The sequence below is a fragment of the Acidovorax sp. MR-S7 genome, assembly GCF_000400995.2.
Lineage (GTDB): Bacteria > Pseudomonadota > Gammaproteobacteria > Burkholderiales > Burkholderiaceae_C > MR-S7.
Genome location: NZ_DF238999.1, coordinates 222,526 through 263,483, shown reverse-complemented (window position 1 = coordinate 263,483; position 40,958 = coordinate 222,526). Strand labels below are relative to the sequence as shown.

Annotated in this window: 43 protein-coding genes (1 of these 43 running past the window's edge); 22 read left to right on the top strand and 21 right to left on the bottom strand. The window is 70.4% G+C overall.

Annotation, left to right across the window (positions count from 1 at the left end):
- Nucleotides 1–325: DUF1631 family protein (locus AVS7_RS22290; protein ID WP_144425167.1), on the top strand; the 325-nt coding region annotated here is incomplete at its 5' end.
- A 2-nt stretch (nt 326–327) separates the two neighbouring features.
- On the opposite strand, the gene AVS7_RS22285 is transcribed toward AVS7_RS22290, so the two are convergent.
- The 11 genes from AVS7_RS22285 to AVS7_RS22235 all read right to left on the bottom strand — a co-directional run bounded on the left by AVS7_RS22285 (nt 328) and on the right by AVS7_RS22235 (nt 10,538).
- Nucleotides 328–1,659 (bottom strand): TAXI family TRAP transporter solute-binding subunit, encoded by a 1,332-nt coding sequence (locus tag AVS7_RS22285; protein ID WP_034691359.1) that lies wholly within the window; start codon nt 1,657–1,659, stop codon nt 328–330.
- 2 nt (nt 1,660–1,661) lie between these two features.
- A complete protein-coding gene (locus AVS7_RS22280) occupies nt 1,662–2,666 on the bottom strand; it encodes a P1 family peptidase (protein ID WP_020230264.1) in 1,005 nt (334 codons plus the stop codon).
- 138 nt (nt 2,667–2,804) lie between these two features.
- Nucleotides 2,805–3,149, bottom strand: a complete 345-nt coding sequence (locus AVS7_RS22275) for a copper-binding protein (protein ID WP_024002109.1) — start codon at nt 3,147–3,149, stop codon at nt 2,805–2,807.
- Between the two features lie 5 nt (nt 3,150–3,154).
- Nucleotides 3,155–3,643 (bottom strand): DUF411 domain-containing protein, encoded by a 489-nt coding sequence (locus AVS7_RS22270; protein WP_024002108.1) that lies wholly within the window; start codon nt 3,641–3,643, stop codon nt 3,155–3,157.
- A 25-nt stretch (nt 3,644–3,668) separates the two neighbouring features.
- On the bottom strand, nt 3,669–4,163 hold the full coding sequence (locus AVS7_RS22265) for a plastocyanin/azurin family copper-binding protein (RefSeq protein ID WP_024002107.1): 495 nt from the start codon (nt 4,161–4,163) through the stop codon (nt 3,669–3,671).
- 17 nt (nt 4,164–4,180) lie between these two features.
- The gene (locus tag AVS7_RS22260) at nt 4,181–5,563 is read right to left on the bottom strand and encodes a multicopper oxidase family protein (RefSeq protein ID WP_020230260.1); all 1,383 of its coding nucleotides are present in this window, start codon (nt 5,561–5,563) and stop codon (nt 4,181–4,183) included.
- Between the two features lies 1 nt (nt 5,564).
- Nucleotides 5,565–6,962, bottom strand: a complete 1,398-nt coding sequence (locus AVS7_RS22255) for a TolC family protein (RefSeq protein ID WP_020230259.1) — start codon at nt 6,960–6,962, stop codon at nt 5,565–5,567.
- On the bottom strand, nt 6,959–7,264 hold the full coding sequence (locus AVS7_RS22250; protein WP_020230258.1) for a hypothetical protein: 306 nt from the start codon (nt 7,262–7,264) through the stop codon (nt 6,959–6,961). Before AVS7_RS22250 ends, AVS7_RS22255 begins: the two co-directional genes overlap by 4 nt.
- 69 nt (nt 7,265–7,333) lie before the next feature.
- Nucleotides 7,334–7,705 carry a hypothetical protein gene (locus AVS7_RS22245; protein ID WP_024002106.1) on the bottom strand — a complete coding sequence of 124 codons (372 nt, stop codon included), beginning with the start codon at nt 7,703–7,705 and terminating at the stop codon, nt 7,334–7,336.
- A 44-nt stretch (nt 7,706–7,749) separates the two neighbouring features.
- Nucleotides 7,750–8,373 (bottom strand): YitT family protein, encoded by a 624-nt coding sequence (locus tag AVS7_RS22240; protein WP_020230256.1) that lies wholly within the window; start codon nt 8,371–8,373, stop codon nt 7,750–7,752.
- A gap of 143 nt (nt 8,374–8,516) precedes the next feature.
- Nucleotides 8,517–10,538, bottom strand: a complete 2,022-nt coding sequence (locus tag AVS7_RS22235) for a cation-translocating P-type ATPase (protein ID WP_020230255.1) — start codon at nt 10,536–10,538, stop codon at nt 8,517–8,519.
- Between the two features lie 40 nt (nt 10,539–10,578).
- On the opposite strand from AVS7_RS22235, the gene AVS7_RS22230 reads away from it, so the two are divergent.
- From AVS7_RS22230 to AVS7_RS22215, 4 genes are all read left to right on the top strand, one after another.
- Entirely contained in the window at nt 10,579–11,022 is a 444-nt protein-coding gene (locus tag AVS7_RS22230; RefSeq protein ID WP_020230254.1) for a Cd(II)/Pb(II)-responsive transcriptional regulator, read from the top strand.
- 99 nt (nt 11,023–11,121) lie between these two features.
- Nucleotides 11,122–11,931 carry an ABC transporter permease gene (locus AVS7_RS22225; RefSeq protein WP_020230253.1) on the top strand — a complete coding sequence of 270 codons (810 nt, stop codon included), beginning with the start codon at nt 11,122–11,124 and terminating at the stop codon, nt 11,929–11,931.
- 2 nt (nt 11,932–11,933) lie between these two features.
- Nucleotides 11,934–12,917 carry an MlaD family protein gene (locus tag AVS7_RS22220; protein ID WP_020230252.1) on the top strand — a complete coding sequence of 328 codons (984 nt, stop codon included), beginning with the start codon at nt 11,934–11,936 and terminating at the stop codon, nt 12,915–12,917.
- A complete protein-coding gene (locus tag AVS7_RS22215) occupies nt 12,914–13,576 on the top strand; it encodes a hypothetical protein (protein WP_020230251.1) in 663 nt (220 codons plus the stop codon). Before AVS7_RS22220 ends, AVS7_RS22215 begins: the two co-directional genes overlap by 4 nt.
- Before the next feature lie 34 nt (nt 13,577–13,610).
- On the opposite strand, the gene AVS7_RS24970 is transcribed toward AVS7_RS22215, so the two are convergent.
- The 5 genes from AVS7_RS24970 to AVS7_RS22195 all read right to left on the bottom strand — a co-directional run bounded on the left by AVS7_RS24970 (nt 13,611) and on the right by AVS7_RS22195 (nt 19,660).
- Nucleotides 13,611–13,784 (bottom strand): hypothetical protein, encoded by a 174-nt coding sequence (locus AVS7_RS24970; protein WP_020230250.1) that lies wholly within the window; start codon nt 13,782–13,784, stop codon nt 13,611–13,613.
- Nucleotides 13,785–13,915: 131 nt separating this feature from the next.
- The gene (locus AVS7_RS22210; protein WP_024002101.1) at nt 13,916–15,106 is read right to left on the bottom strand and encodes a helix-turn-helix transcriptional regulator; all 1,191 of its coding nucleotides are present in this window, start codon (nt 15,104–15,106) and stop codon (nt 13,916–13,918) included.
- A gap of 147 nt (nt 15,107–15,253) precedes the next feature.
- Entirely contained in the window at nt 15,254–16,825 is a 1,572-nt protein-coding gene (locus AVS7_RS22205) for an IPTL-CTERM sorting domain-containing protein (protein ID WP_159402802.1), read from the bottom strand.
- A gap of 89 nt (nt 16,826–16,914) precedes the next feature.
- Nucleotides 16,915–18,399: an NAD(P)H-hydrate dehydratase gene (locus AVS7_RS22200; protein ID WP_020230247.1), complete on the bottom strand. Its 1,485-nt coding sequence runs from the start codon at nt 18,397–18,399 to the stop codon at nt 16,915–16,917.
- Between the two features lie 13 nt (nt 18,400–18,412).
- Nucleotides 18,413–19,660: an FAD-dependent oxidoreductase gene (locus AVS7_RS22195; protein WP_020230246.1), complete on the bottom strand. Its 1,248-nt coding sequence runs from the start codon at nt 19,658–19,660 to the stop codon at nt 18,413–18,415.
- A gap of 272 nt (nt 19,661–19,932) precedes the next feature.
- Here AVS7_RS22195 and rpsB point away from each other — a divergent pair, with 272 nt between their 5' ends.
- The 16 genes from rpsB to AVS7_RS22115 all read left to right on the top strand — a co-directional run bounded on the left by rpsB (nt 19,933) and on the right by AVS7_RS22115 (nt 35,034).
- Nucleotides 19,933–20,685: a 30S ribosomal protein S2 gene (gene rpsB, locus AVS7_RS22190; protein ID WP_020230245.1), complete on the top strand. Its 753-nt coding sequence runs from the start codon at nt 19,933–19,935 to the stop codon at nt 20,683–20,685.
- A 96-nt stretch (nt 20,686–20,781) separates the two neighbouring features.
- Nucleotides 20,782–21,678 (top strand): translation elongation factor Ts, encoded by an 897-nt coding sequence (gene tsf / locus AVS7_RS22185; RefSeq protein ID WP_024002100.1) that lies wholly within the window; start codon nt 20,782–20,784, stop codon nt 21,676–21,678.
- A gap of 52 nt (nt 21,679–21,730) precedes the next feature.
- Complete coding sequence (gene pyrH / locus AVS7_RS22180; RefSeq protein ID WP_020230243.1) at nt 21,731–22,453, top strand: UMP kinase; 723 nt, start codon at nt 21,731–21,733, stop codon at nt 22,451–22,453.
- Between the two features lie 49 nt (nt 22,454–22,502).
- On the top strand, nt 22,503–23,063 hold the full coding sequence (gene frr / locus AVS7_RS22175; protein ID WP_020230242.1) for a ribosome recycling factor: 561 nt from the start codon (nt 22,503–22,505) through the stop codon (nt 23,061–23,063).
- Between the two features lie 28 nt (nt 23,064–23,091).
- Nucleotides 23,092–23,823 (top strand): polyprenyl diphosphate synthase, encoded by a 732-nt coding sequence (gene uppS, locus AVS7_RS22170; RefSeq protein ID WP_020230241.1) that lies wholly within the window; start codon nt 23,092–23,094, stop codon nt 23,821–23,823.
- Between the two features lie 20 nt (nt 23,824–23,843).
- Entirely contained in the window at nt 23,844–24,698 is an 855-nt protein-coding gene (locus tag AVS7_RS22165; RefSeq protein WP_020230240.1) for a phosphatidate cytidylyltransferase, read from the top strand.
- Nucleotides 24,695–25,870 carry a 1-deoxy-D-xylulose-5-phosphate reductoisomerase gene (ispC, locus tag AVS7_RS22160; protein ID WP_020230239.1) on the top strand — a complete coding sequence of 392 codons (1,176 nt, stop codon included), beginning with the start codon at nt 24,695–24,697 and terminating at the stop codon, nt 25,868–25,870. The genes AVS7_RS22165 and ispC overlap by 4 nt, the downstream gene beginning before the upstream one ends.
- Nucleotides 25,871–25,972: 102 nt before the next feature.
- Nucleotides 25,973–27,349 carry an RIP metalloprotease RseP gene (gene rseP / locus AVS7_RS22155; protein ID WP_020230238.1) on the top strand — a complete coding sequence of 459 codons (1,377 nt, stop codon included), beginning with the start codon at nt 25,973–25,975 and terminating at the stop codon, nt 27,347–27,349.
- Between the two features lie 45 nt (nt 27,350–27,394).
- Entirely contained in the window at nt 27,395–29,692 is a 2,298-nt protein-coding gene (bamA, locus tag AVS7_RS22150; protein ID WP_020230237.1) for an outer membrane protein assembly factor BamA, read from the top strand.
- Complete coding sequence (locus AVS7_RS22145; protein WP_020230236.1) at nt 29,692–30,219, top strand: OmpH family outer membrane protein; 528 nt, start codon at nt 29,692–29,694, stop codon at nt 30,217–30,219. Before bamA ends, AVS7_RS22145 begins: the two co-directional genes overlap by 1 nt.
- 25 nt (nt 30,220–30,244) lie before the next feature.
- Entirely contained in the window at nt 30,245–31,225 is a 981-nt protein-coding gene (gene lpxD / locus AVS7_RS22140; RefSeq protein WP_034691357.1) for a UDP-3-O-(3-hydroxymyristoyl)glucosamine N-acyltransferase, read from the top strand.
- A 13-nt stretch (nt 31,226–31,238) separates the two neighbouring features.
- A complete protein-coding gene (gene fabZ / locus AVS7_RS22135; RefSeq protein ID WP_024002097.1) occupies nt 31,239–31,679 on the top strand; it encodes a 3-hydroxyacyl-ACP dehydratase FabZ in 441 nt (146 codons plus the stop codon).
- A gap of 16 nt (nt 31,680–31,695) precedes the next feature.
- A complete protein-coding gene (gene lpxA / locus AVS7_RS22130) occupies nt 31,696–32,484 on the top strand; it encodes an acyl-ACP--UDP-N-acetylglucosamine O-acyltransferase (protein ID WP_020230233.1) in 789 nt (262 codons plus the stop codon).
- Between the two features lie 12 nt (nt 32,485–32,496).
- Nucleotides 32,497–33,663 carry a lipid-A-disaccharide synthase gene (gene lpxB, locus AVS7_RS22125; protein ID WP_024002095.1) on the top strand — a complete coding sequence of 389 codons (1,167 nt, stop codon included), beginning with the start codon at nt 32,497–32,499 and terminating at the stop codon, nt 33,661–33,663.
- Nucleotides 33,638–34,264 (top strand): ribonuclease HII, encoded by a 627-nt coding sequence (gene rnhB, locus AVS7_RS22120; RefSeq protein WP_024002094.1) that lies wholly within the window; start codon nt 33,638–33,640, stop codon nt 34,262–34,264. The genes lpxB and rnhB overlap by 26 nt, the downstream gene beginning before the upstream one ends.
- Complete coding sequence (locus AVS7_RS22115; protein ID WP_020230230.1) at nt 34,261–35,034, top strand: RNA methyltransferase; 774 nt, start codon at nt 34,261–34,263, stop codon at nt 35,032–35,034. The genes rnhB and AVS7_RS22115 overlap by 4 nt, the downstream gene beginning before the upstream one ends.
- An 8-nt stretch (nt 35,035–35,042) precedes the next feature.
- On the opposite strand, the gene AVS7_RS22110 is transcribed toward AVS7_RS22115, so the two are convergent.
- Entirely contained in the window at nt 35,043–35,420 is a 378-nt protein-coding gene (locus AVS7_RS22110; protein WP_020230229.1) for a hypothetical protein, read from the bottom strand.
- A gap of 112 nt (nt 35,421–35,532) precedes the next feature.
- On the opposite strand from AVS7_RS22110, the gene AVS7_RS22105 reads away from it, so the two are divergent.
- Nucleotides 35,533–36,702 (top strand): MFS transporter, encoded by a 1,170-nt coding sequence (locus AVS7_RS22105; RefSeq protein ID WP_020230228.1) that lies wholly within the window; start codon nt 35,533–35,535, stop codon nt 36,700–36,702.
- Nucleotides 36,703–36,724: 22 nt separating this feature from the next.
- Here AVS7_RS22105 and AVS7_RS22100 read toward each other — a convergent pair whose 3' ends face one another.
- The 4 genes in view from AVS7_RS22100 to AVS7_RS22085 are tightly spaced (at most 42 nt apart) and all read right to left on the bottom strand, a layout consistent with a single transcriptional unit that may run on beyond the window.
- A complete protein-coding gene (locus AVS7_RS22100; RefSeq protein ID WP_024002093.1) occupies nt 36,725–37,714 on the bottom strand; it encodes a tripartite tricarboxylate transporter substrate binding protein in 990 nt (329 codons plus the stop codon).
- Between the two features lie 31 nt (nt 37,715–37,745).
- Nucleotides 37,746–38,732 carry a tripartite tricarboxylate transporter substrate binding protein gene (locus tag AVS7_RS22095; RefSeq protein ID WP_020230226.1) on the bottom strand — a complete coding sequence of 329 codons (987 nt, stop codon included), beginning with the start codon at nt 38,730–38,732 and terminating at the stop codon, nt 37,746–37,748.
- 42 nt (nt 38,733–38,774) lie between these two features.
- On the bottom strand, nt 38,775–39,941 hold the full coding sequence (locus AVS7_RS22090) for a mandelate racemase/muconate lactonizing enzyme family protein (protein ID WP_020230225.1): 1,167 nt from the start codon (nt 39,939–39,941) through the stop codon (nt 38,775–38,777).
- Between the two features lie 33 nt (nt 39,942–39,974).
- A protein-coding gene (locus tag AVS7_RS22085) for a D-isomer specific 2-hydroxyacid dehydrogenase family protein (RefSeq protein ID WP_020230224.1) crosses the window boundary here: on the bottom strand, nt 39,975–40,958 show its 3' portion. The gene runs 6 nt beyond the window's last position; 984 of the gene's 990 nt are visible here — the last part of the coding sequence; its start codon lies beyond the right edge, outside the window; the stop codon is at nt 39,975–39,977.

Below are 40,958 nucleotides of genomic sequence, written 5' to 3'. Positions count from 1 at the left end.
GGCCCCCCCCCCCCCCGCGGAGCCGCAAGTGCCCGAACCCGCCCCGGCCGAGCCTGCTGTGGCGGGCCCCGTCCTGCGCGTGGGCCAGTGGGTGGAGGTGGTGAACAACCAGCGCGTGGTGCGCACGCAGCTCACCTGGTGCAGCCCGCACAACACGCTGTTCCTGTTCACCGGGGCCGATGGCAGCACGCAGTCCATGACGCGGCGCATGATCGACAAGCTGGCGGCGGAGGGAGCGTTCAAGCTGCTGTCCTCCCAGCCCGTGGTCGCGCGCGCCCTGAGCGACGCGAAGAGCGGCGGCAGGTCCAAGCCCAAGGCGCGCTGAGCCTACGTGCGCGGCAGGCGCTTGCGCACCAGGTGGATGTGGTTGCGCAGCGCGTACAGCTCGTCCGCATAGGACAGCGGCACGCTCACCTTCTCCACCTGCGCCTCCAGCCGGTCCAGCCGCTCGCGCAGCTCCTCGGGCGTGGCGCGGGCAGCCTCCAGGTCGTCCTCCACCTCGCGCAGGTGGCCGTACCAGCGGAACACGCGCGAGCGCACCCGGAACTGGTAGAGCGGCGGCACCACGCGCGACAGCGGCAGCATCACGGCCAGCAGCAGGCCCAGCACCAGCCACATGCGCTCGACGAGGTTGGCGATCCAGAACGGCAGGTAGCGCTGCATCAGCGGCGCGGGTTCGTTGATGGCGCGCTCGCCCTCCTTGGCGATGGGCAGCTCGGCGTGCCGCGTGTTGGGGAACTCGCGCGCGCGGTTGAACCAGCCCGCGCCGCCGTGGATGGTCTGCGCCGCCTGTGCGAAAAGCTGCAGCAGCGCGGGGTGGGTGTCCTCGCGGGCCAGCAGCGAGGTGGTGGAGGCCACCAGCCGCACGTCGCGCGGCGGCACGTTGGCCGCCAGGTCGACCACGCCGCGCGGCAGCAGCACGGGCGTGAGGAAGGGGAAGCGCCGGCTGTACGCCTCGTTCTGCGCGAAGCCCATGAGCTGCACGCCAGGGGTCTGCAGCAGCATCTGCACCATCAGCGACTCGGGGGCCGAGGCGAACACCAGCGCGTCCAGCCGGCCCGCGAGGAACTCCACCGTGGCCGGCGTCTGCTCCATCTGCGTGAGCGTGAGCGCGCCGGGACTCACGTGGTTGGCCTCCAGCAGCCGCTCCATCAGCGTAGGCACGCCGCTGCCGGGCGACCCCACGTTCACGCGCAGGCCGTGCAGCCGGTGCAGGCCGCCCTGCTGGCCCGCGGGCTGGATGCGCCGCGCGACGCCTTCGCGGTAGAACAGCCAGATGGGCTCGACGAACAAGCTGCCCAGCGAGACCAGCGCATCGCTGTCCTCGGGCCGCAGCTCGCCGGTGCCGCCCTGCACGAAGGCCAGGTCCGCGCGGCCCTCGCGCAGCAGCTGCAGGTTGGACGAGGAGCCGTCGCTTTGCAGCAACTCCACCTCGATGCCGTTGGCCGCCAGCGCATCGCGGTAGCGCTGGCCGAAGGTCTCGTAGGCGCTCTGCGCGGGGCCGGTGGCCAGCACCACCTTGCGCGGCGGCGTGGGATTGAGCCACCAGTAGGCCGCGACCGCCAGCCCTACGCCCAGCAAGGCCAGCGGACCGGCGGAAACCAGCAGGTCGCGCAGCGACAGCAGCAGGGTGCGCAGGCGGCGCGACATGCGTCCCATGCTCAGCGCGCCAGGTCCGCGTGGCAGGGCAGCACCAGCCCCTCGGCCGTGGTGAGCGTGCGTGCGGCCAGGACGGCGCGCACGGTGGCGCGGGCCACGGCCTCGGCCGCCATGGCGGCCAGCACCAGCATGCCGGGGTGGCGCGGGGCGCGGCCGGTGGCCAGGGCGAACAGCGTGTCGCCGTCGAGCTGGGTGTGCGCGGGGTTGGTGGCGCGCGCCAGGCCGTCGTGCCCCGCCACGGCCAGGCGTTGGGCCTGGGCCTTGGTGAGCGCGGCGTCGGTGGCGATCGCGCCGATGGTGGTGTTGGTGCCCGCCAGCAGCGTGTGCGGCGGCTCGCCGCGCAGCAGCGCGCGGCGGATGTCGCGCAGGGCGCGGCCGTCCTCGGTGCGCGCGCCGGCCAGGGGGAGGCCGGTGTCGGGATCGACCACGTCGCCCACGGCGTTGCAGGCGATCAGCGCGCCCACCGTCACGCCGTCCACGGTGACGGACGCGCTGCCCACACCGCCCTTCATGGCGTGCTGCATGCCGAAGACCTTGCCCACGCAGGCGCCCGTGCCCGCGCCCACGCTGCCCTCGGCGGGTGGCGCGCTGGTGGCGGCGGCGCAGGCGGCGTAGCCCGCGGCGGCGTCGGGCCGCACGCGCGCGTCGCCCACGTGCAGGTCGAACAGCACGGCGGCGGGCACGATGGGCACCAGGCCGGCGCCCACGTCCAGCCCCACGCCGTGCTCCTCCAGCCAGCGCATGGCGCCCGAGGCCGCGTCCAGCCCCCAGGCGCTGCCGCCCGAGAGCATCACGGCATGCACCTGCTGCACGAGGTTGGCAGGCTCCAGCAGGTCCGTCTCGCGCGTGCCGGGCGCGGCGCCGCGCACGTCCACCCCGGCCACGGCGCCCGCACGGGCGATGATGGCGGTGCAGCCCGTGGGGCGGCGGGTGTCGGTGAAATGGCCTACCTCGATGCCGGGCACGTCGGTGATCGCGCCGCAGCGGTGGTCGGTGGGATGGGGCATGGTGCGGCAGTGCTGTGGAAGGAAGGCGCAACCATAGCCGAAGACGCGCGGCCTGGCGGGAGAGGTCGCGGGTTTCGAGTCAAATCAGGCTGCAGCGCTTGAGGGGCAAGCGCAAGCAGCTATCGAAGAATGAGCGAGTCAGCGCACCGCCTCGATGCGCGTGACCACCAGCGCGCCGCCGGCGTCGCGCGCCTGGAAGCGCACCGCGTCGCCCGGCTTGAGCGCGGCGCCCTGCGCCGGGTCCTCCAGCGTGAACACCATGGTCATGGGCGGCATGGACAGGGGCTTGATCTCGCCGTGGCGGATCGTGACCTTGCCCGTGCGGGCATCCCAGCGGGTGACGACGCCGTCGGACCATTCCTGGGCTTGCGGCGCAGTGGCGGGCGGCGCGGCATGGTCATGGCCGTCATGCGCCTGGGCGATGGCGCCAGCGGCGGCGCACTGCAGCGCGATGGCCGCGAGAAGAGGGCGGAACAAGGGCATGGCGGTCAACGGTAGCTGGTGAAGACGCGGGTGGAGACGTCGCTGTTCATGAGGTTCCTGGTGACCAGCAGCACGTCGTACGGGTCCTTGCGGCCCTTGTACTCGGGCCCGTCCATGCCGGGGCTGCCCACGGGCATGCCGGGCACGGCCAGGCCCAGGGCCTTGGGCTTTTGCTGGAGCAGCTTGCGCACGTCGGCCGCGGGCACGTGGCCTTCGAGCAGGTAGCCGCCGGCCAGCGCCGTGTGGCACGAGCCCAGGCGCGTGGGCAGGCCCAGCCGGGCGCGCACGGCGGCGTTGCCCGTCTCGTGCACGGTGACGGCGAAGCCGTTCTGCTCCATGTGCGTGACCCAGTCCTGGCAGCAGCCGCAGCTCGGGTCTTTCCAGACCTCCACGGCGGTCTTGGGTGCGCTGGCCAGGGCGGGCAGGGCGGCGCCGGCGATGCCGGCGGCGAGTGCGGCCATCCATTGGCGGCGGCGGGGTCGGAAGGTGTGCATGGGGGGACTCCGGAGGTGAATGAAATCAGGGTGTGACGGTGAAGGTGCCGCGCATGCCGGCCTCGTAGTGGCCGGCGATCAGGCAGGCAAAGTCGAAGCGGCCGGCGCGGTTGAAGCGCCAGACCAGGTCCTGCTGGCGGCCCGGCGCCACGTGGGCCATGTGGGGCTCCTCGTGCTCCATGCCGGGGTGCCGGCGCATGGCCTCGGCATGCGCGTCCAGCGTGGCCGGCGTGCCCAGCACCACCTCATGCAGCACCTGGCCCCGGTTCTCCACGCGCAACCGCACGGTCTCGCCGCGGCGCACGCTGAAGTGCGACGGCGTGAAGCGCATGTCGTCCGTCATGCGCAGGGTGATGGTGCGCCCCGCGTCGCGAGCCTGGCCGGCGATGCCCCAGTCCTGCTGCTGCGGGGCGAGGGCAGCCGGGGCCGCATGGCCGCCGTGCGCGGCGGATTCATGGCCAAAACTGGCTGTAGCGCACGCCCATAAAGCGCAAGCAGCTATGAATTTGAGAGTTTTCATCGGAGGGCTTCCAGGAGTCAATGGTGGTTGTGGTGGCCGCCCTCGGGCTTGCGCACGCGGGGCGCGCCGGGGGCCTGGCCGGGCAGGGCCTGGCGCGGGGCCGCGGCATCGGCGGGCGCGCCGGTCCATTCGCGCGCCACGGTGCCGGGGGGGTGCTGGAAATCGCCCGGGTCGCGCCAGTCATCAGCGCCCAGCCCCTTGCGGACCTTGAGCGTGGTGAACATGCCGCCCATCTCCAGCGGGCCGAAGGGGCCGGTGCCGGTCATCATGGGGTGGGTGTTGTCGGGCAGCGGCATTTCCATGGCGCCCATGTCGGCCATGCCGCGCTCGCCCATCACCATGTAGTCGGGCACGATCTTCTGGATCTTGCCGACGAGGCCTCGGTGATCCACGCCGATCATGGTGGGCACGCCGTGGCCCATCGCGCCCATGGTGTGGTGGCTCTTGTGGCAGTGCAGGGCCCAGTCGCCGGGTTCGTCGGCGATGAGTTCGACCTGGCGCATCTGGCCCACGGCCACGTCGGTGGTCACCTCGGGCCAGCGCGCGCTCTTGGGCACCGGGCCGCCGTCGGTGCCCGTCACCTCGAATTCGTGGCCGTGCAGGTGGATGGGATGGTTGGTCATCGTCAGGTTGCCCACGCGGATGCGCACGCGGTCGCCCTGGCGCGCCACCAGCGGGTCGATGGCGGGGAACACGCGGCTGTTGAAGGTCCAGATGTTGAAGTCCGTCATCTCGTTCACGCGCGGCGTCATCGCGCCCGGCTCCACGTCGTAGGCGGCGAGCAGGAAGGCGTAGTCGCGCTGCACGTCGGCGATCAGCGGGTGCCTGCCCTTGGGGTGAGTGATCCACAGGCCCATCATCCCCATCGCCATCTGCACCATCTCGTCGGCATGCGGGTGGTACATGAAGGTGCCGGGGCGGCGTGCCTCGAATTCATAGACGAAGGTCTTGCCCGGCGGGATGTGCGGCTGGGTGAGGCCGCCCACGCCGTCCATGCCGTTGGGCAGGCGCTGGCCGTGCCAGTGCACCGTGGTGTGCTCGGGCAGGCGGTTGGTGACGAAGAGGCGCACGCGGTCGCCTTCCACCACCTCGATGGTGGGGCCGGGGCTCTGGCCGTTGTAGCCCCAGAGGTTGACGAAGAAGCCCGGCGCGACCTCGCGCACCACGGGCTCGGCCACCAGGTGGAATTCCTTGACGCCGGCGTTCATGCGCCACGGCAGCGTCCAGCCGTTGAGCGTGACCACGGGGCGGTAGGGGCGGCCGTTGGGCGGCGCCAAGGGCGCGGCGGTGTTGGCCGAGGATTGCGAGGGCGCCTCGGGCAGCGCGGCCAGGGCCGCACGGCCGACGGAGGCGGCAGCCACGGCGGTGGCCGCGCCGGAGAAGAAGTTGCGGCGGTTCATGTCAGGGGCTTTCGGGGGATGCCACACCGGACGATGTTTCGGGCGAGGTGCCGGTGAGGGCCAGTTGCAGGTCGGTGTCGGCCAGCCAGAAGTCGCGCTGCGCCTCGGTGGCCGTGGCCACGGCCTGCGCGGTGTTGCGGGCCTCGGCCAGCAGATCCCACACGCTGATGAACATGCCGTTGTAGCGCAGCACGGCTTCGTCCTGCATGAAGCGTGCGAGCGGCAGCACCTCGGCCTGCTGCTGGCGGGCCAGATCCCACGCGGTGCGGTAGCGCAGCCAGTGGCTGCGGGCTTCGCTGCGCGCGCGCAGGGCGGCATTTTGCAGTTGCGCGGCGCCGCGCTGCAGCTCGGCGCGCGCGCGGCCGGTGGCGGCGCCGCCCCAGTCGAACAGCGGCAGGGGTATGTCCAGCTCCCAGCCGCGCGTGGTGTCGGCGTGGCCCGTGGCGCGCTCGGTGGTGGTGTCGCGGCTGTAGCTGACTCCGACGTCGCCCAGCACCGCGCCCAGGCCGGCCCAGCCGTTGCGGTCGGCCAGGGTGTCCAGGTCGCGGCGCAGCGCGCGCAGATCCAGGCGCTCGCGCAGGGCGGTGGCTTCGGCGTCCTGGCCGCCCTGCAGGCCGCTGGCTTCGGGCAGGGCGGGCAGCGCATCGGGCAGGGCGAAGGCGGCTTGCGTGCCCCACAGGCCCATCAGGCGCGCGAGCTGTTCGTGCTCCAGCGCCGTGTTCAGCCGGGCGCGCGCGAGCTGGGCGGCGGCCTCCTGGGTGATGGCGATCTCGCGCGCCTGTTGCAGCTTGCTGAAGTTGCCCGCTCGCGCCATGCGCTGGGCCAGCGCGCTGCCGGCCTCGGCGGCTTCGTGCATGCGCTCGCGCGCGGCCAGCGTCTGCCGCGCGGCCACGGCGCGCAGCCAGGCGCGGCGCGTGTCGGCCGCCAGCAGCAGCACCTGCTGCGCGGCGTCCAGCGTGGCGCGCTCCATCTGCCAGCCGTGCCAGCGCGTGCGCCAGGGCAGTGTGACGAGCTGTGCGAGGCTGAAGCCGACCTGGCGCTCGATCTCGCGCTCGTGCCCGCTGGTGAAGCGGCCCAGCGTGAGCGTGGGGTTGAACAGCGTCAGCGCCTGGGCGCGCTCGGCGTCCTGCGCGGCCAGCCCGGCCAAGCGGGCCTGCAGGCCGGGGTTGTTCAGCAGGGCGATGCGCACGGCGGTGTCGGCGTCCACCGGCTGCCGCAGCCATTGGGCGATGTGGTCGCGGGCCTGTGCCTGGGTGGATGCGCCGGTGGGCGGCAATTTGGCATCGGTGGGCAGGCGTTGCTGCACATGGGCTTGCACGTCGCCGCGCAGGCCGTCGGGGGCCACGCTGGCGCAGCCTGCGAGCAGCGCCGCCACGGCCAGGGGAAGGAGGCGCTTCATGGCTGGTGTCCGTGGTGGTGGTCGTGGGGGGCGGCGGGGGCGGCAGGGGGAATGGGCTGCTGCGCGGCCTCCCAGCGCACGATGTCGGCATGGCCGCGCGGGAAGGCGGCGACGGCGGCGTTGGCGGCGCGCCAGTCGTCGGCCTCGGCGATCACGCTGCCGCTTTCGGGCAGGGGCGCGTGGCGCAGCGGCGCGGCGGGCGCGTCGGCTGCAGAGGCGGGCGCAGGCGATTGCGCCCCGGCGGACAGGGCGAGGGCGCCGGCGGCCAGGGCCGCGGCGGCGCGAAGGTGCGCAGTGCGCATGGGGTCATCTCCAGGAACAAGGACGGGCGCGCGCCCGCCATGCGGCGGACGCACCTCGGGTGTCGATGCTCAGGAAATGGGCGGCTTGATGGCCTGGGCGGACTGCGCGCTGGCGAAGTGCGCGCTACCGTGCGGGTGCAATGTGCTATCGCCCGGAGGCAGGTGGGGCAGGGCGCCGTGCACGGCCGAGAAGGCGGAGTGGCAGATGCCGCAGGCCGAGCAGCCGGCTGGGTGGTCCGCATGGCTGCCCTGCGCGGCGGCCGTGGTGTCGCCACAATGGGTAGCGGCGCTGTCCACCACCGCATGGTGGCCGTGGTGCTCCTGCTGTGCTTGTGCCTGGGGCACGGCCGGCACGGGCATCACGCCCATGGCCATGGCGTCGCCCAGCAGGCCGCGCAGGACCAGCAGCAGGACGAGACCCAGGGACAAAACGCGGCGCATGGCGGGAATGATACCGGCGCGGATGCGGAGTTCCCGCAGCTCCGTCAGGCCGCCATGTAGCGCCCGGGCCGGTGGTTCATCGCCAGCACCAGATTCAGCGCGACGGCGCCCGCCACCGACCAGAGCACGCGCAGCGGCTCCACGGTGGCCAGGGCCAGCAGCACGATGCAGCAGTCCACGGCCATCTGCACCTTGCCCGCGCGCCAGCCGTAGCGGTCCTGCAGGTACAGCGCCAGGATGCCCACGCCGCCCAGGCTGCAGCGGTGGCGGAACAGCACCAGGAAGCCCATGCCCATGATGAGCCCGCCGGTGAGCGCCGCATAGAGCGGCTGGAGCTGGCTGATCTGCAGCAGTTGCGCCTGCAGCTCTGACAGCGCCGACAGCAGCGCCACGGCCGCGAAGGTCTTGAGCGTGAACTCCAGCCCCAGCTTGCGCAGCGCCAGCCAGTAGAACGGCAGGTTGAGCGCGAAGAACAGCTTGCCGAAGCCGATGCCCGTGGCGTAGTGCAGCACGAAGGCCAGCCCGGCCATGCCGCCGGTCAGCAGGCCCGCGCTGGCCAGGAAGGCCACGCCCACCGAGATCAGCGTCACGCCCACGCCGATGGCCACCGCGTCCTCGGTGCGGGAGTGGGGAACGGCGGCGGGAGCGGCGGCGGTGCGGGAGGACATGGCGTGTGTTGCGGGCGCGCGATTGCACCACGGCGCGGCGGCGGCCTGCCTTGCGGTGGATCAAGGCGGGCCGCAGCCGGGGCGCCGGATGCTATGGAAAGGAGAGCTGCTTGCGCTTGTGGGGTAAGCGCTAGGAGGCGATTCTATTTCGAACCCGCCCAGCGCCGCAGGCGCAGCCCGTTGGTCACGACGAGCAGGCTCACGCCCATGTCGGCCACCACCGCCATCCACATCGTGGCCTGGCCCATGAGGGCCAGCGCGAAGAACACCGCCTTCACGCCCAGCGCCAGCGCGATGTTCTGCCACAGCACGCGGTGGGCGCGGCGCGAGAGGCGCACGGTGTCGGGGATGCGGCGCAGGTCGTCGTTCATGAGCACGACGGAGGCCGTCTCCATGGCCATGTCGGTGCTGTGCGCCCCGCCCATGGCGAAGCCCACGTCGGCGCGGGCCAGGGCCGGGGCGTCGTTGATGCCGTCGCCCGTCATGGCCGTGGGGCCGTCGGTGCGCTGCAGCGCGGCCAGGGCGTCGAGCTTGTCCTGCGGCAGCAGGCCGCCGCGCGCGTCCTGGATGCCGGCCTCGCGCGCCACGGTCTGCACGGTGGCGGCGTTGTCGCCGGAGAGCACCACGGGGCGCACGCCCACAGCCTGCAGCTGGGTGACGGCTTCGCGCGCATGGCTGCGCAGCGGGTCGGCCACGGCGAAGAGGGCGAGCACGGTGTCGTCCCGGGCCAGCAAGGTGACGGTGCGGCCCTGCTGCTCGTGCGCCAGCAATGCCTGCTCCAGCGCGGCGTCGGCCAGGCCCATCTCGCGCACCAGGCGCAGGTTGCCCAGCACGTGGCGCCGGCCGTCGATGGTGGCTTCCACGCCGCGCCCGGGCAGGGCGCGCACGTCCTGCGCGCCGTGCGCCTCCTGCGCCGGCAGGCCGGCGGCGATGGCGCGGGACACGGGGTGGTCGGAGCGGCTGGCCAGCTGCCATGCGGCGGCGGCAATGGCTGTGCCATGGGTGCCGTCCTGGCCGCCCAGCACCTGCCAGTCGACGAGGGTCGGGCTGCCGGTGGTCAGCGTGCCGGTCTTGTCGAGCGCGATGGCGCGCAGGCTGCGCGCGGCCTCCAGCGCGCTGCCGCCCTTGATGAGGATGCCGCGGCGCGCAGCAAAGGTGAGGGCGCTGACCACCGTCACGGGCGTGGAGATGACCAGCGCGCAGGGGCAGGCGATGACCAGCAGCGCCAGCGCCTGGTAGGCGGCCTGCAGCCAGCTCCAGCCCAGCAGCGGCGGCGCCAGCAGCGCCAGCAGCAGGGCCAGCACGAAGACGATGGGCGTGTAGACGGCGGCGAAGCGGTCCACGAAGCGCTGGGTGGGCGCGCGCGAGGCCTGCGCCTGCTCCACCGCGTGCACGATGCGCGCCAGCAGCGTGCCGGAGGGCGGGGCGGTGACCTGCATCAGCAGCTCGCCGTGCTGGTTGACGCTGCCGGCGTACAGCGGGTCGCCCGGCGCCTTGTCGGCCAGCTGGCTTTCGCCGGTGATGGGGGCCTGGTTGACGGCGCTCTCGCCCTCGGCCACGGTGCCGTCCAGCGGCACGCGTGCGCCCGGCGCGATGCGCACGCGCGCGCCCAGAGGCACCTGCTGCACCGGCGTGCGCACGGCGGTGCCGTTCGGCTGCAGCACGTCGGCGGTTTCGGGCGCGAGATCCAGCAGGCTGCGGATGGCGTTGCGCGCGCGGTCCATGGCGCCGTCCTCGATGCGCTCGGCCGCCACGTACAGGGCCATGACCATGGCCGCCTCGGGCCACTGCCCGATCAGGAAGGCGCCCGTGACGGCCACGGCCATGAGCGCGTGGATGCCCAGGCGCAGACGTGCCAGGTCCTTGAGCCCCGCGCGGTATACCCCCAGGCCCGCGAGCGCGATGGCCGCTACGGCCAGCAGCATGCCCAGCGTTTCCTGCTGCAGCCAGTGCGCGGCCTCGGCGCCCGCGGCCAGGGCCAGCGCCGCGGCGATGCGCGGCCAGCCGGGCAGGGCGCCGTGGTCGTGGCCGTCATGGCCCGCGCCGGCGCTGCAGGCGCAGCCGCCACAGGCGGCGGCGGGAGATGCGGCGGCCTCGTGGCCGTGCGCGTGCCCATGCGCGTGGCCCGGGGAATGGGGGGGATGGGAGGAGTGGCTTTGGGTCATGCCATGATTGGAAACCTTGAAGTTGCTTGAAGGTCAAGCCATGCAGCACCGTATCGGAGACGCCGCCCGCCTGTCGGGTGTGCCTGCCGCCAACATCCGCTACTACGAGAAGGAGGGCCTGCTCGCCGCCCAGGCGCGGGCCGACAACCGCTACCGCCTCTACAGCGACGACGAGGTGCACCGCCTGCGCTTCGTGCGCCTGTGCCGGGCCATGGACATGTCCCTGGATGAAGTGCGCACGCTGCTCGCGCTGGATGCCGGCGGCACCGCCGACGGCCACGCCGCCTGCGCCACGCTGGACGAGCACCTGGGCCACGTGCGCACGCGCCTGGCCGAGCTGCACGCGCTGGAGCAGGAGCTGCGCGCGCTGCGCGGCCGCTGCGACGGCACGGGCGGGCAGTGCCACGTGATCGAGGCGCTGCACGCACGCGCCGACGCCGAGCCCGTGCCGCCGCCCGCGCCGCTGGCACGGCGCCATGTGTGACTACATTGCTATTCTATTAATAGCTGGTTGCGCTTGGTGGATGGGCGCTGCGGGGCTTTTTGATACATGGGAATGCCCTGGCTCGCCTATGATGCGCGGATGAACGCGGCCCCCCTGATCCTGCCCCTGCCCGAGCGCGCCTGGCGCTTGGCGCGGCGCTGGGCCGTGGCGTGGTGGCGCATCCTCTACCTGGGTGCGGTGGTCATGGTGCTGATGCTCTCGCCCTCCAGCTACTCGCGCGCCACGCGCTGGCGGCTGGCGCGCCACATGTACCAGGACACGGCGCCCATCCTGCTGGGCTTCACCGTGCTGGCGGCGCTGCTGTGCCTGGTCATCACGCGCATCGTGGTGGTCACGGCGCAGAGCTATGGCCTGTCGCGCTATGCGCTGGAGATGGTGATCCGCGTGCTCGTGCTGGAGCTGATCCCGCTCACCGCCGCGCTGTTCGTGGCCATGCGCGCCACCATCCCCAACGGCACGCAGCTCGCGCTGATGCGCCAGTCCGGCCGCCTGGAGGCGTTGCGCCAGCGGGGCGCCGACCCGGTGCGCATGGAGCTGATGCCGCGCGTGGTGGCCGGGGTGTACGCCAGCATCACGCTGGCGGCGCTGTCGTGCGTGGTGGCGCTGGCCGTGGCCTACCTGGGCGTCTACGGCTTCAACACCGCGGGCCTGCCCGGCTACACGCGCATGTTCGGCCAGGTGTTCACGCCGCAGATCACGCTGGTGTTCGCGCTCAAGACCGTGTTCTTCAGCCTGGCGGTGGCGCTCATTCCCATGGCGGCCGGGCTCTACGAAAGCGGCGACGCGCGCCAGGCCCTGCAGCCCGATTCCGAGCTGGGCGGGCTGGCGCGCATGTTCGCCGTGCTGTTGCTGATCGAAGTCGCCTCGCTCATGGGCAACTACTACTGACGATGAACGACCCCCGTACTCCCTCGCCTGATGGCGAACTGCTGCGCCCCGTGGCCCACCTGCGCGCCAAGGCGGCGGCGCTGCTGCTGTTCACGCTGCTGCTGGTGGCGGGCTCGGTGCTCTATCTGCTCTATGCGCGCGGCGCGTTCGAGCCCACGCAGCGCCTGGTGCTCACCGCCGACGACTCCGAGGGCGTGGCCGTGGGCATGGACATGACCTTCTCAGGCTTCCCCATCGGCCGCGTGCGGCGCATCGAGCTGGCGGGCGACGGCAACGTGCGCATCCTGGTGGACGTGGCGCGCCGCGATGCGCACTGGCTGCGCCAGTCCAGCGTGTTCACGCTGGTGCGCGGCATCGTGGGCGGCACCACCATCAAGGCCTACAGCGGCATCCTCACCGACCCGCCGCTGGAGGATGGTGCCGAGCGCCCCGTGCTGCGCGGCGACGCCACGGCGGAGATCCCGCAGCTCATGTCCAACGCGCGGCAGCTGCTGGAGAACCTCAACGCGCTCACCGCAGCGGATTCGGCCCTGGGCGGCGCCGTGGGCAACGTGCGCGCCCTCACCGAGCGGCTCAACGCACCGGGCGGCGCCCTGGGCGTGCTCATGGGCAACGAGCAGGACGCGAAGAAGATCGTCACCACCCTGGAGCGCACCAACCAGCTGCTGGCCCGCATCGACGGCATGGCCGCCAAGGCCGACAGGCAGGTCTTCGGCGCGGGTACCGACCCCGGCCTGGTGCCGGAGGTGCGCGCCGCCGTCGTGCAGCTCCATGCCCTGCTGGCCGACGCCCGCCAGAGCCTGACCCAGGTGGACGCCGTGCTGGCCGAGGCCCAGGCCGTGGGCGCCAACGCCCGCGAGGCCACCACCGACCTGGGCCTGCTCCGCGCCGAGGTGGAGGCGAGCCTGCGCAAGGTGGAGGGCCTGGTCAACGAAGTCAACCGCAAGTGGCCCTTTGCGCGCGACACGGAGCTGAAGCTGCCATGAAGCTGCACCATTGCCTGTTGCTGACCTGCGCCGCCTTCGCGGCCGCCTGCGCCTCCAAGCCCCCGGTGCCCGACTGGCAGATGAACGCCCACGGCGCCGCGCAGAAGGCGGTGGAGGCCTACCTGTCCGGCGACAGCCGCGTCGCCGACCTGGAATGGGCCCGTGCCCGCAGCGAGGTGTCGCGCACCGGCAGTCCCGTGCTTCTGGCGCGCGTGGAACTGCTGCGCTGTGCTGCCCAGGCCGCAAGCCTGGAGGTCGCGCCTTGCGACGCCTTCGAGCCCCTGCGCGCCGATGCCGGCCCTGCCGAGGCGGCCTATGCCGACTACCTCGCCGGCCGCGCCACCGCGCAGCAGGCCGCGCTGCTGCCCGAGCCCCAGCGCGCGGCCCATGCCAGCGTGGCCGCCATCCCGGGCATCGCCGACCCGCTCGCGCGCCTGGTGGCCGCAGGCAGCGCCCTGCGCGCCGGCCGTGCCACGCCCGAGACCCTGGTCGCCGCCACCGATGCCGCCTCCGCCCAGGGCTGGCGCCGGCCGCTGCTGGCCTGGCTGCTGCTGCGAGCCGATGCCGCCGACCAGGCCGGCGACGCTTCTTCGGCCGCCGCGCTGCGCCGCCGTATCGCGCTGGTGGAGAGCGGCGGGCAAAAAAAAAGCCGCCCGTGAGGGCGGCTCAAGGAGGAGACATCGGGAAATCGGGTCAGTCGAAGACTTCGGCGGGCACCAGCTGGTCGAGCTGGCTGTGCACCTGCGAATCGGCCGCCTGCGCCGTGTGGCGCGGCTCCAGCGTCATGCCGTAGGCCGCCAGGGCCAACAGCACGGTGAGGGCGAAGGTGGCAGCGGCATGCGATCCAGGGCGGCGACGGCGGTTCATGGCGGAAACCTCTGAAAGGGCAGGTCGAAAACGGGTATGCCGTTATTGAACCAGCGCCACGCCGCGCGCTGTGTCAGACAGTCTTGACAGAGGCCTCTGGCGCCCAGGTTTGAAACCGCACTTACACCCCGCTACAACCGCACCGGCGGCACGCTGCCCAGCAGCCGGATCAGGTCCTGCTGCCGCACCGTGCCCGTCTTGGCGAAGATGGCCGAAAGCTGCGAGCGCACCGTGCTCACCTTCACGCCCAGCGCGCCAGCCATCTGCGCCGGGCTGGCGCCGCGCAGCAGCAGCGGCAGCACGCGCGCCTCGGCCGCCGACAGGCCGAACAGGCGCGTGACGAAGTCCGCCACGCCCCCGGGAGCGTGGCCCTGGCGCGTGAGCAGCAGCATGCAGGCGCAGGGCTGGGCGGCGCGCGCTTCGCCGCCGGCCTGCACACGCTCCTCGATGGGCAGCGCCAGCGCCATCAGGGCCTGCGGCCCGTCGCCCAGCACGAGGCCGCCGCCTTGCCCGCGCGCGGCCGCATGCACCAGGCGGGCGAGCCCGTCCCGTGCTTCGGGGCGTGTGGGCACGCTGCCCAGCCACTGCGCCAGCGCCGGCGTGGCGGCCAGGGCGCGCGCGGCGTGGTTGGCATAGAGCGGCTGCGCGGCAGGGTCGAGCATCACCACGCCGAAATCCAGCGCGTCCAGGAAGCGGTGCAGCAGCGACACCTGTTCCTGCAGCCGGCGCGTGGTCCAGTGCAGGTCGAAGGCGCGCAGCATGTGCGGGTAGAGCAGGTGCAGGCGCGCCACGTCGCGCGCGTCGAAATCGGGCTGCTCCGGGTGGCGGAACAGGTTCAGGATCATCGGCGGCGCCAGGCCCGGCACGCTGCCGTCGGAGACCACCGCCGTCAGCATGTGCTCCACGGGGTACAGCAGCATGTACTCGCGGTAGAAGCGGCTGGCGCGCAGCACGGGCGCGGCCACGATGTCGGTGCCGCGGAAGATGCTGCCCTGCACCAGCACGTTGCGCGCCATGCACGCGTGCAGCCAGGGGTTGTGCTGGATCCAGTGCTCCGCGTAGGCGCGTTCCAGCGCCTCGGGCAGGTTCCAGGCGGCATAGAAGCTCGCCGCGTGCGGGCCCTGGCCGTCGGTGGTGCACCAGCAGGCCACGTCGGCCTTCAACGCCTGGGCGATCGCCTGCACCACGCCATGCCAGGCTTCGTCGCGGCCCACGGCGCCGTACAGGGCGGTCTGCACGCGGTGGAAGGCGGCGAGCGAAATCTCGCCGTCCTGCACCGGCGGGGCGGCCGCGTTCGTTGTGGTCTGTGCCGACTCTGCCATCAGGCCCTCGCTCTCCCGGCCCGCCGCGGGCCGGCCACCGGCGATTGTGCGGCCGGCGCGCCGACACGCGCAAACCGGTGCCCAGCGGAGATATATGTATAAAAAGTGCCTCCAGCGCTTGTGTATCAAGCGCAGGAAGCTATTGAATCAATAGCGGTTGGCTTGCCTCAGACGGCGTGCGCCCAGCGCCGCGCAGGCCAGCGCCAGCAGCATCAGCGCCCATTCGCTGAGGGTGGGGATGGCTGCCGTGGCTCCGCCGCCGCCGGGGGGCGCGGCCAGGGGGGTGACGGGCCCGGCCTGCGCGCTCGCGGGGCCGGGGCCGTGGCTGCTTTGGGCCGTGGCGGTGCAGTCATATGCCGTGCCGGGCACGGCGGTCACTGTGAGCGGGCTGGCGCCGCTGGCCTGCACGGCGCCGCCGCCGCCCACGGGGGTGCAGGTGGCGGTGTAGCCGGTAACCCCCGCGCCAACGTCGGCGGGCGCGGCGATGGCGAGCGCGATCTGGGCCGGGCCGGGCGTGGCGCTGGCGACGGCGGGCGCGCCGGGCAGGTTGACCAGCCGTTCGATATGGGGGTGCGTGCCGCCGCCCGCCGTGGTGAAGTTGCCGATGACGACGAGGCTGTGGTCCGCCTGCTCCACCACGTCGTACAGCCCGACTCCCAGAGCTGGTGTGAAGGCGACGTTCAGCGTGGTGTCCACTACGCCGGCTCCGCCGGTGTTGAAGCGCGCCAGCCCGGTGATGGGCTCGCCGCCGAAGGACGTGAAGCTGCCTGCCGCCAGCACGTTGCCGCCGCCCAGGGCCACCAGCCGGTTGACTGAAGACCCCGTGGTGACGCCCAGGGTGAACGTGGGCGTGTCGGCGCCGCTGCTCACGTTCAGCAGCGCGAGTCGGCTTTTCGTCGCGCCGCCAATGTTGGCGAAGCTGCCGCCCGTGAGGATGCCGCCGCTGCCGGTTTCCAGGATGGCGGTGTATACGGTGGCATTGGCGTCAGGGTTGAAGCTGTTGTCCAGCGCGCCCGCGCTGTTCAGGCGCGCGATGCGGTTGCGCGTGGTGCCGTCCACCTGCGTGAACTCGCCCGCGATGAGGATGTCGGAGCCGTCGAGCGTGATGTTGCGCACCATGCCGTTGATCTGCAGGTCGGGGAAGGTGCTGTCGAAGCTGCCGTCCACGTTCAGGCGGGCCAGCCGGGCATGGGTGGGGTTGCCGTCCACGGTGACGAAGTCGCCGCCGATCAGGAGCTTGCCGTCGGCCTGCACGGCCATCGCTGCGACGCCGCCGCCGCTCAACGTGGCAGGGGGCGCAAAGGCCGTGTCCAGCGTGCCGTCGGCCAGCAGGCGGCCAAGGCTCGCGCGCGGGACGCCGTTGAGCGCGGTGAAGCCGCCGCCCACGAAGATGGAGTCGTCGCTCTGGACGAGCAGCCGGTAGACGCTTGCGCCAGCGTTGATTTGAGCAGTGAAGGCCGTGTCCAGCGTGCCGTCGGCATTCAGCCGGGCGAGGCGGGTGCGCGGCTGGCCCGATGCGGTGTCAAAGGCGCCGCCGATCACCAGTTGGCCGGTGGACTGGCGCGCCAGCGCGTTGATAAAGGCGTCGGTGCTGCCCTGATAGGTGGGGGCCGCCTGCCATGCGGCCTGGGCAGGGGCGGCGGCCAGCAGGGTCAACGCGGCCAGGGCAGGGGCGGCGCGCCGCACGGCACGAAAAGAACGCGAAACGGTGGACTGCACGGTGTTTTCCCTCTCATGGAACATGAACGCGGCGATGGTTGCAAACGCCGCGGTGAAAAACATCCGGCAAATGAAGGAAAGCGCGCGGGTCATTCCGGCCGCAGCGCCTGCGCCAGCCGCGAGGCCGTCAGCGCCCGGCCGGGCGGCCAGGCGTCGGCCGCCGCGCCGTGCAGCCAGCAGGCGTGGGCGGCGGCGGTGAAGGCGTCGCCCGTGGAGGCCAGCAGCGCGCCGGCCAGCCCGGCCAGCACGTCGCCCGTGCCGCCGGTGGCCAGCAGCGCGTTGCCGGTGGGGTTGACGAGCGGCGTGTGCCCCGGCGCGGCGATCACGCTGCCGGAGCCCTTGAGCAGCACCGTGCATTGGAGGCGGCCGGCCAGCGCCTGGGCGGCGGCGAGGCGGTCGGCCTGCACGGCGGCGGTGCCGGTGCCCAGCAGGCGCGCGGCTTCGAGCGGGTGGGGTGTGAGCAGGGTGGCCGGGCCGCGCGCCTGCAGCAGGCGCTGGAGCGCGCCGTCGGCCGCGATGGCGTTGAGGGCGTCGGCGTCCAGCACCAGGCGCTGGGCCTCGCGCAGCACCTGCGGCAGCACGGCAGCCACGGCCGCGCCGCCGCCGCAGCCGCAGACCACGGTGAGGCGGGCGAGGTCGAGCGCATCCACGCGGCGCAGCATGATTTCGGGCTGCTGCGCGAAGGCGGCGGTGGTGCCGCCGTCCAGCAGCGCCGCCATCACGCGCCCCGCGCCGCCGTGCAGTGCCGCGCTGGCCGCGAGCAGCGCCGCGCCGGTCATGCCCATGCCGCGTGCGTGCAGGCCCTCGCCGCCGACCACGGCCACGTCGCCGAAGCTGCCTTTGTGGCTGGCATGCGCGCGGGCCGCGCCGTGCGGCGCACCGGCCAGCCAGGCCGTGGGCGCGTGGGGAGCGGGCACGCCCAGGCCGTCGAGCCAGACTGTGCCTGCCGCGTCGCGGCCATGGGCGGTGAACAGGCCGGGCTTGAGGGTGAGCAGGCTCAGCGTGTGGCGCTGGCTGGCCGGAGGCCGGGTGGGCGCGAAGCCAGGTGCCCACTGGCCGGTGTCGGCGATCAGGCCCGAGGGCAGGTCCACGCAGAGCGTGGGCGCGGCGCTGGTGCGCAGGTGCTCCAGCCACTGCAGCAGGCGCGGGTCGGGTGCGCGCGAGGAGGGCCCCAGGCCGATGCCGAGCAGCGCGTCCACGCACAGGTCCTGCGGGCCGAGGGCGGGCGGTGCGTCGATGAAGGGCACGCCCGCGTCGCGCGCATGCTGCCACGACCGGCGCGCATCGGGTGGCAGCGTGTCGGGCCGGCCCAGCCAGGCCACGGCCACGGGGTGGCCCGCGCGGTGCAGCAGTGCGGCGGCCTCCAGTCCGTCGCCGCCGTTGTTGCCGCCGCCGCAGGCGATCCAGATGCAGCGCGCGTGGGGCGCCAGGGCCAAGGCCAGCCGGGCGGTGGCCTGGCCGGCGCGCTGCATCAGCGTGTGGGGCGGCAGCGCGGCGGCAGTCGCGGCTTCGATGGCGCGCGTGGCGGCGGTGCCGTACAGGGCGTGGGGCTGAGCGGTGGGGATGCGCTGCATCGGCGCATTGTGGTCAGAAGCGGTCCAGGGCGAAAGGCTGCAGGTCGATGGCGGGCGCCTGCTGCGCGATCTGGTCGGCCAGGGCGCGGGCGCTGCCGCAGGCCTGGCTCCAGCCGCAGGCGCCGTGGCCGGCGTTGAGCCACAGGCCGGGCACGCCGCTGGCGCCGATCACCGGAGCGCCGTCGGGCAGGGTGGGGCGGGCGCCTCGCCAGACCTGCACCTGGGGCGACGAGGTGAGCGCGCCGCCCGGGAACCAGCCCGACAGGGCGAGGTAGAGCGTCTGCAGCGTGGCGTCGCGGTGCGTGCCGTCGCCATGGCCGATCTCGGCGCCGCCGGCCACCCGCACGCGCTGGCCCTGGCGGGTGATGGTGATGCGGTGCAGCGGGTCGATGACGGCGCCCTGCGGCGCGTGCGAGTCCTCGCGCAGCGGCGCGCTGACCGAGTAGCCATGCACCGCGGCCATCGGCATGCGCAGCCCCAGGGGGCGCAGCAGGGCGGCGCTGGCCAGGCCCGCGCAGAGGACGACGGCGTCGGCGCGGCGGGGCGCATCCTCGCCGGCGATTCGCAGGCCGGCGGGCTGGGCCTGGAGCGCCTGCACGCGGGCGTTGAAGACGAAGCGCACGCCCAGCTCCTGAGCCACCTGGCGCAGGTATTGGGCGAACAGGCGGCAGTTGGCCGATTCGCCGTCGGGCGCGTGCACGGCGCCGGCCAGCGGCACGTCGGTGCTCAGGCCGGGCTCGATCAGGCGGGCGGTGTCGGCATCCACGTCGCGCAGGGCCACGCCGGCCTCGCGCAGGATGCGCAGCGCGGGCTGCACGCGCTCCACGTCTTGGTCCTTGCGCAGCAGCACCAGGGCGCCGCGGCTGGCCTCGATGTCCAGTTGCAGCCCTTCCGCGATCTCACGCGTGCGCGCCAGGCTGTAGCGCCCCAGGCGCTCCAGCGCCGCGAGCCGCTCGGCTGTGTCGGGGCGGCGCCCGGCCTGGGCCCATCGCCACAGCCAGGACAGGCCCTCGCGCCCGGCGCCGCGCACCAGGCGCAGCGCGGGCTCGCTGCCCAGCATCAGGCGGCGCAGGGGGCCGCCGATGCCGGGTGCGGCCCATGGAATGAGCAGGGACGGGGCCAGCAGCCCCGAGTTGCCGAAGCTCGCCTCCTCGGCCGCAGCGCTGCGCTGCTCGTAGACGGTGACTTCGTGGCCGTCACAGGCCAGTTCATAAGCGGTGGCAACGCCGACGATGCCGGCGCCCACGATGGCGATCTGCATGGGTTTTTAGTGTTTTCGGGCTCCAGCGCTTACAGGGAAAGCGCTGGCAGCTATGCATTTTGATGTCCATTGCCGCGCCAGGCTGCGCGCGGCAATAGGGGAAACATGGGGGTGTGCTAGAATCCTTGGGTTTTGCCGGGTGCTGCGCGCAGGGATTTTTCTCTAGTGCGGCTGCGGTGAAACCAATCGCAAACCAGCCCTTTCAAGGTGCTGCGGCCCTCAGGCTGCGGTTATTGGGGCTGGATTTTAGACCCAACCTTCGGAGAAACCCTATGTCCGTCACCATGCGCGAAATGCTGGAAGCCGGTGTCCACTTCGGCCACCAAACCCGCTTCTGGAACCCCAAGATGGCCCCCTACATCTTCGGCCATCGCAACAAGATCCACATCATCAACCTGGAAAAGACGCTGCCGCTGTTCCAGGACGCGCAGAAGTTCGTGCGCCAGCTGGCCGCCAACCGCGGCACCATCCTGATGGTGGGCACCAAGCGCCAGGCGCGTGAGCTCCTGGTGGCCGAGGCGCAGCGCGCCGGCGTGCCTTTCGTGGACCAGCGCTGGCTGGGCGGCATGCTGACCAACTTCAAGACCGTCAAGACCTCCATCAAGCGCCTGAAGGACATGAAGGCCCAGCAGGAAGCCGGCCTGGAATCCATGAGCAAGAAGGAACAGCTCATGTTCACCCGCGAGCTGGAAAAGCTCGAGAAGGACATCGGCGGCATCCAGGAAATGAACGCGCTGCCCGACGCCATCTTCGTGATCGACGTGGGTTACCACAAGATCGCCGTGGCCGAGGCCAAGAAGCTGGGCATCCCGCTGATCGGCGTGGTGGACTCCAACCACTCGCCCGAGGGCATCGACTACGTGATCCCCGGTAACGACGACTCGGCCAAGGCCGTGGCGCTGTATGCCCGCGGCATCGCCGACGCGATCCTCGAAGGCCGTGCCAACGCCGTGTCCGACGTGGCCAAGGCCGTTGCCGCCGAAGGCTCCGACGAGTTCGTGGAAGTGCAAGAAGCCGCTGCCTGACCTCAGGCGCATGCGACGCGTCGCAAGAAAAGCGGGGCCCCTGGTGAGCCCCCTTTTTTTTAACGTCAAGACAAACTGAAGAATTGGAGAAAAACGATGGCTGCTATTACCGCAAGCATGGTCGCTGAACTGCGCGGCAAGACCGACGCCCCCATGATGGAGTGCAAGAAGGCCCTGACCGAGGCCGACGGCGACATGGCCAAGGCAGAGGAACTGCTGCGCGTCAAGCTGGGCACCAAGGCGGGCAAGGCCGCTTCCCGCGTCACGGCCGAAGGCGTGGTGGCTTCCTTCATCGATGGCAACGTGGGCGCGCTGATCGAAGTGAACAGCGAGACCGACTTCGTTTCCAAGAACGACAGCTTCATCGCCATGGCCAATGCCGCCGCCAAGCTGATCGCGCAGAAGAACCCCGCCGACATCGAGGCGCTGGGCCAGCTGGCCTACGAGCAGGACGGCTTCGGCCCCACGCTGGAAGACGTGCGCAAGGGCCTGATCGGCAAGATCGGCGAGAACATGTCCTTCCGCCGCTTCAAGCGTTTCGAAGGCTCCAGCCTGGCGGCCTACCTGCACGGCTCGCGCATCGGCGTGGTCGTGGAGTTCGACGGTGACGCCGTGGCCGCCAAGGACGTCGCCATGCACGTGGCCGCCATGAAGCCCGTGGCCCTGACGAGCGCCGACGTGCCTGCCGACCTGATCGCCAAGGAGCGCGCCGTGGCCGAAGGCAAGGCCGCCGAATCGGGCAAGCCCGCTGACATCGCCGCCAAGATGGTCGAAGGCTCGGTGCAGAAGTACCTCAAGGAAGTCTCGCTGGCCGACCAGGTCTTCGTGAAGGCGGCCGACGGCAAGCAGACCGTGGCCGCCATGCTCAAGGCCGCCAATACCACCGTGAAGGGCTTCACCCTCTACGTCGTGGGCGAAGGCATCGAGAAGAAGGCCGACGACTTCGCCGCCGAAGTGGCAGCGCAGGTCGCGGCGGCCAAGTCCGCCGCCTGATCCTCGCAACCCTTGTCCGAACCCCCTGTCCTTGCCTTACGGAGAATTGCCCATGACCCCCGCCACGCCAGCCCACAAGCGCATCCTGCTCAAGTTGTCTGGCGAGGCCCTCATGGGTGACGATGCGTTCGGCATCAACCGCGCCACCATCGTGCGCATGGTCGAGGAGATTGCCGAGGTCACGCGCCTGGGCGTGCAGGTGGCGGTGGTGATCGGAGGGGGAAACATCTTCCGCGGCGTGGCCGGCGGCTCCGTGGGCATGGACCGCGCCACCGCCGACTACATGGGCATGCTGGCCACCGTCATGAACTCCCTGGCGCTGGCCGATGCCATGGACAAGCAGGGCCTCACCGCGCGCGTGATGTCGGCCATCGGCATCGAGCAGGTGGTCGAGCCCTACGTGCGTCCCAAGGCGCTGCAGTACCTCGAAGAAGGCAAGGTGGTGGTGTTCGCCGCCGGCACGGGCAACCCCTTCTTCACTACCGACACGGCCGCCGCGCTGCGCGGCGCCGAGGTGGGCGCAGAGGTGGTGCTCAAGGCCACCAAGGTGGACGGCGTCTACACCGCCGACCCGATGAAGGACCCGTCCGCGACGCGCTACGCCAAGCTGTCGTTCGACGAGGCCATGTCGCGCAACCTGGGCATCATGGATGCCACGGCCTTCGCGCTGTGCCGCGACCAGAAGCTGCCGATCCGCGTGTTCTCCATCGTCAAGCACGGCGCACTCAAGCGCGTGGTGATGGGTGAGGACGAAGGCACATTGGTGTACGCTTGACCGCTTTGCCGCACGCCTTGGGCTGCAGCAAGTGCAGCAGGAGAAACACATGACCATTGCCGACATCAAGAAGAACGCAGAGGCCAAGATGGAGCAGTCCATCGCCGCCTTCAAGAACAACCTGTCCAAGATCCGCACCGGCCGTGCCAACCCGGCGCTGCTGGACACCATCCACGTCGAGTACTACGGCTCCATGGTGCCGCTGTCGCAGGTGGCCAACGTGTCGCTGCTCGATGCGCGCACGATCAGCGTGCAGCCCTGGGAAAAGAACATGGGCGCCAAGATCGAGAAGGCCATCCGCGAAAGCGAGCTGGGCCTGAACCCCGCGTCCCTGGGCGACCTGATCCGCGTGCCCATGCCTCCGATGAGCGAGGAGCGCCGCAAGGAAATGACCAAGCTCGCGCGCAGCGAGGGCGAGAACGCCAAGGTGGCCGTGCGCAACCTGCGCCGAGATGCCAACGAAGGCGTGAAGAAGCTGGTCAAGGACAAGCTGGCTTCCGAGGACGACCAGAAGCGCTGCGAGGCCGACATCCAGAAGGCCACCGACAAGCGCATCGCCGAGATCGACACCTTGGTTGCGGCCAAGGAACAGGAAATCATGGCGATCTGATCCGCCCGCTCGGATCGGTCGGGACGCCATGTCCGCAGCAGCCAAAGAGGCTCCGGGAGCCATTCCCCACCACATCGCCATCGTCATGGACGGCAACGGCCGCTGGGCCACGCGCCGCTTCCTGCCGCGCCTGGCGGGCCACCGCCAGGGCGTGGAGTCGCTGCGCCGCTGCGCGCGCGCCTGCGCCGAGCGCGGCGTGGCCGTGCTGACGGTGTTCGCCTTTTCCTCCGAGAACTGGAACCGCCCGGCCGACGAGGTCTCGGGCCTCATGGATCTGCTGGGCAAGGCCCTGGCGCGCGAAGTGCCGCAGCTGTGCCAGGACGGCGTGCGCCTGCACTTCGTGGGCAACAAGGCGGGCCTGTCCGACAAGGTGCGCGCAGGCCTGCAGCAGGCCGAGGCGCTCACGGCCGGCAACGGCCGCCTCGTGCTCAACGTGTGCTTCAACTACGGCGGCCGCTGGGACATCGCCCAGGCCGCGGCCGCCCTGGCGGCACGCGGCGAGCCGATCACCGAGGCCAGCCTGCACGCGGCCATGGGCATGTCCCACGTGCCCGACCCCGACCTGCTGATCCGCACCGGCGGTGAGAAGCGCATCAGCAACTTCCTGCTGTGGCAGGCCGCCTATTCCGAGCTGTACTTCAGCGACCGCCTGTGGCCGGATTTCGACGAGGCCGCGCTCGACGAGGCCATCGCCGACTATGCGGGGCGCGAGCGCCGCTTCGGCCGCACGTCCGACCAGGTCCAGGCCACAGTGGCCTGACCCTCACGAAAGGAGCCCCCGTGCTCAAACAGCGTGTCATCACCGCCCTGGTCCTGCTGGCCATCCTGCTGCCGGCCCTGTTCTATCCGTCGCCCGCCGCGTTCGCGGCCGTGGCGCTGGTGCTCATGGCTGCGGGTGCATGGGAGTGGGGGCGGCTCAACGGCCTGGGCGGCAGCGCCAGCTTGGGCCTGGGAGCCCTGTGCGTGGCGCTGTGCGGCGCAGCCTGGGCCGTGGGCTGGCTGCAGCAGCCGCTGCCATGGCTCTGGGCCATCGGGGGAGCTGCATGGGTGTTGGGCGGCGCGCTGCTGCTGCGCGGCGGCGTGGAAGGCTGGCCGCGCGTGCCGCGCCTGCTGCGCGTCGTGGGCGGCGTGCTGGCGCTGTGGCTGGCATGGCTGGCCGTGGCGCAAGCGCGCGTGGCGGGCATCAACTACCTGCTGTCGGTGCTCACGCTGGTGTGGATGGCCGACATCGCCGCCTACTTCGCGGGCCGCGCGTTCGGGCTGAAATTCACCCGGAACAAGCTGGCCCCCGCCATCAGCCCCGGCAAGAGCTGGGAAGGTGTGTGGGGCGGCATGCTCGGCGTGCTGCTGCTGGCCGTGTGCTGGACGCTGGCCGACACGCATTGGCAGGCCGCCGTGCCCAGCTTCTATTCGCTGCTGGCGCGGCGCGGCTGGTGGCTGCTGGTGCTCGGCGCGGTCTTCATGGCGGCGATGAGCGTGTTGGGTGACCTCGTGGAATCGCTCATCAAGCGTAGCGCAGGCGTCAAGGACAGCAGCGGCCTGCTGCCGGGCCACGGCGGCGTGCTCGACCGCATCGATGCGCTGCTGCCCACGCTGCCGCTGGCCTTGATGCTCTCTCACTACGCCTCCGCATGACACAACGCATCACGGTGCTGGGCTCCACGGGCTCGATCGGCACCAACACCCTCGACGTGGTGGCGCGCCATCCCGGTCGCTACGAAATCTTCGCGTTGAGCGCGGCTACCCAGGTGGACCTGCTGCTCGCGCAGTGCGCGCAGTTCCGCCCGCGCTACGCGGTGATGGCCAGCCCGGAGCACGCACGCCAGCTCGCCGAGAAGCTCAAGGCCAACGGCCTCGTAACCGAGGTGCTTCATGCGCAGGATGCTCTTGAGACCATAGCATCGCACGACGAGGTGGACGCCGTCATGGCGGCCATCGTCGGCGCGGCGGGCTTGTCGCCCTGCCTGGCGGCAGCGCGCGCGGGCAAGCGGCTGCTGCTGGCCAACAAGGAGGCACTGGTCGTCGGCGGCGCGTTCTTCATGGCCGCCGTGCGCGAAGGCGGCGCGACGCTGCTGCCGATCGACAGCGAGCACTCGGCCATCTTCCAGTCGCTGCCGGACGACCCCGCCACCTGGGCCGCGCGCGTGGAGCGCATCGTCCTCACCGCCTCGGGCGGACCGTTCCGCACGCGCGCGCCGGCATCGCTGGATACCGTCACGCCCGACGAGGCCTGCGCGCACCCCAACTGGGTCATGGGCCGCAAGATCTCGGTCGATTCAGCCACCATGATGAACAAGGCGCTGGAGGTGATCGAGGCACGCTGGCTTTTCGACCTCGCGCCCGAGCAGATCGACGTGGTGATCCACCCCCAGAGCGTGATCCATTCGATGGTGCAGTACCGCGACACCTCGGTCGTCGCACAGCTCGGCACGCCCGACATGCGCGTGCCCATCGCCTATGGCCTGGCCTGGCCAGAGCGCATCGCCAGCGGTGCCGCACCGCTGGACTTCACCCGCCTGGCCGGCCTGACGTTCGAGGAGGCCGACGCCGTGCGCTTCCCCGGCCTGCACCTGTCCTGGCAGGCACTGCGCGCCGCGCCCGGCACCACGGCGGTGCTCAACGCGGCCAACGAGGTAGCGGTGGCCGCGTTCCTGGAGCAGCGCATCCGCTTCGACCAGATCCACGCGCTCAACCTTGCAACTTTGGAGGCGGTGCAGCCCTCCAACCCCGATTCGCTGCAGGCCCTGCTGGCCCTGGACGCGCAGACGCGCGCCGTGGCGCAGGAATTGGCGCGGCGCTTCGGATAAGTGAGCTGCCCGCGCTTGCCAGACAAGGGTTTTCAATGGTTTTCAATGCGAAACCCTTGTCTGGAAAGCGCCGAAAGCTATGATTTTTGAAAAGGAACCGGCATGCTGCTGACCCTCGTCGCCTTCATCGCCGCGCTGGGCGTGCTGATCGCCGTGCATGAATACGGCCACTACCGCGTGGCCGTGGCCTGCGGCGTCAAGGTGCTGCGCTTCTCGGTGGGCTTCGGCAAGCCGCTGCTGCGCTGGCAGCCCCAGGGCTCGCCCACCGAGTTCGTCGTCGGCGCGTTCCCGCTGGGCGGCTACGTGAAGATGCTCGACGAGCGCGAGGCGCCCGTCGCGCCGCACGAGCGCCACCTGGCCTTCAACACCCAGCCGCTGCGCGCGCGCGCCGCCATCGTCGCGGCCGGGCCGCTGGCCAATCTGCTGCTGGCCGTGCTGCTCTATGCGGCCGTCAGCTGGATCGGCGTGGAGGAGCCCAGGGCCTACGTCGCCAGCCCCGTGGCCGGCTCCATCGCCGAGCGCGCGGGCCTGCGCGGCGGCGAGCTGGTGCTGAGCGCCGCCGTCGGCGAGAGCGAGCCCGAGGATGTGCGCTCGTTCGAGGACCTGCGCTGGGCGCTCACGCGCGGCGCGCTCGATGGCGAAAACGTGCGCCTGGCAGTGCAGGCAGCGCCCGGCGCGCCGGCGCGCGACGTGCTGCTGCGCCTGGAAGGCATGGATGTGCGCGAGGCCGACGCGGAGCTCTTCCGCAAGATCGGCATCGCCGGCCCGTGGACGCGCCCTCTGCTCGGCGACATCATGCCCGGCGGCGCGGCCGAGCGCGCGGGCCTGCGCGCGGGCGACCTGGTGCAGCGCGTGGGCGTGGTGGAGGCGGTGGACGGCGCGCAGCTGCGCGAACTCATCCGCGCTGGCATACGGGACGGGCAGCCGTTCGCGCAGCGCTGGCGCATCGAGCGCGGCGGGCGCATGCTCGACATCGAGGTCACGCCCGACCTGGCGCAGGAGCCCGGTGGCGCGGTGGGCCGCATCGGCGCCTACGTGGGCGCTGCGCCCGAGATGGTGACCGTGCGCCATGGCCCGCTGGAGGGCGTGTGGAAGGGGATGGCGCGCACCTGGGAAATGTCGTCGCTCACGCTGCGCATGATGGGCCGCATGGTGATCGGCGAGGCCTCCATCAAGAACCTCAGCGGCCCGCTCACCATCGCCGACTATGCGGGCCGCTCGGCCAGCATGGGCCTCACCCAATACCTGGCCTTCCTGGCCCTCATCAGCGTGAGCCTGGGGGTGCTGAACCTGCTGCCCGTGCCCGTTCTGGATGGGGGGCACCTGATGTATTATCTTTGGGAAGGGGTGACCGGGCGCGGCGTCTCCGAGGCCTGGATGGAGCGTCTGCAGCGCGGTGGCGTGGCGGTGCTCCTGCTCATGATGTCCATTGCCCTGTTCAACGATGTCACCCGGTATGTCACCCGGCTCTTTGGCTAACCTTTTTGCCGCATGCGCGCTGCCATGGCGGCTCCAGCTTCATTCATGAGAACACACATCAATCGCCTGGGCGTGCGCACGGCATCGGCCGTAGCGGCCATGATCTTCGCGGCCAACGCGGCCTGGGCCCTGGAGCCGTTCAAGGTGCAGGACATCCGCGTGGAGGGCCTGCAGCGGGTGGAGCCCGGCACCATCTTCGCGTCGCTGCCGCTGCGGGTGGGCGACGAATACAACGACGACAAAGGCGCCGCGGCCATCCGCGCGCTGTTCGCGCTGGGCCTGTTCAAGGACGTGCGCCTCGAAGCTTCCGGCAGCGTGCTGGTGGTGGTCGTGGAGGAGCGCCCGACCATCGCCGACGTCGAGTTCGCCGGTACCAAGGAGTTCGACAAGGACACGCTCAAGAAGGCCATGCGCGACGTGGGCCTGACGGAAGGGCGTCCCTACGACAAGGCGCTGGCCGACCGCGCCGAGCAGGAGCTCAAGCGCCAGTACATCAACCGCAGCCTGTACGGCGCCGAAGTGGTCACGACGGTCACGCCCATCGAGCGCAACCGCGTCAACCTGACCTTCACGGTCACCGAGGGCGGGCCCGCCAAGATCAAGGACATCACCATCGTCGGCAACAACGCCTTCAGCGATTCCACGCTCAAGGGGCTGTTCGACCAGGACACCGGCGGCTGGCTGAGCTGGTACACCAAGAGCGACCGCTACTCGCGCGCCAAGCTCAACGCCGACCTGGAAACCCTGCGCTCGTACTACCTGGCGCGCGGCTACCTGGAGTTCCGCATCGACTCCACCCAGGTCGCCATCTCGCCCGACAAGCAGGGCATCTCCATCACCGTCAACGTCACCGAAGGCCAGAAATACGTGGTGTCCGGCGTGAAGCTGGAGGGCAGCTACCTGGACCGCGACGACGAGTTCAAGTCGCTCATCACCATCCGCCCCGGCGAGCCCTACAACGCCGACCGCGTGGCCGAGACCACCAAAGCCTTCAGCGACCATTTCGGCAACTTCGGCTTCGCCTTCGCGCGCGTGGAGGCCGTGCCCGAGATCGACCGCGAGAACGCCCGCGTGGCCCTGGTGCTGCGCGCAGAGCCTTCGCGCCGCGCCTACGTGCGCCGCATCAACGTGAGCGGCAACAACCGCACGCGCGACGAAGTCATCCGCCGCGAATTCCGCCAGTACGAGGCCTCCTGGTACGACGGCGACAAGATCAAGCTCTCGCGCGACCGCGTGGACCGCCTGGGCTTCTTCACCGATGTCAACGTCGAGACGCAGGAAGTGCCCGGCGCGCCCGACCAGGTGGACCTGGTGGTGAACGTCACCGAGAAGCCCACCGGCTCGCTGCAGCTCGGCGCGGGCTTTTCCAGCGCGGAGAAGATCTCGCTGTCCTTCGGCATCAAGCAGGAAAACGTCTTCGGCTCGGGCAACTACCTGGGCGTGGACGTGAACACCAGCAAGTACCGCCGCACGCTGGTCTTCTCCACCACCGATCCGTACTTCACCAAGGACGGCATCTCCCGCACGCTGGACCTGTACTACCGCACGGCCAAGCCCTACGAGGACCAGGGCGGCAACTACCAGCTCGTCACCGCCGGCACCAGCGTGCGCTTCGGCGTGCCGTTCAGCGAGACGGACACGGTGTTCTTCGGCGGCGGCGTGGAGCAGACCAACATCAAGGCGGGCACCAACATCCCGGCGGCCTACCTGGCCTACGCCGAGGAATACGGCACCACCAGCATGTCCGTGCCGCTGACCATCGGCTGGTCGCGCGACGACCGCGACAGCGCGCTGGCACCCAATTCCGGCCGTTACCAACGCCTGAACTCCGAATGGTCGGTGGCGGGCGATGCGCGCTACGTGCGTGCCAATTACCAGATCCAGCAGTACGTGCCGCTGAACAAGCAGTTCACGCTGGCATTCAATGGCGAGCTGGGCATGGGCAAGGGCATGAACGGCCAGTCGTTCCCCGTGTTCAAGAACTTCTACTCGGGGGGGCTGGGCTCGGTGCGCGGCTTCGACCAGGGCACGCTGGGCCCGCGCGACGTGACAGGCGCCTCGCTGGGCGGCCCCAAGAAGGTCACGCTGAACGCAGAACTCATCGCGCCATTCCCCGGCGCCGGCAACGACCGCACGCTGCGCTGGTACGCCTTCGTCGATGCGGGCAACGTGTACGGCGAGCACGAGAATTGGGAGATGAGCGAAATGCGCGCCTCGGCGGGCCTGGGCATCTCCTGGATCTCGCCGCTGGGCCCGCTGCGTATCGCCTATGCACAGCCCGTGCGCAAATTCGCTGGCGATAGAATCCAGAAACTGCAATTCCAGATCGGAACGTCTTTCTAATGAAATCCTTTTCCCGCCATATTCCCCTGGTCTTCCTGCTGGGCACCCTGGCCACTGCCGTGCCTGCGCAAGCCCAGGAGTTCAAGGCCGGCTTCGTGAACACCGACCGCATCTTCCGCGAGGCCAGCACCGCCAAGGCGGCGCAGGCCAAGCTGGAGCAGGAATTCTCCCGCCGGGAGAAAGAGCTGGTGGACCAGGGCAATGCGCTCAAGTCCGCCACCGAGAAGTTCGAACGCGAAGCGCCCACCATGGCCGAGAGCCAGCGCGTTTCGCGCCAGCGCCAGCTGGTCGACCAGGACCGCGACTTCCAGCGCAAGCGCCGCGAGTTCCAGGAAGACCTGACCGCACGCAAGAACGAAGAGCTGGGCCAGGTGCTCGAGCGCGCCAACAAGGTGGTCAAGCAGGTCGCCGAATCGGAGAAGTACGACGTCATCCTCCAGGAGGCCGTCTACATCAACCCCAAGCACGACATCACCGACAAGGTGATCAAGGCGATGAACGCTGCTGCCGGCAACGGCGGCAAGTGATGCATTGGCTCAGGGTGGGCAACGCGTGAGTGTGCGGCTCGGGCAGATCGTCGACGCGCTCGGCGGAAGCCTCGAAGGGGGCGACAGGGACACGGAAATCCTGCGCATCGCCCCTCTGGAGTCCGCAGGGCCAGGCGATCTGGCCTTCCTGAACAACCCCCGCTACCAGTCGCAACTGGCCGCCTCCCGGGCGGCCTGCGTCATTGTGGCGCCCGCGATGCGGGCCGTGGCGCTGCAGCGCGGCGCCTGCATCGTGGCGGACGAGCCCTATGTCTATTTCGCCCGCGCCACCCAGTGGTGGAAACGGGCGCAGGGCGGGGGCGAGCGCGCGGGCATCCACCCCAGCGCCGTCGTGGACCCCGAGGCGCACGTGCACCCCACGGCATGGATCGGCCCGCTGTGCGTGGTCGAGCGCGGCGCGTCCATCGGCGCGCACACGGTGCTCAAGTCGCGCGTCACGGTTGGCGAGCGCTGCAGCGTGGGCGAGCGCTGCATCCTGCATCCGGGCGTAGTGGTCGGCGCAGACGGCTTCGGCTTCGCGCCGCAGAACGGACAGTGGGTGAAGATCGAGCAGCTCGGGGCCGTGCGCATCGGCGACGACGTGGAGATCGGCGCCAATACCTGCATCGACCGCGGCGCCCTGGGCGACACGGTGATCGAGGAGGGCGTCAAGCTCGACAACCTAGTCCAGATCGCCCACAACGTGCACATCGGCCGCCACACCGCGATGGCCGGCTGCGCGGCCGTGGCAGGCAGCACCAAGATCGGCGCGCACTGCACCATCGCCGGTGCCGCGCGCATCGTGGGGCACCTGCAATTGGCGGACAATGTGCACGTTTCCACCAGCACGGTGGTCACGCATTCGATCTCGCAACCCGGGCAGTACACCGGGGTGTTCCCCATGGACGACAATGCGAAATGGGAAAAGAACGCGGCCACGCTGCGCCAGTTGTACCGGCTGCGTGAGCGCATCAAGGCTCTCGAACAAACACGAAAAGACGGCTAGGCCGCATCAAAAAATGATGGACATCCACCAAATCCTCAAGCTCCTGCCCCACCGCTATCCGTTCCTGCTGGTGGACCGGGTGGCCGAGCTCGAGCGCGGCAAGCGCATCCAGGCGATCAAGAACGTCACCATCAACGAGCCTTTCTTCACGGGCCACTTTCCTGCCCGCCCGGTGATGCCCGGCGTGCTGATGCTGGAGGCCCTGGCCCAGGCCGCGGGCCTGCTGTCGTTCGACATGATGGGCGAGGCCCCCGGCGACGACAAGGTGTTCTATTTCGTGGGCATCGACGGCGCGCGCTTCAAGCGCCCCGTGGAGCCGGGCGACCAGCTCATCCTCGACGTGGAGCTCGACCGCATCAAGGGCGGCATCTACAAGTTCAAGGGCGTGGCCCGCGTGGGCGACAGCGTGGCCTGCGAAGCCGAGATCATGTGCACCATGCGCACGGTGGCCTGATCGGCCCTGGAATGCCGTGAGCGCGATCCATCCCACAGCCATCGTCGATCCCGCCGCGCAGCTCGCTGGCGATGTCTCGATCGGGCCTTACGCGGTTATCGGGCCGCACGTGACCATCGGCGCGCGTACCACGGTGGGCGCGCACTGCGTGATCGAGGGGCACACCACGATCGGCGAGGACAACCGCATCTTCCAGTTCGCCTCGCTCGGCGCCGCGCCGCAGGACAAGAAGTACGCGGGCGAGCCCACGCGCCTCGTGATCGGGCACCGCAACACCATCCGCGAGTTCTGCACCTTCAACACCGGCACCGCGCAGGACCGCGGCGAGACCGTGATCGGCGACGACAACTGGATCATGGCCTATGTGCACATCGCGCACGACTGCGTGGTGGGCAGCCAGACCATCCTGGCCAACAACGCCACGCTGGCCGGCCACGTGCACGTGGGCGACTGGGCCATCATCGGCGGCCTGACGGGCGTGCACCAGTTCTCGCGTATCGGCGCGCATGCGATGGCCGGGTTTGCCAGCCACGTGTCGCAGGACGTGCCGCCTTTCATGATGGTGGACGGCAACCCGCTGGCTGTGCGCGGCCTCAACACCGAGGGCCTGCGCCGCCGGGGTTTCTCGCCGCAGCGCGTGGCGGGCCTCAAGCAGGCCTACCGGCTGCTGTACCGCCAGGGCCTCACGCTGGAAGCGGCGGTAACGGCCATGCAGGAGGCGGGGCAGGCGCACCCCGAGGCCGTGCAGGACATCGCCCTGCTGCGCGATTTCGTCGCCGCATCGCGCCGCGGCATCGCCCGCTGAAAGGGCGAGGGCATGCAGCATCCGCCACAGTACTCGCCAAAGGTGGCGATGGTGGCCGGCGAAACGTCCGGCGACTTGCTGGCCGGCCTGCTGCTCGATGGCCTGCAGGCCCAATGGCCCGGCGTGGCGGGCCACGGCATCGGCGGCGCGCAGATGCAGGCGCGCGGCTTCGATGCCTGGTGGCCCAGCGAACGGCTGGCCGTGCACGGCTACAGCATCGAGCTGGTGCGGCGCCTGCTGGGCATCCTGAAGATCCGCAAGGACTTGCGCGCGCGGCTGCTGGCGGACAAGCCCGACGTGCTCATCGGCGTGGATGCGCCCGACTTCAACTTGGGCCTGGAGCGCGACCTGCGTGCCGCCGGCGTGAAGACAGTGCACTTCGTCTGCCCGTCTATCTGGGCGTGGCGCGCCAACCGCGTGGAGAAGATCCGCGCCAGCGCGGACCATGTGCTGTGCATCTTTCCGTTCGAGCCCGAACTGCTCGCGCGCCACGGCATCGCCGCGACCTATGTGGGCCATCCGCTGGCCAGCGTCATTCCGATGCAGCCCGACCAGCAGGCCGCACGCGCCCAGCTGGGGCTGGCGCAGGACGACGAGGTACTGGCCATCCTGCCCGGCAGCCGGTTGGCCGAGGTGGCCTACATCGCCAAACCCTTCTTTCAGGCTGCAGCGCTTATCAGGAAAGCGCGGCCAGCTATCAAACTGGTAGTGCCCGCCGTGCCTGCGCTGCGCGTGCGCATCGAGCAGATCGCGCGCGAGTGCGGCGTGCTGGAGCAGCTCACCCTCGTCACCGGCCAGTCGCATGCCGTGCTGGCGGCCTGCGACTGCACGCTGATCGCCAGCGGCACGGCCACGCTGGAGGCAGCGCTCTTCAAACGCCCCATGGTCATCGCCTACCACATGCACCCGATCAGCTGGCGGCTGATGCGGCGCAAGCAGCTGCAGCCCTGGGTGGGGCTGCCCAACATCCTGTGCCGCGATTTCGTGGTGCCCGAGCTGCTGCAGGACGCCGCCACGCCCCAGGCGCTGGCCGACGCCGTGCAACAGTGGCTGGACGCGCCTGCGCGCGATCCGGCCCGCATGGCTTCCCTCGAACGACGTTTCACCGCGCTGCACGAAAGCCTGCGGCGCGATACCCCCCGCCTTGCCGCCGATGCGATCCAGAAAATCCTCGCTTGAACAGGGCTGCCTCGACTGGCATCCGCCCGGCCTGGTCGCGGGCGTGGACGAGGCCGGGCGCGGCCCGCTGGCCGGGCCTGTGGTGGCCGCCGCGGTGATCCTGGACGACCTGCAGCCCATCGCCGGGCTGGCTGATTCCAAGGTGCTGAGCGCCGCACGCCGCGAGCAGCTCTTCGACGAAATCCGCGCCAGGGCCCTGTGCTGCAGTGTCGCAGAGGCCAGCGTGGAGGAGATCGACCGCCTCAACATCCTGCAGGCCACCATGCTCGCCATGCGCCGCGCGGTGCAGGGCCTGCGCCTGAAGCCCGTGCGCGTGCTGGTGGATGGCAACCGCCTGCCGCCGCTGGACGTGCCGGCCGAGGCCATCGTCAAGGGCGATGCGCTGGTGCAGGCCATCTCGGCCGCTTCCATCCTCGCCAAGGTCACGCGCGACCGCTGGTGCGCGCAGCTCCACACGGAGTACCCGCAGTACGGGTTCGCAGGCCACAAGGGCTACGGCACCCTCGAACACATGGCTGCGCTGCAGGCGCACGGCGCCTGTCCGCAGCACCGCCGCTCGTTTGCGCCCGTGGCGCGCGCCCTTCAGGCCGTTTCCGCATGACTGCCACGCCTCTCACCATCCATTCGCGCGACAACGCCTTCGTCAAGGGCCTGCGCCGCCTGTCGCAGGACAGCACCGCCTACCGCAAGCAGGGCCGCGTGTGGCTGGAAGGCGATCATCTGTGCAGTGCGCTGCTCGCGCGCGGCCGGCGCCCGGCCTTGGCCGTGTTTTCAGAGTCTTTTTGGCCTGTAGCGCCCGAGCAGTATGCGCGAGCAGCTATCAAGAACATAGTCATCGCCGATGCCCTGTGGGCCGACATCAGCGCACTGGAATCGCCGGCGCGCATGGGTTTCGTGCTCGACATGCCCGCCGCTGCGGCGCTGGATGCCGATGCGCCCACGGTGGTGCTCGACCGGCTGCAGGATGCGGGCAACGTGGGCTCCATCCTGCGCAGCGCCTCGGCCTTCGGCTTCACGCAGGTGGCTGCGCTCAAGGGCACGGCGCTGCTCTGGTCGCCCAAGGTGCTGCGCGCGGGCATGGGCGCGCATTTCGCACTGAGGCTGGTAGAGGGGCTGGACGAGCAACACATCGACACCCTGCGCGTGCCGCTGCTGGCCACCAGCTCGCACCAGGGCGACTGGCTGCACCGCGCTGCGCTGCCGTGGCCGTGCGGCTGGATCCTGGGGCACGAAGGGCAGGGCGTGTCGCCCGCGCTGCAAGCGCGGGCGCGCCTGCACATCCGCATCACCCAGCCGGGGGGCGAGGAGTCCCTCAACGTGGGCGCAGCCGCTGCCATCTGCCTGCATGCGAGCGCGGCGGCGCGCTGCTGAGCCTGCTCTCAGTCGGTGCCCGTCAGGCAGGGCACGTTGATGTCCTTCTTGAACAGCCGGCAGTTCGCGGCAAACGACGCCTCCACGCCCGCGTTGCGGTTGCGCTGGAATTGCGCCAGCTTGTTTTCCTCGTAGCGGGGATGGGGCGGAACGCCCTCGGGGCGGTCCAGGCTCTCGGCCCACACGGAGGCATAGCACACGCTCTTGCTCGCGCATGCGTGCTCCGCAGCCCGCCGCACGTAGTTGCGGTCGCCGGCCTTGTCCGTGGGCACCATCACGTAGACATGGATGCCATACTGGCCGATCACCTGGTCTTGCTGGGCATGGGCCTGGAACGCGCAGAGGGTGCATAGGAAGGTCGTCAGTGCGAGGAGCTGCTGTTTCATGTCTTTTCGGGATGGCAAGGATGGGGAAGAAGCGCTCAGCCCCTGGCTGGGGCGGCCGTGGATTGTGCACGCTGGACGGAGCTACTGACGCGCCGCAAGCATGCAAAGCAAAATGACCACCACGGTGATGCTGGGCGTTGCCCAGACGCTGGCCTGGGCATCGTCGTACTACCTGCCCGCCGTGCTCGCGGACCCCATGGGCAGGGACACCGGAATGTCCTCCTCCGGCATCTTCGGCGCCTTCTCGATGGCATTGCTGTTCGCCGCAGGGATCGGCCCGTGGGCCGGGCGCGCGATCGACCGCTTCGGCGGGCGGCCGGTGCTGGTCCTCAGCAACCTGGTGTTCGCAGCCGGCTTGGCTGCGATGAGCCAGGCCTCCCAGCCCGTCCATGTCTTTGCCGCATGGGCCGTGATGGGACTGGCCATGGGCAGCGGGCTCTATGAGGCGGCATTCGCCACGCTGGTGCGCCTGCATGGCCAGGAAGCCCGCCGCGCGATCACCGGGATCACCTTGCTGGGCGGTTTCGCGAGCACCGTGGGCTGGCCCCTGTCGGCCTATGTGGAAACCACCGCCGGCTGGCGCAGTGCCTGCCTGGTGTGGGCGGGGCTTCACCTGTTCCTGGGGTTGCCGCTGAACGCGATGCTGCCCAAGGTGGTGCGGGGCGACGCCGGGGCCGCCGAGACAAGGCCCGCGCATGCCGATGCCCATCAGCCGGGCGTGCCCGTCGCACGCCAACGGCGTGCGGCCCTGCTCATGGCCTGCGTGTTTGCCATCGCATGGTTCAACAGCACCGCCATGGCAGCGCATCTACCCAAGGTCCTGCAGGCTTGCGGAGTGGCGGCGGCAGCGGCCATCGGCATCGCGGCGCTGGTGGGGCCTGCGCAGGTGGGAGGGCGGCTGATCGAGTTCACCGTGCTCAGGCATGCGCACCCGCTGCTGTCTGCGCGGCTGGCCACACTGGCGCATCCGCTGGGCGTACTGTTGCTGGTGCTGCTGGGCGGGTATGCGGCGCCGGCTTTTGCCGTGCTGCACGGCCTGGGCAACGGCATCCTGACCATCGCCATCGGAACGCTGCCGCTGCTGGTGTTCGGTGCGCAGGGCTACGGGCAGCGGCAGGGGCTGCTGATGGTGCCGGCCCGCGTCGTCCAGGCGGGCGCGCCTTTCCTGTTCGGGCTGGCGGTGGAGCAGTGGGGCGCGGGCGCCCTGGCGTTCTCCGCGCTGCTGGGGGTGCTGGCGTTCGGCGCGTTGGCCGTCCTGGCGTCCGACATGCGGCAGGAATGAGCCGGCGCCATCCCAGTGCCCGTCAATCCAGTGTGACGTGCGCCTTGCGCACGATGTCGCGGTACTTGGCGATCTCGGAATGGATCAGCGTTCCGAATTCCGCCGCCGTTCCACCCGCAGGTTCCAGCCCCATCGACAGCAGCTTTTGCTGTGTGTCCGGCTGGGCCAGCATGCGGCGCAGCTCCGCATTGAGCTTTTCGACGATGGGCTGGGGTGTTCCCCGGGGCGCGACGATGCCGTACCAGGTGCCGTCCTCGAAGCCGGGCAGCGCTGCTTCCGAGAGGGTGGGAACGTCCGGCAGCGCGGAGACGCGCTGCTTCGACGACACACCCAGGGCGCGCAGCTTGCCGGACTTCACGAACGGCACGAGCGTGACCAGGTTGTCGAACTGCGCATCGGTGACGCCTCCCAGCAGGTCGTTGGTGGCCGGAGCGCTGCCCTTGTAAGGCACATGGGCCACGTCGATCCCGGCAGCGAGGGCGAAGCTCACGCCGCCCAGGTGCTGGGCCGTACCCGTGCCGCCGTTGCCGATGGCGATCTTGCCTGGCTGGCGCTTGGCCAGCTGCACGAAATCGCGCGCGGTGGTTGCGTCCACCTTCGTGGGATTCACCACGAGCAGCAGCGGTGCGCGCACCAGCAATGCGACAGGCTGGAAGTCGCTGGCGGAGTCGTAGTTGAGTTTGGGATAGAGCGATGGATTCACCGCCATGAACCCCGCTGCCGCCAAGGTGAGCGTGTAGCCGTCGGGCGCTGCCTTGGCGCCCGCTTCCGCGCCGATGTTGCCGCCCGCGCCGGGACGGTTTTCCACCACTGCCGGCTGCCCCCAGGCATTGGAAAGCTGCTGGGCCACCATGCGGCCCAGCGTATCCGAGGCTCCCCCCGGGGGGAACGGAACGATCACGCGCAGCGGCTTGTTCGGATAGTCGGCCTGTGCCATGGCCGCGCCGGGCAAGCCGAGCGCGCAGCAGAGAGCCGTGGCAATGGACAGGAGTTGGCGTCGTGGCGAGTGCATGGTGGCTGTGCCTTTCTGGTGCGGCCTGGGGTCAGTCGATCTTTGCGCCGGAGGTCTTGACGACCTGCGCCCAGCGCTGCGTTTCGGAGGCGATGAAGCTGCGGAATTCCTCCGGGCTGCTCGGCATGGGGGTGACGCCCATCTTGGCCAGCTGGGCCTGGAAGTCGGGGGCGTCGATCGCCTTGCGCATTTCACCGTTGAGCTTGTTGACAACGTCTTTCGGCGTGCCTGCAGGCGCCAGGAAGCCGAACCAGACGGTCATGTCGAATCCGGGCAACGTTTCCGAGATGGCAGGGATCTCCTTGGCGGCTGCGGAGCGCTGCATGCTGGAAACGCCCAGTGCGCGCACGCGTCCGCTTTCGACTTGCGGCAGCACGGCAGGCATCTGGTCGAACAGCATCTGCACTTGCCCTCCGATGAGATCCTGCATGGCGGGGCCGCCGCCCTTGTAGGGCACGTGCGTGAGTTCGACTCCGGCCGCGGACTTGAGCATCTCTGCCGCAAGATGGCTGGACGTGCCATTGCCGTTGGACGCGTAGTTGAGCTTGCCGGGATGGGCCTTGGCATAGGCCACCAGCTCCTTGACGTTGGCGGCCGGCACAGACGGATGCACGACGAGCAGGTTGGGCACGCCGGCATATCGGCCGATGGGCGTCAGATCCTTGATGGGATCGAAGGGCATCTTGGCGTAGAGCGCCGGGTTGATCGCCAGCCCGATCGGTCCCATGAGCAGGGTATAGCCGTCGGGTTCGGACTTGGCCACGACCTCCATGCCCACGTTGCCGCCCGCGCCGGGGCGGTTGTCCACGACCACGGGCTGCCCCAGGCTCTGTCCCATGCGGTCTGCCAGCAGGCGCGCCAGGATGCTGGTCGTACCTCCTGCAGCGAAGGGCACGACCAGGCGGATGGGCTTGGTGGGATAGGCCGCGGTGCTGGCGTGCGCAATGCCTGCCCCCGTCAGGATGGCGGCGGCAGCGATGAGCAGTGCGCGGCGGCGCAGCGGTGAAGAAAAGGTCATGGCGTTGTCTCCTGGTTTGTTGTCTGGAAGTGGGGTGGCGCGTCAGGCCACGCTGTAGCGGTCCACGAATTCCTGTCGCACCGTGATGCCCAGGCCCGGGCGATCAGGGATTTCCACGTAGCCGTCCTGCACGGTGAACTGTTCTTCGGCCAGTTCCTGGAGCAGCGGGTTGGCTCCCACGGAGTACTCCAGGATGAAGCCTGCGGGCGATGCGGCAGCCACGTGCATGCCGGCAGAGAAGGCTAGCGCGCCGGTCCACAGGTGCGGCGCGAGCTTGATGTTCCATGCGGCGGCAAGCGCGCCGATGCGCATCGCCTCCGAGATGCCGCCGCAGATGGCGAGGTCGGGCTGGAAGACATCTGCCGCGCGCAGTTGCACGAGGTCACGGAAATCGAAACGGTTGAATTCGCTCTCGCCGGCCGCGATGGGAATGGCGGTGGCGGCACGTACCTCGGCCATGCCGTGCTTGTCGTCGGCCGTGACGGGCTCTTCGAACCACAGCAGGTTGCAGTCTTCCACCAAGCGGCAAAAGCGCTTGGCCTCCGCTACGGTGTAGGTGCCGTGCGCGTCGCAGGCCAGGCCGATGTCGGGCCCCAGGGCTTCGCGCGCGGCGCGCACCCGGCGTGCCGAATGGATCGGATCGCCGTCGATCACGCCCACACGCATCTTCACCGCCTTGAAGCCACCGAGTGCGACATAGCCCAGCAGCTGCTCGCCGATGTGTTGCGCATCGGCCCAGCCGCCCGATGCATAGGCGGGCATGCGTTCGGATTTGCGCCCTCCCAGCAGGCGCCAGACCGGGGCGTTCAGGTGCTTGCCCAGAATGTCCCACAGCGCCATGTCGATGCCGCTGATCGCAGCCACCGAGACACCGCGGCGGCCCATGATGGGAAACACATGGCCATGCGCCAGTGCGTAGTGCCCCCGGCAGCCGTTGTACATGAGCTCCCACAGGCGGTTGATGTCGCGCGGGTCCTCACCCACCAGCGCGGGGCCGAACTTGTGGTTGATGATGGCCACGACCCCGTGGCTGTTGCCTTCGCTGCCGACTTCCTCCTTGGCTTCGCCCCAGCCGACCAGGCCGCACTCGGTTTCGATGCGCACGAGGACCGAATCAAACGACGCGACGCGGCCGAAATCCGAGACGTGCTGCTTTTCGTAGGGAATGGGAACGTGGAGCCATCGGGCCTGGATGCTTTTGATCTTCATGGGACAAGGAGCAGGGGGTGGAACAAGAAGGGGCTAGCTGCCGAGGCGGGCCCAGCGCGCGCGAATGGCGCTCTCAGCCTCCGGGTTGCAGAGGTGGCGTGGCAGATGGCCTGCTTGCATCTGCAGCAGCTGTTCGGCTACGCCGGCGCTCATGCGCTGCATGCTGTCGCGGGTAATGCCGGCCAAGTGCGGTGTGAGGCGCACGCGCGGCAGCTCCCGCAGCCGCGATGCGCAGGGCAGGGGCTGGGTCTCGAAGACGTCCAATGCCGCGCCTGCCACCTGGCCGCTTTCGAGCGCTGCGATCAGCGCAGGGGTGTCGATCACCGCGCCGCGCGCCACGTTCACGATGAACAGGCCCCGTTTGGCATGCGCCAGGGCATCGGCGTCGACGAGGTGGCGCGTCGCGTCGGTGAGCGGGCAGGCCAGCACGAGGAAATCGGCCTGGCGGAGGGCCTTGGCCAGGGATGTGCAGGGGATCGGGTCGCCAGCGGTTGCAGTGCTGCGCCGTACGCCGAGCACACGCATGCCGAAGCCTGCGGAGCACATTCCTGCCAAGGCGCGGCCGATGGCTCCCAGGCCTACGATGGCGACGGTCTTTCCATGCAGGTCGGGCAGATGCTCGGCCGCGGCGCGTGGGGCGTTCCATTGCCCTGCGCGCAGCAGGTCCTCCATTTCCGGGAGCTGCCGCGCCAGGGAGAGCATCTGCCCCATGGCGTATTCGGCCACGCTGCGCGCATTGACGGCCGGCACGTTGGCAACTGCCACGCCTTGGTCGCTGGCCTTGTCCACGGGGATCATGTCCAGGCCTGCGCCGTGGCGCACGACGCCGCGCAGCGCGGGAGCTGCGGCGAACAGATCGCCAGGCAGGGGTGCTCGTACCACGATGTACTGCGTGTCTCGAGCCATCGCGCGCAGGGTGTCGGCGTCGGTAGCGGGCGCATGGCGCAGCTCGAACTGGAGTGACAGCGCTTGTTCCACGCCGGCCTCCATGGGGTTGGTGAGCAAAACGATGGGCGG

Coding starts and splice junctions, on each gene's coding strand:
- AVS7_RS22090 (WP_020230225.1), bottom strand. CDS start 39,941: ATGAAGATCAAAAGCATCCAGGCCCGATGGCTCCACGTTCCCATTCCC.
- fabZ (WP_024002097.1), top strand. CDS start 31,239: ATGATGGACATCCACCAAATCCTCAAGCTCCTGCCCCACCGCTATCCG.
- AVS7_RS22240 (WP_020230256.1), bottom strand. CDS start 8,373: ATGTCCTCCCGCACCGCCGCCGCTCCCGCCGCCGTTCCCCACTCCCGC.
- AVS7_RS22270 (WP_024002108.1), bottom strand. CDS start 3,643: ATGCACACCTTCCGACCCCGCCGCCGCCAATGGATGGCCGCACTCGCC.
- AVS7_RS22230 (WP_020230254.1), top strand. CDS start 10,579: ATGCAGCACCGTATCGGAGACGCCGCCCGCCTGTCGGGTGTGCCTGCC.
- AVS7_RS22285 (WP_034691359.1), bottom strand. CDS start 1,659: ATGGGACGCATGTCGCGCCGCCTGCGCACCCTGCTGCTGTCGCTGCGC.
- uppS (WP_020230241.1), top strand. CDS start 23,092: ATGTCCGCAGCAGCCAAAGAGGCTCCGGGAGCCATTCCCCACCACATC.
- AVS7_RS22250 (WP_020230258.1), bottom strand. CDS start 7,264: ATGCGCACTGCGCACCTTCGCGCCGCCGCGGCCCTGGCCGCCGGCGCC.
- rnhB (WP_024002094.1), top strand. CDS start 33,638: ATGCGATCCAGAAAATCCTCGCTTGAACAGGGCTGCCTCGACTGGCAT.
- rpsB (WP_020230245.1), top strand. CDS start 19,933: ATGTCCGTCACCATGCGCGAAATGCTGGAAGCCGGTGTCCACTTCGGC.
- AVS7_RS22255 (WP_020230259.1), bottom strand. CDS start 6,962: ATGAAGCGCCTCCTTCCCCTGGCCGTGGCGGCGCTGCTCGCAGGCTGC.
- tsf (WP_024002100.1), top strand. CDS start 20,782: ATGGCTGCTATTACCGCAAGCATGGTCGCTGAACTGCGCGGCAAGACC.
- AVS7_RS22280 (WP_020230264.1), bottom strand. CDS start 2,666: ATGCCCCATCCCACCGACCACCGCTGCGGCGCGATCACCGACGTGCCC.
- ispC (WP_020230239.1), top strand. CDS start 24,695: ATGACACAACGCATCACGGTGCTGGGCTCCACGGGCTCGATCGGCACC.
- AVS7_RS22235 (WP_020230255.1), bottom strand. CDS start 10,538: ATGACCCAAAGCCACTCCTCCCATCCCCCCCATTCCCCGGGCCACGCG.
- AVS7_RS22200 (WP_020230247.1), bottom strand. CDS start 18,399: ATGCAGCGCATCCCCACCGCTCAGCCCCACGCCCTGTACGGCACCGCC.
- AVS7_RS22095 (WP_020230226.1), bottom strand. CDS start 38,732: ATGACCTTTTCTTCACCGCTGCGCCGCCGCGCACTGCTCATCGCTGCC.
- AVS7_RS22260 (WP_020230260.1), bottom strand. CDS start 5,563: ATGAACCGCCGCAACTTCTTCTCCGGCGCGGCCACCGCCGTGGCTGCC.
- AVS7_RS22105 (WP_020230228.1), top strand. CDS start 35,533: ATGACCACCACGGTGATGCTGGGCGTTGCCCAGACGCTGGCCTGGGCA.
- AVS7_RS24970 (WP_020230250.1), bottom strand. CDS start 13,784: ATGAACCGCCGTCGCCGCCCTGGATCGCATGCCGCTGCCACCTTCGCC.
- AVS7_RS22110 (WP_020230229.1), bottom strand. CDS start 35,420: ATGAAACAGCAGCTCCTCGCACTGACGACCTTCCTATGCACCCTCTGC.
- AVS7_RS22245 (WP_024002106.1), bottom strand. CDS start 7,705: ATGCGCCGCGTTTTGTCCCTGGGTCTCGTCCTGCTGCTGGTCCTGCGC.
- AVS7_RS22195 (WP_020230246.1), bottom strand. CDS start 19,660: ATGCAGATCGCCATCGTGGGCGCCGGCATCGTCGGCGTTGCCACCGCT.
- lpxB (WP_024002095.1), top strand. CDS start 32,497: ATGCAGCATCCGCCACAGTACTCGCCAAAGGTGGCGATGGTGGCCGGC.
- AVS7_RS22225 (WP_020230253.1), top strand. CDS start 11,122: ATGAACGCGGCCCCCCTGATCCTGCCCCTGCCCGAGCGCGCCTGGCGC.
- AVS7_RS22215 (WP_020230251.1), top strand. CDS start 12,914: ATGAAGCTGCACCATTGCCTGTTGCTGACCTGCGCCGCCTTCGCGGCC.
- frr (WP_020230242.1), top strand. CDS start 22,503: ATGACCATTGCCGACATCAAGAAGAACGCAGAGGCCAAGATGGAGCAG.
- AVS7_RS22275 (WP_024002109.1), bottom strand. CDS start 3,149: ATGCCCTTGTTCCGCCCTCTTCTCGCGGCCATCGCGCTGCAGTGCGCC.
- rseP (WP_020230238.1), top strand. CDS start 25,973: ATGCTGCTGACCCTCGTCGCCTTCATCGCCGCGCTGGGCGTGCTGATC.
- AVS7_RS22100 (WP_024002093.1), bottom strand. CDS start 37,714: ATGCACTCGCCACGACGCCAACTCCTGTCCATTGCCACGGCTCTCTGC.
- AVS7_RS22145 (WP_020230236.1), top strand. CDS start 29,692: ATGAAATCCTTTTCCCGCCATATTCCCCTGGTCTTCCTGCTGGGCACC.
- AVS7_RS22265 (WP_024002107.1), bottom strand. CDS start 4,163: ATGAAAACTCTCAAATTCATAGCTGCTTGCGCTTTATGGGCGTGCGCT.
- AVS7_RS22210 (WP_024002101.1), bottom strand. CDS start 15,106: ATGGCAGAGTCGGCACAGACCACAACGAACGCGGCCGCCCCGCCGGTG.
- AVS7_RS22220 (WP_020230252.1), top strand. CDS start 11,934: ATGAACGACCCCCGTACTCCCTCGCCTGATGGCGAACTGCTGCGCCCC.
- bamA (WP_020230237.1), top strand. CDS start 27,395: ATGAGAACACACATCAATCGCCTGGGCGTGCGCACGGCATCGGCCGTA.
- pyrH (WP_020230243.1), top strand. CDS start 21,731: ATGACCCCCGCCACGCCAGCCCACAAGCGCATCCTGCTCAAGTTGTCT.
- AVS7_RS22115 (WP_020230230.1), top strand. CDS start 34,261: ATGACTGCCACGCCTCTCACCATCCATTCGCGCGACAACGCCTTCGTC.